We start from the raw sequence: 55,432 nt of genomic DNA, 5'->3' as shown, positions 1-55,432 counted from the left end.
CGTCGGCGAGCCGGTGCGCTGGCCGTGGTTGAATCGCGGCACCATGGATCAGGGGCCGGAAGCGGCGCGCGACTTTGTGCAGGGTTTCCTCTCGGTGCAAATGGAAGCGGCGCCGTGTGCCTGCCTGTGGCTGATCGGCCTGCCAGCGGTGCGTTTTGCCGGTGAAGCGGACGCCGAAGCGTTCAATCGTGAATTGCAGATCGAAGGTCTGGGCTCGGCCTGGGCCCTCCCGGGTCTGGAATTGTTAATGGAAGAGCCACAGCGCAAGGCCGCTGTGTGGCAAGCCATGCGTCGGCTGATGGCGCGCTGGAAAGAATCGAATGAGTGAAGCTGTATCGTTCCGCCCGATGACCGAGGCGGACCTGGACGCGGTATTGAAGATTGAATACGCCGCGTACAGCCATCCCTGGACCCGCGGGATTTTTCTCGACGGGCTGGGCAAATACCAGATATGGCTGATGTTCGAAGGCCAGCAGCAGGTCGGCCACGGGGTGGTGCAGATCATTCTCGATGAGGCGCATCTGCTCAATATCACCGTGAAGCCGGAGAATCAGGGACGTGGACTAGGGCTTACGTTGCTCGAACATCTGATGTCGCGGGCGTATGCCGCCGAGGCTCGCGAGTGTTTCCTCGAAGTGCGCGACAGCAATACCGCCGCGTTCAAGCTGTATGAGCGTTATGGCTTCAATGAGATTGGCCGGCGTCGGGATTATTATCCGGCGGTGGGCGGTCGTGAAGATGCGGTGGTCATGGCCTGCACCTTGGTTGACTGAACCTCTTTAAAAGCTTCGCGAGCAAGCCCGCTCCCACATTGGAATTGAGTCGTTCACAAACATTGTGATCAACATAAAACCTATGTGGGAGCGGGCTTGCTCGCGAAAGCGTCCTGTCAGGCAACAATGATCAGCGGTTGCCATCCAGCGGATCGCGCCTAGCCAGTTCCGCCTCATCCAACCCATTACCACCGCCAATGTCATCCTCATCGACAATGCTCAAATCCCAATCCGCCTGATTACCTTCCCCGGCTTCCTCGGCATCCCGCGCACCGTCTTCATGAATCAGCGTTTCCGGGCTCATGTCATCGTCAGTCGGCTCATGGTCAGCAGTCGATGCACCTGTGAGCCCCGCCTCACGCACACGTTCCTCTGGCATCAACTGCTCGCGTTCGCGTTCGGGCAATTCATCACCGATCTTCGCGCTGGGCTGTTCGTCGTCGAAATCCAGCTCATGCACCGAACCCATGCGGTCTTCGTTATCATCGATGGGTTCCGGTTGCACCGCGTCAAAAGGGCGTCGTGAATCAGTCATGGCAAATCCTCATACTGTGGGCCTTACTAGGTGGACTCACCGGGCACCCGAGAATTCCAATGAAATCACTTGCGGTTCTGGCGTGACCTCGACGGACGGTTGTCTGTCAAAGCAGCGCATCTTTCTTGAGGCCTTACAGCATGCATGACTTACAAGACCTGATTGATAACAACGAGCGTTGGGCTGACGCGATCACCAAGGAAGACCCGGATTTCTTCGCCAAGCTGGCGCGTCAGCAAACCCCCGAGTATCTGTGGATCGGCTGTTCCGACGCACGGGTTCCGGCCAACGAGATCGTCGGCATGCTGCCGGGCGATCTGTTCGTACACCGCAACGTCGCCAACGTGGTACTGCACACTGACCTCAACTGCCTGTCGGTGATCCAGTACGCGGTTGATGTGCTCAAGGTCAAACATATCCTTGTCACCGGCCACTACGGTTGCGGCGGTGTGCGTGCGTCGATGCAGGATCGTCAGTTCGGTCTGATCGACGGCTGGCTGCGCTCGATCCGCGATCTGTACTACGAAAAACGTGAAGAGCTGGCCAAGCTGCCAACCGAAGAAGAACAGGTCGACCGCCTGTGCGAGCTCAACGTCGTCCAGCAAGTGGCCAACGTCGCCCACACCAGCATCATCCAGAATGCCTGGCATCGCGGGCAGAGCCTGTCGATCCACGGTTGCATCTATGGCATCAAGGACGGTCGCTGGAAAAGCCTGAACACGACCATCAGCGGTTTTGAACAGTTGCCGCCGCAATACCGTTTGCGCCCGGTCGGGGCGGTGTAATCAGCTGATCAGCGCGAACAGGGTCGCCGCCAGCGCTGCAAAAAGCCCTGGCCTACGCTGTTGGGGGGTTCGTCATATCCCATGATCCAGCCTCGACAGCGCGGCGACCCGCAATGACAGGCGAACTGGTGTACCAGTTTTTCTTCGGTTGCGGCGTAGTCCATGGTCAGACGTTCGCCTTGGTGAATATCCTTAAGTGCCCACAACCACAGCTCGCTCAAGTCGAGGTACACGTTGGGCTCACAGGCGTGTTGAATCAGCCCAAAAAACCTCGGGTCATAGAGGTGGATGCCCGAGTGCATCTGGCGCGTTTGCCGACATCGATACGGCAGCAGTTGTCCGGAAACCCGGCACATCCGGCTGGTGCGCGGAAACGCCCGCAGCGCTTCAACTGCAATCGCATGGCCTTGCTCGTCGGAAATGATTTTGTAGTCCTCGCGGGACGGAAATCCGAGACGAACCGGCAGGCCGGCGCAGCGGTAGATCCCGTGGGTATCGCGTTCAGGTTGCCCTGACAGTACATGAGTATTCATAACCATCCTTGTCACCAAGGTGTTGCGACTTCCGCACGCTGACATCCAGTCAGTCCTGCAACACATTCCTGGATCCAATCCTGCGTTATAACTACCGAGTGGTCTACTGTCATATCTGACAGGTGTAATGGCCGCTTTCCCGTGTCAGTGATATCTGACACGGGAATCGAACGTGCTTGATTACAGGGGCGTTACAGGCGCGGCGGGTGGCGGCAAGGGTTCCTTGAGTTGTTGTAGCTGTGCCTTGATCGGTGTGGATGCACATTGGGTGGCCGCGTCGGACGAGCTGGTGTTACGTATCGAGGTGTAGAACAGCTCGCAGGTTTTGTTTTTCTGCGTAACTTGCCAAGTCTGCGTGCATTGATTGAGCGTGACCTGCGGATCGCTGCCGGGTTTGCTGCCCATCGCCGCCTGCCAGCAGGCGGCGCTTAAATCCTGGCCCATCACTTTCAGACCTGCCGCGTCGGCCAGGGCCTGAGCATTGTCGCCGGTGTAAGTCTTGGGGTCGGCGGCATACCAGATGTAGCTCGGGTGGTTGGAGCCCAACACCGGTACTTTCATCCCTTCGCTCGGGCTGATGGTGGCCAGGCCCAGTACGTTCACGGTTGCCCCGTATTGCTGCTTGATCCAGTTGCGCACCGGGGCACCGAAGGCAACCATCGGCAGCGCAGAGCCGTTGCTGCTCTGACTGACCTGCTTGACCATGGTGGTCTGGTAATCCTTGAAATAGTCATAAACGCCTTCCAGATCGCTGCCGGCGCTTGCCGGTGCTGCGATCGGAGCGATGTCGATGATGGTCTGGAACGCCGGCGTCTGGTCAGGCGCAATGCCGTTGTCGGTGAGCAAAGCGGCCCAGCGGTCGGTGGTGTTGGAACGCAGATAGTCTTGCGCCTGAGTCAGCGAGTAATCCGGGGGGAAGTGCAGCAGTTCGACACTTTTGCGGTTTTCCAGGGCCATGCCCAGCGGCAGGAACAGGTACCAGCTATAAGCCCATTTGCCATCGGCGTTGAGTTTGCTGGCGCCGTGGTAGGCCAGATCCCCGGCGTCCAGCAGTGCTGTCAGCGGTTTGTCATAGCCCTTGGGCACACCGGTGATTTCGGCGTAGAGCTGGTCGTTATCGGTTTTCACCAAAACCTTGGCATCGGTATAGCCGTCGCGTTGCACGCTCTGACTCAGATAATGGGCGACCGTCTGTTCCAGCGACCAGTTGCGATAGCAGATCACGCTGCAGTTGTTGGGATAGGCGAAGAGGCGGGTGACGCGTTCGGTGCTGCCCAGTTTCAGGTCGACATCAGCGTGGGCGACCGCGCTCAGCGTGAGCGCGGTGACGGCCCATGTTACGGGGGCAAGTTCTGCGATGTTGAACATGCTCAGATCCTTTTCAGCGTGGTTCCCGCGGAGCGGGGGCGCCTCATAGTGGATCAGCCGTGTTGCACAGAGAAGCCGTCATTCGCAGATTTTTACGTGCCCCGGCAGAACGCCTCCTCAGGCTTGAAAATGCAGGGCGTTGGTCAAATCGCCCAGCGGTTGCTGGCCGCGGGCGCGCATCGCCTCATCACGTTGCCTGAGGCCAGTGAGGGTCTCAAGCTGGAACACATGGGTGATCAACCGCAGGATCGACGCTGTGTCGTAGATTGTGTGATCCACCGTGCCCTGGCGCGCAAACGGTGACACGACCAATGCCGGCACGCGCGAACCCGGTCCCCAGCGGTCACCTTTGGGCGGCGCGACGTGATCCCACCAACCGCCGTTTTCATCGACGGTGACGACCACCACCATGTTTTTCCACTGCGGACTTTCTCGCAGTACTTTCAGGGCGCGGACGATATGCCGGTCACCGGAGGCGACGTCGGCATAACCGGCGTGCATGTTCAGGTTGCCCTGAGGTTTGTAGAAGGTCACGGCGGGCAGCTTGCCGGCCTCGGCGTCGGCGAAGAATTTGTTAGTCGTCGACTCGTCGCCCAAGCCGGCATCGCGCAGGCGTTTGCTGCGCTCGACAGGATTCTGCGGGCCTTGCTGCTGGAAGTAGTTGAGGGGTTGGTGGTGGTACTGGAAGTTCGGAATCTTCGGAATGCCGCCGGAATCCTTGTACTGATCCAGCGTTGCCTGCCAGGCGCCGGCGTACCAGGCCCAGTCGACGTTCTTCTTCGACAGCTTGTCGCCGATGTGCTCGTGGGTTTGCGGCACTAACACGTTGGGCAGATCGGGTTTGGAGTACGCCGGACGCTCCGGGTCACGAATCCAAGTTGGCCAATAGGGCGGGGCGAGGGTGTTGACCGCGAAACCGTCCGGCGTCAGTGCGCTCGGGCCGAACTGCGGGGGGCCGGTCATGGCGCTGGCGGGTGATTGCTCCAGCGGTTTGAGCCGTGGATCGGCCGGGTCGTCGCTTTGCAGCGCAGCGATTTGGCTCTTGGCTATCGAATTGGCAGCGTCCGGATAGAACGGTGCGGTGGCGCTGATCAGATACTGGTGGTTAAGGAACGAGCCACCAAAGGCGCCCTGGAAGAAGTTGTCGCACAGCACGAACTCCTTTGCGACGTCCCACAGCCGCAGGGAATAACGGCTTTGTGTGTAATGACCCATGGTCAAACCGCCGGCATCGGCCCACGCGACAAAACCGTCGTTCTTGCCACCGTTGATCTGCATCTGGTTTTGATAGAACACATGCCACAAGTCACGGGTCACCAGACCGAACGGCAAGTCTTCACCGTTCGGGCCTTTGAGGGCGAAAGGTGCGTTGGGCAGGTTTTCCTGAAACTGCGTGGCGTTGGGATAGGTCACGCCATCGAGGGTTTGCGGGCCGATCTGCAACACACCGCCCCAGGCTGGCGGCAGGGTTTGCAGCAGGCTGCCGTCGCGGTCGCGCTGTTGATAGTCAGCAGGCTTGAGCGCTGACAGCGGCTTTTCGACACCGGGGAAATCACCGAACAGGTTATTGAAGCTGCGATTTTCGGCGTAGATCACCACCACGGTTTTCACCTGATCACGCAGAGCCTTGTCCAGTTCGGTGGGGGACAGTAGGCGCTCGGCCGGTTTACCCGATTGATCGCCAGCGTTACTGCAGCCGCCCAGCGTAGCGCCAACGCCAAGTACCGCGACGCCACCGAGAAAGCGGCGGCGACTGGTGTCGGTTGGGGTATCGGATTCTGCTGAGGAGGGGTCTTTGCTGTCTGTATCGTCGTTCATGTCGCGCCCGTTTTTGCTTAAATGTTTCAGTATGTTTCGGGCGGACGCTAACAAGGGAGTGTGACGCAGGGATGACAGATTTGAATGCGCCGAGAATGAAGTGTGGGAGCCAACCTGCTGGCGATAGCGGTGTATCAGTCAGAATTGAAGATGACTGACACACGGCATTCGCCAGCAGGCTGGCTCCCACAAGTGTTCTATGTCTTCAGGTAGATACCTTTACGGCATCACCGGCGGCGTGTACGCCAATGTCGTCCCCAGCGCCCACAGCAACAGCAGCACCAGCGGCGTGTGCACCAGCAACTGCACGAACGAGAAACCGATCAGGTCCCGCGCCTTCAAACCGAGCACGCCCAGCAGTGGCAGCATGTAGAACGGGTTGATCAGGTTCGGCAGTGCTTCGGCGGCGTTATAGATCTGCACCGCCCAGCCCAGGTGGTATTGCAGATCGTTGGCAACTTGCATCACGTACGGCGCTTCAATGATCCACTTGCCGCCGCCGGACGGGATGAAGAAACCGAGGATCGCCGAGTACACCCCCATCAACAGCGCATAAGTGTCGTGCGAGGCGATGCTGACGAAGAAGGTCGAGATGTGGTGCGCCAGGGTTTGCGCATCAGCGCCTTTGACCGTGGTCATCAGCGCGGCAATCGAGCCGTACAGCGGGAACTGGATCAGTACGCCCGTGGTGGTCGGCACCGCACGCGCCACCGCATCGAGGAAGCTGCGCGGGCGCCAGTGCAGCAGCGCGCCGAGCATGATGAACAGAAAGTTGTAGGTGTTCAGCCCGGAAATCGCGGTGATCGCCGGTTTGGTCGAGAACTCATGGAACAGCCAACCCGCCGCCAGCAACACCAGCAAGATGATCAGTAGCGGACTGTGCTCCAGCCATTCGCCCGGCCGGGTGCGCGGTTGCAGCGGCGGCAGGTTGAAGGCCGGGTCGATGCCGCAGGCATTGGCGTCGCGCGCCGAGTTCGGGCCTGGCGCAGTGGCGTAGGCGATGATGATCGAAACCACGATCAACGCCAGCAGCATCACGCCGGACTGCCAGAGGAAAATCGTTTCGGTGAACGGAATCACCCCGGTGATCGACAGGATCGACGGCGGCAGGCTGGCGGGGTTGGCCTGCAACTGTGCGGCCGACGACGACAAGCCCAGCGCCCACACCGCGCCAAGACCCAGATAGGCAGCGGCTCCGGCGGCGCGGTAATCCATTTTCAGATCGGTGCGGCGGGCGAGGGCGCGCACCAGCAAACCGCCGAACACCAGCGACAGGCCCCAGTTGAGCAGCGACGCCACCATCGAGATCAACGCGACCCAGGCCGCGGCGGAGCGGCCGTTTTTCGGGATGCGCGCCAGGCGATCAATGAGTTTAACGGCGGGCGGCGAACTGGCGACCACGTAGCCGCCGATCACCACGAAAGCCATCTGCATGGTAAATGGAATCAGGCTCCAGAACCCGTCACCGAACGCCATCGCGGCAGCGGTGGGTTTGGCACCCATGGCCAACGTGGCCAACGCGACAATAATCACGGCCAACGCGGCAAATACCCAGGAATCGGGAAACCAGCGTTCGGCAAAGCTTGAACAGCGCAAGGCAAAGCGCGCAGAGCGGCTATCTTCGATATCAACGGCCACGGGAGTACCTCGGATTTTTATGGTTATTTTGGGTCTGCAGAGCGATCAGTGCTTTGGGTGGGAGCGGGCTTGCTCGCGAATGCGGTGGGTCAGTCGGCACTTGTTTGGCTGACACACCGCATTCGCGAGCAAGCCCGCTCCCACAGGTTTTTCACTAGGCTGCGGACAGGCATAAACAGTAAATCAACCGCCATCGTTTTGTGAGCAGCTTTTGCCAAACCATGACTATGGTCTAACGGGTTGTTCATCCGCCCATTTGCGTAGACCATGGGCGCCTTGGTTTTTTGCCTGCCAGAGTTCTTTGCCATGACTGCCCACACCACGGCCAAACCTGCGCCGTTCAGCCGCTCCGACTACAAGACCCTCGGCCTTGCGGCCCTTGGCGGGGCGCTGGAGATCTACGATTTCATCATCTTCGTGTTCTTCGCCCTGACCCTCAGCCAGTTGTTCTTCCCGCCGGAAATGCCCGAGTGGCTGCGTCTGCTGCAAAGCTTCGGGATCTTCGTCACCGGCTACCTGGCGCGGCCGCTGGGCGGGATCCTCATGGCGCATTTCGCCGACAAACTCGGGCGCAAGAAAGTCTTCAGCCTGAGCATCCTGATGATGGCGCTGCCGTGCCTGCTGATCGGGATCATGCCGACTTATGCGCAGATCGGTTATTTCGCGCCGCTGCTGTTGCTGGCGCTGCGCATCCTGCAAGGCGCGGCGGTCGGCGGTGAAGTGCCGAGCGCCTGGGTGTTCGTCGCCGAACACGCGCCGACCGGCCATCGTGGTTATGCGCTGGGCTTTTTGCAGGCCGGGCTGACCTTCGGCTATCTGATCGGCGCCCTGACCGCGACTTTCCTGGCGCAAGCCTTCACCCCGGCGCAAATCCTCGATTACGCCTGGCGCTATCCGTTCCTGCTCGGTGGCGTGTTCGGCGTGATCGGTGTCTACCTGCGCCGCTGGTTGAGCGAAACCCCGGTATTCATGGCGATGGAAGCGCAGCGCGAGGCGCGGGTCGAACTGCCGCTGCGCACTGTATTGCGCGAACACCGGCTGGCGATGCTGCCGGCCATGCTGCTGACCTGCGTGCTGACCTCGGCGGTGGTGGTGTTCGTGGTCATCACCCCGACCATGATGCAGAAAACCTTCGGCATGACCGCCGGCCACACCTTTGCCCTGAGCGCTTTGGGCATCGTTTTCCTCAACATCGGCTGCGTGCTCGCCGGTCTGCTGGTTGATCGCATTGGCGCCTGGCGTACCGTCATGCTCTATAGCCTGCTGCTGCCGCTGGGTATCGCCGTGCTCTACGGTTGCTTGATCATGGGTGGCGATTGGGTCGGTCTGGCCTACGCCGTGGCCGGTCTGGCGTGTGGTGTTGTCGGTGCGGTGCCATCGGTGATGGTCGGTTTGTTCCCGGCGCGCATTCGCGTGTCAGGCATTTCCTTCACCTACAACATTGCCTACGCCGCGTGGGCGAGTATCACGCCGTTGTTGCTGATCGGTCTGATGCCGTGGAGCCCATGGATCTGCGTGATGTTCTGCGCGGTGATGGGCGCGGTAGGCGTCCTCAGTGCGGCGTATTTCGGCACACGAATGCCGCGTACGGGACAGTGTCAGGTGGCCGGGACTGCTTGAGCGGATATACCCGAACTATTTTTGACTGATGAGTCTCAAGCGCTCTTCAGAAACGCTTTTCAAGGCCGATGGTTAAGCTGTATTCCCGCTTTTCTACCTGCCATCGGTACTTTCCCATGTTCAACAAACGCTTGAAGCAAGAGCTGGCCGCTCTTCGTGAAGAACTCTCCAGCCTTCTGCAAGTCAAGGAAAGCCTGGAAAGCGAGATGCTGGTGCTGACCCTTGACCCCGACGGACGGATTCAATCGGTCAACCAGAACTTCCTCAACGAGATGCTCTACAAGAGCCAGGACCTGATGGGCCGGGCGCTTGAAGACATCGTCCCGGTCCATGTGAAGTCCGACGAATTTCACCGTCGCTTCAAGAACGCCATGACCCGAGGCGAGCATTTCGCCGGTGCCGTGCGCCTGTTGCGCGGCAATGGTGAAGAGGCCTGGCTGCGTTCGATCGCGCAGCCTGTGCGTTCTTCGGACGGACGGATCAAGAATATCTCGATCTTCTCCAGTGATTTGACCCGCACCATCGAAGCGTCCCGCGAGCACGAAAACCTGATCGGCGCCTTGGTGCGCTCGACCGCCGTGATCGAATTCGACCTCAACGGCAACGTGCTCAACGCCAACGAGCGCTTCCTCAGTGGCATGGGTTACAGCCTGGCGCAGATCAAGGGCAAACATCACCGCATGTTCTGCACGCCTGATGAGTACAACAGCGCCGAGTACCAGAACTTCTGGCGCCGCTTGAACAATGGCGAGTTTGTGGCCGAGCGTTTCAAGCGCGTCGACAGCCATGGTCGTACGGTCTGGCTGGAGGCGTCCTACAACCCGGTGATCGATGCCAACAACAAACTGTACAAAGTGGTGAAGTTCGCCACGGTGATCACCGATCAGGTCAACCGCGAACAAGCCGTTGCCGATGCGGCCAGCATTGCCTACAGCACCTCGCAACAAACTGACAGCACTGCGCAGCGTGGCACCACCGTGGTGACCGAAGCGGTCAACGTGATGCGTGACTTGTCGCGGCACATGCAGACAGCCAGCGAAGGCATCGAAGCATTGAACGAACAATCGCAAGTGATCGGCTCCATCGTCAAAACCATCAGCGGGATTGCCGAACAGACCAACCTGCTGGCGCTCAACGCCGCCATTGAAGCGGCTCGCGCGGGCGAGCAGGGGCGCGGCTTTGCTGTGGTGGCCGATGAAGTGCGACAACTGGCTTCACGTACCAGCCAGGCGACCGAGGAAATCGTCGGCGTGGTGCGGCAGAACCAAGACATGGCGCGCAACGCGGTCGCACTGATGACCGACGGCAAACTTCAGGCCGAACAAGGGCTGGCGCTCGCGGCGGAGGCGGGCACGGTGATCGTCGAGATTCAGGACGGCGCGCAGAAAGTGGTGGATGCGGTCGGCCAGTTCGCCAATCAACTGTCCCACTGATTTGCACGCCTATCCCTGTAAGAGCTGTCGAGTGAAACGAGGCTGCGATCTTTTGATTTTGGTTTAAGGATCAAGGTCAAAATCAAAAGGTCGCAGCGTGCCGCAGCTCCTACAGGGTTTCTTCGCCAGCAGTTCTTTTTGTGGTCTGGCGCTACAATCGGCTCCTTTTTCCCCGGAGCAGATGCCCATGAGCGATTCCCACCGCCGCCCGGTTCCCCTAAACAAAGCCTACCGCCTGCTCAACCACGGCCCGACCGTTCTGGTCAGCGCTGCCCATGATGGCCAGCGCAACATCATGGCCGCTGCGTGGGCGATGCCGCTGGATTTCGAGCCGCCGAAAGTCGCCGTGGTACTCGACAAATCCACCTGGACGCGGCAACTGCTAGAAGCGTCCGGCACCTTCGTACTCAATGTGCCATGCGTCAATCAGGCCGACATCGTGCAAACCGTCGGCAACACGTCCGGTCTGGAAATCACTCAAAACCAGCGGCAGGACAAGTTCCAGGCGTATGGCTTGCAGACCTTCAGCGGTGAACAAGTCGAAGCGCCGCTGCTCGACGGATGTGTTGCCTGGCTGGAATGTCGTTTGCTGCCCGAGCCGCGCAATCACGAGCAATACGACCTGTTCCTCGCCGAAGTCATCGCCGCTCACGCCGATGAACGTGTGTTCAGTGACGGGCGCTGGCATTTCGAGGGGCATGATGGTTTGCGCACGCTGCACCACGTGGCGGGCGGGCATTTCCTGACGATTGGTGACGCGGTGGATGGCAAGACGCTGGCGCTTTGAATGGCGGTTGATGGCAAACTATTGCCGAATGTTGCAAGGTAGGGGCATTGTCGAACCCATCAGGCACGTACCCCATGGACCTTTCCCTTTCGAGTTATCTCGCTCCGTTGCTGTCGCTGGCGTTGTTGTGGACGGTTGCGGTGGTCACGCCCGGCCCGAACTTCTTCAACATCGCTCAACTCGCAGTTAGCCGCTCCCGCCGCCATGGCGTGTTAGCGGCGCTCGGCGTTGCCAGCGGAACGGTGTTGTGGGGACTGGCGGGCGGTCTGGGCATCCAGTCATTGTTCAGCGCGGCACCGGCGCTTTACCTGAGCTTCAAGATCGCCGGCGGCTGTTACCTGATCTATCTCGGGCTCAAGCAATTCAAACGCAAGGCGCCCATTGCCCCCGGCGCTTCAGATTCATCGGAGCAAACATTGCTTGGCGCTTACGCGCGGGGCTTGCTGGGCAACATGACCAACCCCAAGTCGGCGCTGTTTGTCGCCACCATCTTCGCCACCGCAATGCCGGTCCACATACCGCCGTTGCTGCTGGCGCTGGCGGTGATGAGCATGGCCACGTTGTCGTTCAGTTGGTATTGCAGCGTGGCGCTGTTCTTCGCCAGTCGGCGGATTGCTGGTGTTTACGAGCGCTCACGTAAATGGCTGGATCGGTTGGCGGGCGGTTGTTATCTGCTGTTTGGTGCGCATTTGGTGGCTAGTCGCTGATTCGTGATCGCCAGGAAAAAACTCGATCTCAGAGCATAAAAAAGGCCTACCTCCCGGTAAGCCTTTTCCATTTACTGCGTAGCCCTCAATCCCCCAACGCTTCCCCTTCACGTCGAGGATCCGCGCCACCGGCCAGCGACGCATTCCCCTGCGTATCCTTGACCCGCACGATGGCCTGGGTGCCGCTGGTCATGTCGATTTCATTCACCGTGTGACCTTTGTCCTTCAACGCCTGAACAAGCGCCGGGCTGAACTGGCCTTGTTCCAGTTCGGTCGGGCCGTTGCGGCTGCCGAAGTTGGGCAGGCTGATGGCGCTTTGCGGGTCGAGGTTCCAGTCGAGCAGGCCGACGGTGGTTTTGGCCACGTATTCGATGATCTGCGAGCCGCCCGGTGAGCCGACGCTGGCAAGGAATTCGCCGCTGTGGCGATCGAAGATCAGCGTTGGCGCCATCGACGAGCGCGGGCGTTTTAAGGGCTCGACGCGGTTGGCGACTTTCTGCCCGTTCTCTTCGGGGATGAACGAGAAGTCGGTCATCTGGTTGTTCAGCAAGAAGCCCTGAACCATCAGGTGTGAGCCAAACGCCGCTTCGATGGTGGTGGTCATCGACACGGCGCCGCCGAGGTCATCCACCGCCACCACTTGCGAGGTGGAGATGCGCAGCGGCGAGCGATCCGGCGCGTAGGCCACCTGCACACCCGGCGGCGTGCCCGGTTTGGCGCTGCCCATGCTGCGTTCGCCGATCAGGCTGGCGCGGCTGGCCAGATAACCCGGATCGACCAGGCCTTTGACCGGTACGGGCACGAAGTCGGTGTCGGCGACGTATTGCGCGCGGTCGGCGTAGGCCAGGCGTTCGGCTTCGGCGATCAGGTGCACGGCCTGCGGATCCGGTTCGATGCCGGCCGGTTTGTCAGTCTTGTGGGGTTTTAGCGGGGTCAGCGAAAGGCGCGGGTCGCGGGTTTCCAGTGCCTGCAAGGTGCCAAGAATCTGCGCCACGGCAATCCCGCCCGACGACGGTGGCGGCATGCCGCAGACCTGCCAGCGCTTGTAGTCGGTGCACAGCGGCGCGCGCTCCTTGGCCTGATAGCGTTGCAGATCGTTCAACGACAGGCTGCCGGGGTTGGCGTGGCCCTGAACCTTGGCGACGATCTCTTCGGCAATCGGGCCTTTGTACAACGCATCGGCGCCTTCGTTGGCGATGCGTTTGAGCACCGCAGCCAGCGCCGGGTTTTGCAGGTGGGTGCCGACGGCTTTGACGCTGCCATCGTGGTTGAGGAAGTACGCGGCCATGTCCGGCGACTTACGAATGACCGGGTCTGACGCCAGCAGCGAATACAGACGAGGAGAGATCGCAAAGCCTTGTTCGGCCAGTTTGATCGCCGGCTCGAACAGCTTCGCCCACGGCAGGCGACCGTGTTGTTTATGCGCCATCTCCAGCGCACGCAACACGCCCGGTGTGCCAACCGACCGGCCGCCAATCTGCGCCTGCGGGAACGGCATCGGTTTACCGTCGGCTTGCAGGAACAGCTTCTCGGTGGCACCGGCCGGTGCGGTTTCGCGACCGTCGTAGGTGCGCACCTGTTTGCCGTCCCACAGCACGATCATCGCGCCGCCACCGATCCCGGAAGACTGCGGCTCAACCAGCGTCAGCACCGCTTGCATGGCAATCGCCGCATCAATCGCCGAACCGCCCTGACGCAACATCTCGCGACCGGCTTCAGCGGCCAGCGGATTCGCCGCGGCGGCCATGTGTTTGCTGGCGTGGCGGGTTTGCAGGTCGGTGCGGTAACCGGAGGCGGCTTCCGGCGCCAACGGCAGGGTCGAGGAGGGTGGCGCGTTGCACGCGGTGAGGGTCAGGGCGCTGATGATCAGCGTCAGGGCAGGCAGGCGCAAGCGGCTCAAGGGCAAGGCTGAAAACACGCGGGCTCTCCGTCTGTGGGATAAAAGTCTGAGGGACTTTATCGACCGACTGTGTAGGACGCAATCCGCTGATATGTTTCTCCTTCATGCCTTGGCGAGTTTTCTGTAGGGTCGGTGGCAATTGATTGACTACGAACATCCCCTTGTAGGAGTGAGCCTGCTCGCGATAGCGCTGGACCAGTCAGCATTGATGCTGAATGTAATTGCGCGATCGCGAGCAGGCTCACTCCTACAGTTCAAAGGCATAAAAATCACAAGAGGCCAAGAATGCACAGCGAGTTCCCCACCGAATCCAGCTACCGCGATCAACGCGAACGGTTTCTGGTCGCCGCCAATGCCGCTGGCGCCACGCTCATTTCGTACGCGCATCCGCGTTGCGGGCCATTCGGCGAACCCTTGAGCACTGACGTCGCCATACTTGGCAATCCGCAAGCCAAACGTCGGCTGGTGGCGCTGAGCGGTACGCACGGAGTGGAGGGTTATTACGGCTCCGACTGTCAGATCGACTGGCTGAAAACCTTCGTGACGGGTTCGCTGCCCAAGGATGTTGCCGTGGTGATGGTTCACCTGATCAATCCCTGGGGCACGGCGTGGTTGCGGCGGGTCAACGAAGACAACATCGACCTCAATCGCAATCACCTGAATTTCACCTCGCCGCTACCGGATAACCGCGCTTACACCGCACTGCATGAAATCTACGCCTGCCGCGACCTGAACGGCCCCGAGCGACAACGTGCCGATGCCTTGCTGGCTGCGCAGATTGATGAGCATGGTTGGCCGGCGGTGATGTCGATCGTCGAGGGCGGTCAGCACAGCCATCCCGATGGATTGTTTTACGGTGGCCGCGCGGCGAGCTGGTCGAATCGCACGTTGCATCAAATCATCGAAGCGCATCTGGCTGGCGCTGAAACGCTGATGTGCTTCGACCTGCACACTGGCGCTGGCGAGTACGGCCACCCAATGTTGCTCACCATCACCCAAGCGCCTTACCCGGCACTCGCGCAGGCCCAGACGATCTACGGCCCATGGCTCTACACCTTGCACACCGGCGCCGACACCCTGAGCGAAACCGGTGTGGCGGCGACGGCTACCGGTTACACCTCGCAGGCGTTGCTTAATGCTTTACCGAACGTGCAGTTGATGCCGTTCGTGATCGAGTGCGGGACGTATCCGGGGGCGAATGTGCATCGGCATTTACGCGATGACCATTGGCTGCATCTGCATGGCGATCCGCTGGATGCGACGGGGCGGGTGATCAAGTTGAATTTGCTGGAGCAGTTTTATCCAGCGGATCCGGATTGGCGGGCGATGGTGGGGTTGCGGACTCGGCAGATTTGGGGGAAGGGGTTGGCGGCACTGTCGGCAGAGAACCCCGAATAGGTCAGGCAGAGTCCTGTGGCGAGGGTTGTCTCAAGGTATAAAAAGCGCTTATTGCTTAAATCCGGGCAGTCCATTCGCGGCACGCCACTTCTTCAAGGTTTCGTTGATGCCTTCTGCAGAATCATCGGTATCCACTGGCGGATAGAAAATCAAATCGGATCCTTCGGGATGTCCGCAAATAGAATTGAAGTGAAAGACGAGTCTGCTTTCTTCCTCCTCGGTTTCATCGTTTCCCATGATGCGCTCAAGCAGTTCAATGAACTCTTGTTCTGTGTAATCCGAAAGGCTTTGTCCAGTAACCATTTCTATCTTCCCTGTGAACATTTGCATCTTGCTTCGGGGGCATTAGAGGCCGGGTGCTTATTGCTTGAAGCCCGGAAGTCCATTCGCGGCTCGCCACTTTTTCACGGTTTCGATGATTGCTTCGTTGGAGTTGTCGGCCCCATCTTCTGGGTAGTAGATCAAATCAGTTCCATCTGGATGTTCCGTGATGCTGCAAAAGTGATCTAACATCGGGTCAAGCACTTCGTCAGAAGCATTTTTATTGGCTGTTCGAATCTCCTGCATAAAACGCAGAAATTCTGCCTCGGTGTTCTCCGAAATACTGTTTTTGGTAAAAGGAGAGATCATATTTTGCGTTCGGTACCTATTGCTTGAAACCAGGCAGTTCGTTGGCTGCACGCCATGCTGCAACTGTACGAGCTATACCAGCGGACGATGTGTCAGCTCCGGGTTCTGGATAGTAAATAAGGTCCATCCCGCTTGGATGTCCAACAATCGAGTTGAAGTGCCGCACTAAAACATCTGCACGCTCATCAGTGGGCGCCTTATCTTCTTTTCTAATCTCATCCACGAATTCAACGAAGTCTTGTTCGGTGTAGTCCGAAAAGCTGCGTTTGATGAATGGATCGTTCATGCTGTTCCCTATTCTTGGTGTATTTCGACGTGATTTTTAGGCGTGTGGATCCGCAGGTTATCAACGTTATATACCTCGCCGCCTTCGGATATCAATTCCACGTGGTGAATCTCGTGAGAGATCCTCTTGCCCGCAGCATCCATCAAGCGAGCTCGCGGTGCCTTTCCGTTGCGCATACGTTCCAAGCTGTCATCGCTAAACTGCCCGGCTACCGCACCATCTCTCGAGACCGTGGTCCAGAAGGCTCGTCTGAATGAATCAAAAGTAGAGTATTCGCGCCCTCTCAGTGAGTCGGCAATAGTGGTTGGGATCGGTGCGCCAGATCCCGTCCGGGCATGTTCCAACCAGACGCCGGATACATCCTCCCCAACCCCCGTCACCGTACCCGGCGTCAGTCTGGCCGGCCTCGAAAACACCACATACAGCGACTTCAGCCCCGTGTCCGCCGGGAACACCAGAATACAATCCTCGGCAGTAATGTCCTCGCCGGGCAGGCCTTCTATCTGGGTATCTGTGTTCTCGGGAATCGGATGAACAAGGATCGTGTTCAGTTGCTCGCCGTGTTCGGGATAGACCAGCGGCGGCATAGATCCTAGGGGCCCGCGCTGCGGCGTCCACAAAATGGTAATGCCGTTGAGCTTGGCCTCCATCGCAGTCTTGTCGCTGTTCCACTCGACGTTGACAGTACGCACCGAGTCATCGCCCGAAGCGCCGGAGTGGATGCCGTAAACCTGCATGACCCCTTCGGCATCATGCCGAAACTGGAAGCGCACACGAGTGGGCGCGCGGTTCATGCGGCGCAGTTGCTCATCGGTATGCAGCGTGCCGTCACCCATGCGGGTCGGCAGCATCCCGAGGACGAACACGCTGGCCGGCCCGGCAGCGCCGCGAATTGCCCAGTTGAGGCGCTGTTGCAGAATCCCGCCGCCCGCCAAACGCCCCAAGGCCAGATCGGCGCCTATCGCTGTCGCGACAGCGGTGCTGGCAGAGGGCAAGAGCATGGCGCCGGCGACCATGACCTTGCCGAAGTTGCTGGCGGGTTCGGGTGCCGTACCGGCGTCCGTTCGGCACCAGTTATCCACAGTGCAGGACTTGGCGAATACCTGATCTTCGCGGGGCTTGGGCGTTGGCCATTCATCCTTTTCGACGTATACCGGCTCCGGAGGGGGAGGCGGATTCCAAGCGGCCCACGAACCGTTCCATCTCGGACGTTTCCAAGGCCAATCTTTACCGAAAAGAGATTTGAATCGAGCCATGCCAACTCTCTGTATGGCTTTGAATCGAGCCAGGGAAGCTTGTCGGTCAATGGGGAATTCGGGCAAACCGATGGGGTGAGTTTCAGGCGCGAGATTTTACGAAAAATCCAATTCGTACCTGAGTCGAGCCCGTTTCCTACGGCGCTTTCTCGGTCTGTTGATTGAGGAATGATTTAGGTGAACCAGCGGTGTTTTACGCTTGTAGTCTTTCGGTTTGGATGGAGGGCGGTCTGCATTTCTCCTACAGACTTTTCAGGTCGACAACTTACGCACCGTTGCCTGAGGATGTTTTCTGTTGTTTTTCCAGGATGGATTTCAGATGAAAAGGATGAGTCCGTTGCCATTCAACTCTATTTTCAGTCGGCCATTGTCATGAGCATTTCCAATGAGGATCGCGATTTTCTGGTGGCGATGGGCAGTCGCATTGCTCACTTACGCACAGTGCACGAGATTACACAGACGCGGTTTGCACGGGCTTTAGGTCTTTCCCGGCAAACCTTTCAGGGCTACGAGGAGGGCACGCGCAGCATGCCGGTCACGACGCTGGTGAAGATGGCATTTGCGCTTCGCGTGCCTGTTGAAGACCTGCTCGGGGTTCCCTCGTACAAGGAGACGCCCAGACGCAGCTTGACCTCGACGTGGTATCGACGACTGCAGTCCATCAATGAGCTTTCGAAGGTTCAACAGAAGGTTATTGCGCAGATGCTCGACGCCCTGATCGCACAGGCAGCGACCAAAACAAGCGACGAAGAGGGGGATGCTTTGAAGTAGCAGATCACCGAGACTTTTCTCGAGGCATAAAAAAACGGCCTACCTTTCGGTAAGCCGTTTTTAGTACTTGGTGGCTACACAGGGACTTGAACCCCGGACCCCAGCATTATGAATGCTATGCTCTAACCAACTGAGCTATGTAGCCAAGTGGCGCGCATTATTCCCCTGAAATGGAAAAGCGTCAAGCGTAAATTTAAAATATTTCTTCTTATTTTCAACCGCTTATCCCCCAGCCCGGGAAATCCGGGCCGGGCAGGGCGTCAACGTAGCTGGAATCTCGCGGTATTGGCGCTCAACGCATGGCTGCCCTGGCTCAGGGTGTCCGCCGCCAGATTCACCGCCCGCGCACCTTCAAGCAAACGCACTGCGGCCTGATCGACCTGCTGGATATTGCCGCTGACCTCATCGGCGGTGCTCGCTTGCTCTTCCACCGCCGTGGCGATCTGCGCGAGGGTGTCGGTGACGCTCTGCACGGCGCAGGCAATTTCTCCCAGGCGTTCACCGAGACCGGTGACCGACTCGGCATCGGTTTGCGCCTGGCCGCAAGCGGCTTCCATCAAGCTCACGGCCTCGTTGACCGTAGCGCGCAAGCTGTCGACCGTGCTGGCGATCTGCGCGGTGGACGACTGCGTGCGTTGTGACAGGCTGCGCACTTCGTCAGCGACCACGGCAAAGCCGCGACCTTGTTCACCCGCGCGAGCAGCCTCGATGGCCGCGTTGAGCGCCAGCAGGTTGGTCTGTTCGGCAACACCGCGAATGGTGTCGACCACCAATTGAATCTGCTGACCTTGTTCACTGACCCGACCCAACGCCGCAGCCGTTTCATTCAAACGCTGATTGAGCTGCTGAATACTCGCCGTGGTGCGCTGGCTGTCACGGCTGCTGTCAGCCGCGATGCGCCGGGTGTGCTGGGCGCTGCCGGACGCCTGCTCGCAACTCTGCGCCACGCCTTGCGAGGTCGCGGCCAATTGCGTGGCAGCAGCGGCGATCTGGCTGATCTGTAACTGCTGCGCCTCGACTTCGCTGAGGGCGCCGCTTGAGTGTTCGTTGAGGCTGCGCACGGCGTTGCTCAATTGCGAAGTCTCGTGATCGACACCGAGCATACTGCTGCGCAGTTGCACCACGGCAACGTTGAGCGCAGTGCTGATCGCCGCAAGCTCATCACGCCCCACCACCGGCACCTGCAGGCTCAGGTTGCCATCGCGCAGGGCTTCGGCGAGCAGGGTGATGCCGCTGGCACTGCGGCGGATTGAAGCTTGCAGGCAGATGAACAGATACAGCGCCGCGAGCAGCAGACAGCCGAATATCGCCGCGACGAGGATGAACTGGCGGATCGCCGAGCCGTGGTAGGCATCGAGACGCTGATCCAGCGATACCAATGACTGTTGGCGCAGGGCGGCGAGGTCGGTCAGCAAGGCGTCGAGGCTGCGCTCAAAGTCGTCCGGTTTGAGGTTGATGCTGCCGCCGAACACGCCGTCATCCAGCACCTTCAGACCGCTGTCGAGGTGTTTGAGGCTGTCGTGGTATTGGCTGGCCCAGCTCTGCTGATCTTTCGGCAGGCGTGCTTCCAGCAGCGTGGCGGTTTTGACCAGTTGTTCGCGAGCGTCGCCGATACGGCTGCGCAGGTCGCGCAATTGCAAACGGCTTTGCAGGGTGAACTGGCCGGAGACGACCGATGCCTGGCCGACTGCAGCGAGGCGTCCGACCCGTTCGATGAGATCCGGCGCGTGCTGCGTGGAAATTTGTGTCAGCAGATAGGTTTCCAGCCACGGTGCGAGGGTCAGGCGATTGTCCATGACGATCTGCTCGCGCAACGCTTGCAGGGCGCTGAGGGCGTTGGTGAAACGGTCGTAACCGTCCGGCCACCAACCGACGCTGCTCAGGCTTTTCGAATCCAGACCATTGAGTGCGGTTTGCAGCGCTTGATAACGGGTGAGGGTTTCGCCTTGCGCTCCTTCATTTTTCAGAGCGTTGCCCAAGTCTGTGGTGGCTTGCAGAGCAGCCGGTTGTACTGCATCGAACGCGCCCATGGCGGCGAGAGTGGCCGGTGTCGGTTGGCGATTGGTTTCGGTGGCGCGCCAACGGGCGGCGCGGTCGCGTTGGGCCGCGAGCAGGTTGTCCAGCGCATCGAGGCTGAGCAACTGGCGCACGCCAGCGCGTTCGCCGGAAATCAGATTGAGCTTGTCGCGATAGTCCTGGCCGATCATCAACAGGCTGCCAGCCAACGGCAGAATGAACAGCAGAAACAACAACTGGAATTTACCTGCGAAGCCAAACCGCCCCAGCAATTTGATCCCCGGTGAAAGGAAAGCCTGCATGCCCCATGACTCCTCTGGACACCACGCACCATCGGCGTGCATCGCGGTCTGACGACGTTGACGTTGTGCCCTGCTAAAAGGCCTCGAAAGTTCACTCTCGCCCGCTCTGTAGGCCGGCTCTGTAGCGAAACTTCCCATTGTCGGTCGCCTTTGTAAGGCGCCCGCGTTCAAGGGGAGAAGCAGGCAAGATTCAGACCATGGCGTTGCGCTATCACCTATATGCCAGATATCAGATTTCCCCCCTGTAGGAGCTGCCGAAGGCTGCGATCTTTTGGTCTGTTTTTTAGAAGCAAGATCAACAGATCGCAGCCTGCGGCAGCGCCTACAGGATTCGGTCAGTTTAATAGTTAGCTGGCTAAGGGGATGGCGCTGGCGCACCGAAAAATGGCACATTGACGCACCTGCCTGCGGGCACCCATCTGCTGTCCGGAAACTTCCATGGCTATCAGCAACGTTCAGACCGCCGCTGCTTCGGCGCCCGCGGCTCCCCAAAGCAGTCCACTGGTGATGCGTATCATCGGCGCGGTGGCGCTGGCGCATTTGATCAACGACCTGATCCAGTCGGTGCTGCCGTCGATCTACCCGATGCTCAAGGCCAATTACGGCCTGACCTTTACTCAGGTCGGCCTGATCACTTTGACCTTTCAACTGACTGCCTCGTTGTTGCAGCCGTGGGTCGGTTATCACACCGATCGGCATCCGAAGCCGTGGCTATTGCCGGCCGGTTCGATCTGCACGCTGATTGGCATCGTGATGATGTCGATAGTCGGCAGTTTTCCATTGATTCTGCTGGCGGCGGCGCTGATCGGTATCGGCTCCTCGACGTTTCACCCGGAGGCGTCGCGGATTGCGCGGCTGGCCTCCGGGGGACGTTTCGGTCTGGCGCAATCGACCTTCCAGGTGGGTGGTAACGCCGGTTCCGCATTTGGTCCGTTGCTGGCGGCAGCGATCATCATTCCGTTCGGTCAGGGCAATGTGGCGTGGTTCGGTTTGTTCGCGGTATTTGCGCTGTTCGTGCTGTACCGCATCAGTCGCTGGTACGCCCATCACTTGAACCTGTTCAAGCTCAAGGCAGGCCAGGCGGCGACTCACGGGCTGTCGAAGGGCAGGGTGACCAGTGCGCTGGTGGTGCTCGGTTTGCTGGTGTTTTCCAAGTATTTCTACATGGCCAGTCTCACGAGCTATTTCACGTTCTACCTGATCGAGAAGTTCGATTTGTCGGTGGCCAGCTCGCAGTTGCACTTGTTCCTGTTTCTTGGCGCGGTGGCGGCGGGGACCTTCTTCGGTGGGCCGATTGGCGACAAGATCGGACGTAAGGCAGTGATCTGGTTTTCGATCCTCGGCGTGGCGCCGTTTACGCTGCTCATGCCCCATGTCGATCTGTTCTGGACGACCGTCCTCAGCGTGGTGATCGGCTTCATCCTTGCTTCGGCATTCTCGGCGATCGTTGTGTACGCTCAAGAGCTGGTACCGGGCAATGTCGGGATGATCGCCGGGGTGTTCTTTGGTCTGATGTTTGGTTTCGGCGGGATTGGCGCGGCGTTGCTCGGGCATCTGGCGGATGTACACGGGATTGAGTACGTGTATTTCCTTTGCTCGTTCCTGCCACTATTTGGCGTACTGGCGATTTTCCTGCCACGCACCAAAAAGACCTGACGCCACACAAATCCAACTGTGGGAGCGGGCTTGCTCGCGAATGCGATGTATCAGCTATAGATGTACTGACTGACTGACTGACACGACGCCTTCGCGAGCAAGCCCGCTCCCACAGGGGAATTGCGTACAGCCATAAATTTCAGGCACAAAAAAGCCGCGTATCAAACGCGGCTTTTTCTTGAGCGGTGTTGCTTAGACGTTGAAGCGGAAGTGCATCACGTCGCCGTCTTTAACGATGTAGTCCTTGCCTTCCAGGCGCCATTTACCGGCTTCTTTGGTGCCGGCTTCGCCCTTGTACTGGATGAAGTCGTTGTAGGCGATGACTTCGGCGCGGATGAAGCCTTTCTCGAAGTCGGTGTGGATCACGCCGGCAGCCTGAGGTGCGGTGGCGCCGACTTTGACGGTCCAGGCGCGGACTTCTTCAACACCGGCGGTGAAGTAGGTCTGCAGGTGCAGCATTTCGTAGCCGGCGCGGATCACGCGGTTCAGGCCAGGCTCTTCCAGGCCCAGGGCCTCGAGGAACATGTCTTTCTCTTCGCCGTCATCCAGCTCGGCGATTTCTGCTTCGATCTTGTTGCAGACCGGAACAACTATGGCGCCTTCTTCTTCGGCGATGGCGCGAACCACGTCCAGGTGCGGGTTGTTCTCGAAACCGTCTTCAGCGACGTTGGCGATGTACATGACCGGTTTGGTGGTCAGCAGGTGGAAGCCCTTGATCACTGCCTTTTCGTCAGTGCTCATGTTCTTCATCAGGCTGCGTGCCGGCTTGGCTTCGGTGAAGTGCGCGATCAGTTGCTCCAGCAGAGCCTTCTGAACCACAGCGTCCTTGTCACCGCCCTTGGCGTTACGCGCGACTTTCTGCAGTTGCTTCTCGCAGCTGTCGAGGTCGGCGAAGATCAGTTCCAGGTCGATGATTTCGATGTCGCGTTTCGGGTCGACGCTGTTGGAAACGTGGATCACGTTTTCGTCTTCGAAGCAGCGTACGACGTGAGCGATGGCGTCGGTTTCACGGATGTTGGCCAAGAACTTGTTGCCCAGGCCTTCACCTTTCGAGGCGCCGGCTACCAGGCCTGCGATGTCGACGAACTCCATGGTGGTCGGCAGGATGCGCTTCGGATTGACGATGGCCGCCAAGGCTTCCAGACGCGGATCCGGCATCGGCACGATGCCGCTATTCGGCTCGATGGTGCAGAAGGGGAAGTTCTCGGCCGCGATCCCGGATTTGGTCAGGGCGTTGAACAGGGTGGACTTGCCGACGTTAGGCAGGCCGACGATGCCGCAATTGAATCCCATGGTGTTTCCCCTCGGTAAAGAGTCAGGCCTTCTGGCTGTGCAGGTTTTTCATCGCACGGTTCCATTCACCGGCGAGGATATCCGGCAGCACGCCGAGGGCAAAATCGATGCTGGCATCGAGTTTTTCCTGTTCGGCGCGTGGCGCACGACCCAGGACGAAATTTGAAACCATACTGGCGACGCCCGGGTGGCCGATGCCAAGCCGCAGGCGGTAGAACGTATTCTGATTGCCCAGTTGCGCGATGATGTCGCGCAACCCGTTGTGACCGCCATGGCCGCCGCCCTGCTTGAGCTTGGCGACGCCCGGAGGCAGATCGAGTTCGTCGTGCGCCACCAGGATTTCTTCAGGCTTGATGCGGAAGAAACCGGCGAGTGCCGCCACGGCCTGGCCGCTGCGGTTCATGTAGGTGGTGGGAATCAGCAGACGAACATCCTGACCCTGATGCGAATAGCGCCCGGTCAGGCCGAAATATTTGCGATCGGCCACAAGACTCACATTCTGTGCGTGGGCGATGCGCTCAACAAAAAGGGCCCCTGCGTTATGCCGGGTCTGTTCGTATTCAGCGCCTGGATTTCCCAGGCCAACGATCAGTTTGATGGCAGTCACGATAGGGGCCCTTCCTTGGAGTGGTGGATAACATCGCCGCGATCCGGGAAGGCGGCGAAAGTGGACGAAAATTGCTCATTTACCATGAATGTAAACTCCGCGTTCTCGCCCGCTTTCTCGCTACGTTCCAGTCCGCGATGTTACTTGCTCACTCAGGCATGACAGAGTGAATTAATCTGCTGCGCCTTCTTCAGCTTCTGGAGCAACGCGTGGAGCGTGTACGTTTGCAACAGCTTTGTCGTCACCGTGAGCCAGTGCAACGAACTCAACGCCTTTAGGGGCTTTGAGGTCGGACAGGTGAACGATTGCGCCGATTTCCAGAGCCGACAGGTCGACTTCGATGAACTCAGGCAGATCTTTCGGCAGGCAAGTTACTTCGATTTCGTTCAGGACGTGCGAGATCTCGCCGCCTTTCTTGATCGGAGCTTCTTCACCAACAAAGTGCACAGGCACGATAGCGGTCAGTTTCTGGCCGGCTACGACGCGTACGAAGTCAGCGTGCATAACGTGACCCTTGGACGGGTGACGTTGCAGAGCTTTGATGATGACGTTCTGCTTTTTGCCGCCAACGTTCAGTTCGATAACGTGGCTGTAGGCAGCATCGTTTTCGAGCAGTTTGGCAACTTCTTTGGCCAGCATGCTGATGGATTCAGGGGCTTTTTCGCCACCGTAAACAACAGCTGGAACCAGAGCGGCGAGACGACGCAGGCGGCGGCTCGCACCTTTCCCCAGGTCGGAACGCACTTCAGCATTCAGAGTAAAATCGTTCATTTTGTATCTCCAAAATAGCCATGACCGGAGTGGCGTTTGCGACCAGCGCCAAACACGGTATGGGCAAAAAAGCCCCGCCCCGACAGGAATGCCGGGGCGGGGCGCTTTTCGTCAACGAGACATCTCGAGAAGGGCAGGGCCCTTAACGGAACATCGCGCTGATCGATTCTTCGTTGCTGATGCGGCGAACCGCTTCGGCAACAACCGGTGCGATATCCAGTTGACGGATACGTGCACAGGCTTGTGCGGCAGCGGACAGCGGGATGGTGTTAGTCACCACCAGCTCGTCCAGCACGGAATTTTCGATATTCTCGATGGCCCGACCCGACAGCACAGGGTGTGTGCAGTAGGCAAAGACCTTGGCTGCGCCATGCTCTTTCAGGGCCTTGGCCGCGTGGCACAGAGTGCCGGCGGTATCGACCATGTCATCGACCAGAATGCAGGTACGCCCTTCGACATCACCGATGATATGCATCACTTCAGAGTGATTGGCTTTCTCACGGCGTTTGTCGATGATCCCGAGATCCACGCCCAGCGACTTGGCAACAGCACGTGCACGCACGACGCCACCAATGTCCGGGGACACGATCATCAGGTTTTCGAAGCGCTGATCTTCAATGTCATCCACCAGAACCGGGGAGCCGTAGATGTTATCTACCGGAATATCGAAGAAACCCTGAATCTGGTCAGCATGCAGATCAACCGTGAGAACACGGTCGATGCCGACTACGGTAAGCATGTCAGCGACGACTTTCGCGCTGATAGCCACACGTGCGGAACGCGGACGGCGATCCTGACGGGCATAACCAAAATAAGGAATAACAGCAGTGATACGAGTAGCCGAGGAGCGGCGGAAGGCATCAGCCATCACTACCAGTTCCATCAGGTTATCGTTGGTCGGAGCGCAAGTCGGCTGAATAATGAAAACGTCTTTACCGCGAACGTTTTCATTGATCTCGGCAGTAATTTCGCCGTCGGAAAACTTGCCGACAGAGATGTCACCGAGAGGGATATGCAGCTGACGTACAACACGCCGAGCCAGATCGGGGTTAGCGTTCCCCGTAAAGACCATCATCTTGGACACGCGCAGTACCTAGAGGCTGAGGGTAACCTGGATGAGTATAGAAAATGGCAGGGGCGGCTGGATTCGAACCAACGCATGGCAGGATCAAAACCTGCTGCCTTACCGCTTGGCGACGCCCCTGTATCTGTTGCATCAAGTGCCGAGCACTTGGTTCCTTTAGAGCAGACTTTGCAGCTTGCGATGCAACATCGAAATGTTGCTTCCTTTTGCTACAAACCCTGTAAGGGTCTCTGTCAGAAGGGCCGAGACTTTATCAGCTTCAGCTTTGCTTGGGAAGCCCCCAAACACACAACTTCCAGTTCCGGTGAGCTTTGCTTCGGTAAATTTACCTAACAAATCCAATGCGTTACGTACTTCTGGATAACGCCTTGCAACCACCGGCAAGCAGTCATTTCGACTGTTTCCCTCGGGAACGGGGCGCACTTTAATGGGCGGCGTGTTACGTGTCAACAAAGGATCGGAAAAAATTTCTGCCGTACTTACAGAGACTTGCGGCACGAGCACCAGATACCACGGTTCTTCAGGGTCGACCGGGGTGAGTTTTTCGCCCACGCCCTCGGCAAACGCCGCGTGGCCACGGACGAAAACCGGCACGTCGGCCCCCAGCGAAAGGCCCAGTGCGGCCAGGCGATCTTCATCCCAGCCCAACTGCCACAAATGATTCAGGCCGAGCAAAGTCGTCGCCGCGTTCGAACTGCCGCCACCAATTCCGCCGCCCATGGGCAGGACTTTATCAATCCAGATATCGATGCCGAGCGTGCAACCGGACTGTTGCTGGAGCATTTTTGCTGCACGCACGATCAGGTTGCTGTCATGCGGCACGCCGGCGAACTCGGTGTGCAGTTGAATCACACCGTCATCACGCACGGCAAAAGTGATTTCATCGCCGTAATCGACAAACTGAAACAGCGTCTGCAACTCGTGATAACCGTCTTCACGGCGACCGAGAATGTGCAGCATCAGGTTGAGTTTGGCCGGCGACGGCAGGGTCAGGCGTGCAGCGGTCATGGGTTACTGCCCCAACTTGCGCGGTTGCCAGGTCTTGATCACCAGCGTCACGTCCAGGTCAGTGCCATGCAGCTTGATGCGCTCGGGCAACCAGTAACCATTTTGTTCGGTGTAGGCGGTGTACTCGACTTTCCAGCCATCCTGTTCAAGGTTGGCCAGGCGGCTGTCGGCATCCAGGCTCAAACGGCTTTTGCTGTCCGGTGCCGGCAGGCCACGGACCCACCAGGCGAGGTTCGAAACCGGCAGTTTCCAGCCAAGCTGTTCTTCGAGCAGCGCTTCCGGCGACTGCGATTCGTAGCGGCCCTGATTGGCCACTTCCAGCGACACCTTGCCCGGACGCCCGGTCAGGCGTGCCGCGCCACGGCCCAGCGGACCCGACAGACGAATGTCGTAATAGTCCTGACGTTGCAGCCAGAACAACGTGCCGCTACCGGAATCTTTCGGGGCTCGGATGCCGATCTTGCCGTCAATCTGCCAGCCATCGAGGCCGGTCAGTTGCTGTTTGTTCGCGGCCCATTGAGCGGGGCTGCCGTGGCCCTCGACCGATTCACGAGCGCCGAAGCCCGCGCAACCGGCGAGCAGGGCGATGAAGCTGAAAACAATAACGTGGCGCAAAAACATGAGTTAAAGAGTCTCTGATCCGGTCAGGCGCTTGATGGTGCTGCGCAGAATGGTGCTGTCGGGCTGATCCTTGAGGAATTTGCCCCAGATTTGTTTGGCTTCGCGCTGGTTGCCCTTGGTCCACAACACTTCGCCCAAATGTGCGGCGACTTCGTGGTCCGGGAAACGCTCCAGCGCCTGACGCAGATATTTTTCGGCGTCGTCCAGATTGCCCATGCGATAGTTCACCCAGCCAAGGCTGTCGAGTACCGCCGGGTCTTCCGGATTGATCTTGTGTGCCTGCTCGATGAGTGCCCTGGCTTCAGCGTAGCGGGTCGTACGGTCAGACAGGGTGTAGCCCAAAGCGTTCAGCGCCATGGCGTTGTCCGGATCACGCTTGATGATCAGGCGCAGGTCTTTTTCCATCTGCGCCAGGTCATTGCGTTTTTCCGCCAGCATGGCCCGGGTGTACAGCAGGTTCAGATCGTCCGGGTATTGCAGCAAGGCTTGCTGCAAGACTTTCCAGGCCTTGTCGTCCTGTTTGTTGGCCGACAGGGTTTCCGATTCGATGAGGTACAACTGGACCGCGTAATCCGGTTGTTCGTCACGCTCGGTTGCCAGTTTGCTTTGTGCTTCGGCGGTCTTGCCGTTGTTCATCAGAATATCGGCCTGACGTAATTGCGCAGGCAGATAATCATTACCGGGGCCGACCTGGGCATATTCGATCAACGCGCCCTGCGGGTCGTTACGCTCTTCAGCGATGCGACCGAGGTTCAGGTGCGCCGAATCGACATGGCTTTCGCGGGCGATCAGGTCTTCCAGATAACCTTTGGCCTCATCCCAGGCCTTGGCTTCCAGGCAGACCAGAGCCAGCGAGTAACGCAGTTCATCGTCTTCCGGGTATTGCTGAACGAGGCTGGAGAACTCGGCCTTGGCGTCGTCCATCCGGTCCTGTTCAACCAGCATGCGCGCGTAAGTCAGGCGCAGGCGCTTGTCGTCCGGGTATTTTTTGATGTTCTTTTTCAGCAGCGGCAAGGCTTCGTCGCCACGGCTCAACAGTTGAAGCAGGCGTGCACGCAGCAGGATCGGAGCGATTTCGCCGTCATCCGGCGGATTGTCTTCGAGCAGGGCCAGGGCGGCTTTGTTGTCGCCATCCTGTTGCAAGAGCAGGGCTTTGCCGAAAATCAGCTGGCTGTTGTTCGGGTGACGCTGCAGCAGACGGTCGAAACTTTTCATCAGGCCGTTGCGGGTTTCCTGATCGGTATCGGCCGCCGACAGTGCGAGGAAGTCGAAATGGGTATCGCCCTTGCCTTGCAGGACTTTCTCCATATAGACCATCGAGTCGTCGTAACGCCCGGCACGTGCCAGTTGCACGGCGGCGGCGCGTTGCGCTTCGAGGTCGTCCGGGGCGTTTTTCGCCCAGATCAGCGCGGTATCGAGGGCCGGTTGATCGGCGCCCAGGTACTCGGCGATACGGAATGCACGCTCGGAGACGCCCGGATCCTGAGTGTTGATGGCCTGGGTCACGTAGTTGTCCAGGGCAATGTCGAAACGATTGCGCTGGCCGGCGAGTTCGGCGCTCAGCAGGCTGAACACGGTTTCTTCGCTGAACGAGCTGTAAACCTTTGGCTTTTCAGGCGCGGGCGTGGTGTCTTCGACCGACGGCGTACCGTCCGGCGCAACGGGGGCCAGGGCCTGGCAGCCGCTGAGGAAGACAAAAGCAAGGAGCAACGCGGAGGATCTATTCATATAGGAAGAGGACGACTAACCTGCGGTCGGATCATCATGACACAAGCCTTCGGCCAAACATAACCGAGTCTCAATTGTGCCCATTATAGGGGCGGACAATTGGGACAATAGTCAGCGGTAGTTGTTCTGAATCTGGCGAAGGTGGACAATTGCCGGCTTCACGTCACCATCAGCGACCTTGAATGGCCTTCCTTGCACTCGGTATTAACCACAAGACTGCTTCTGTAGACGTCCGCGAGCGCGTGGCCTTTACCCCTGAGCAATTGGTTGAGGCCTTGCAGCAGCTCTGCCGACTGACCGACAGCCGCGAAGCTGCGATCCTCTCCACCTGCAATCGCAGTGAGCTTTATATAGAACAGGATCAGCTTTCGGCCGATATCGTGCTGCGCTGGCTGGCCGACTATCACCATTTAAGCCTCGATGAGCTGCGCGCGAGTGCTTATGTGCATGAAGATGATGCGGCAGTTCGTCACATGATGCGCGTCGCCTCCGGGCTCGACTCGCTGGTACTGGGCGAACCGCAGATTCTCGGCCAGATGAAATCGGCCTACGCTGTGGCCCGCGAAGCCGGCACCATCGGCCCGCTGCTGGGGCGACTGTTTCAGGCAACGTTCAATGCCGCCAAGCAGGTGCGAACCGACACCGCCATCGGTGAAAACCCGGTGTCCGTGGCGTTTGCGGCGGTCAGCCTGGCGAAACAGATTTTCAGTGATTTGCAACGCAGCCAGGCCTTGCTGATCGGCGCCGGCGAGACCATCACCCTGGTCGCCCGCCATCTGCATGAGCTGGGGGTCAAGCGCATCGTCGTCGCCAACCGCACGCTGGAGCGCGCCAGTTTGTTGGCCGAGCAGTTCGGCGCCCACGCGGTGCTGCTCTCGGACATTCCGGCAGAGCTGGTGCGCAGCGATATCGTCATCAGTTCGACCGCCAGTCAGTTACCGATTCTCGGCAAGGGCGCGGTCGAGAGTGCGCTGAAGCTGCGCAAGCACAAGCCGATCTTCATGGTCGACATCGCCGTTCCCCGGGACATCGAACCGGAAGTCGGCGAGTTGGACGACGTTTACCTGTATAGCGTCGACGATCTCCACGAAGTGGTCGCCGAAAACCTCAAGAGCCGCCAAGGCGCGGCGCAAGCGGCCGAAGAGATGGTCTCGGTCGGCGCCGACGATTTTATGGTGCGCCTGCGCGAACTGGCGGCAGTCGACGTGCTCAAGGCCTATCGTCAACAGAGCGAACGCCTGCGCGACGAAGAGCTGCAAAAAGCCCTGCGTCTGCTGGCTAACGGCGGCAACGCCGAAGATGTGCTCGGCCAATTGGCCCGTGGCCTGACCAATAAACTCTTGCATGCGCCCAGCGTGCAATTGAAAAAGCTTTCTGCCGAAGGCCGCCTCGATGCGCTGGCCATGGCCCAGGAACTCTTTGCCCTCGAGGGCTCACCGGATAGCTTTTCGGATAAAAAACCGTAATGAAAGCGTCACTGCTCAATAAGCTGGATGTTCTCCAGGACCGTTTCGAGGAACTGACCGCGTTGCTCGGCGACGGCGAAGTCATTTCCGATCAGGCCAAATTTCGCGCTTATTCCAAGGAATACGCTGAACTTGAGCCGGTCGTAAACGCCTATAAAAAGCTGCTCAGCGTACAAGGTGATCTTGAAGGCGCGCAGGCGCTGCTCAAGGACAACGACCCGGACATGCGTGAAATGGCCGTGGAAGAAGTCCGCGAAGCCAAGGAATTGCTGGTCACGCTGGAATCCGATCTGCAACGCATGTTACTGCCCAAGGATCCCAACGACGGGCGCAACGTCTTTCTCGAAATTCGCGCCGGCACCGGTGGCGACGAGGCGGCGATCTTCTCTGGCGACCTGTTCCGCATGTACTCGCGTTACGCCGAACGCCGTGGCTGGCGTGTGGAGATCCTCTCGGAAAACGAAGGTGAACACGGCGGCTATAAAGAAGTCATCGCGCGCATTGAAGGTGACAACGTTTACGGCAAGCTGAAATTCGAATCCGGCGCGCACCGCGTACAGCGTGTGCCCGCCACCGAATCCCAAGGCCGTATCCATACCTCGGCCTGCACCGTGGCGGTATTGCCGGAGCCGGACGAGCGCGAAGCCATCGAGATCAACCCGGCGGATTTGCGCGTCGACACGTTCCGCTCCTCCGGAGCCGGCGGTCAGCACGTCAACACCACCGACTCGGCGATCCGCATCACGCACATACCGACCGGCACCGTCGTCGAGTGTCAGGAAGAGCGCTCCCAGCACAAGAACCGTGCCCGGGCGATGGCGTGGCTGTCGGCCAAGCTCAACGATCAGCAAACCGCCGCGGCGGCCAATGCAATCGCCAGCGAGCGTAAATTGCTCGTCGGTTCCGGTGATCGTTCCGAGCGCATTCGCACCTATAACTATGCTCAAGGCCGGGTCACCGACCATCGCGTCAACCTGACCCTGTACTCGCTCGATGAAATTCTCGCCGGCGGCGTGGAGGCGGTGATCGAGCCGTTGCTGGCCGAATACCAGGCTGACCAACTCGCTGCGATAGGTGAATAAATGACCATCATTGCCAGCCTGTTGCGCGCCGCCGAACTGCCGGACTCGCCCACCGCGCGTCTGGACGCCGAACTGCTTCTGGCGGCGGCGCTGGGTAAGTCGCGCAGTTTTCTCCACACCTGGCCCGAGCGCATTGTGCCAACGGAAGCCGCGCAGACCTTTGTTGCCTACCTGCAACGTCGTCGTGGCGGCGAGCCAGTGGCTTACATTCTTGGTCAGCAAGGTTTCTGGAAACTTGATCTGGAAGTCGCGCCGCATACGCTGATCCCGCGCCCCGACACTGAACTGCTGGTGGAAGCAGCGTTGGAGTTATTGCCCGCGACCCCGGCCAAAGTCCTCGACCTCGGTACTGGTAGCGGCGCGATTGCCCTGGCTCTGGCCAGTGAGCGTCCGGCGTGGCAGGTTACTGCGGTGGATCGCATTCTGGAAGCCGTGGCCCTGGCCGAGCGCAATCGCCAGCGCCTGAGCCTGAACAACGCCATCGTGCTGAGCAGCCATTGGTTCAGCGCCCTTGAAGGCCAGCGTTTTGAGCTGATCATCAGCAACCCGCCGTACATCGCGTCCGCCGATCCGCATCTGGTCGAAGGCGATGTGCGCTTCGAACCGGCCAGTGCGCTGGTGGCCGGTGAGGATGGGCTCGACGATCTGCGTCTGATCGTCACCCAGGCGCCGGATCATCTGGACGCCGGTGGCTGGCTGATGCTCGAACACGGCTATGATCAAGCCGAAGCCGTGCGCGATCTGTTGATCACTCGTGGTTTCGAAGAAGTCCACAGCCGCACCGATCTGGGCGGCCATCAACGCATCAGCCTGGGGCGCCTGCCGTGCTGAATGATCAGGAGTTGCTGCGCTACAGCCGGCAGATTCTGCTGCAACACATCGACATCGATGGGCAATTGAAGCTCAAGGAAAGCCGCGTGCTGATCGTCGGTCTCGGCGGTCTGGGTGCGCCGGTTGCCTTGTATCTGGCGGCGGCAGGTGTCGGCGAACTGCATCTGGCGGATTTCGACACGGTCGATCTGACCAACCTGCAACGCCAGATCATTCATGACACCGACAGCGTCGGCATGAGCAAGGTCGACTCGGCGCTCAAGCGTCTGGGGGCGATCAATCCCGAGATCAACCTGGTCGCTCATCGTCAGGCGCTGGATGAGGATTCCCTTGCCGCCGTTGTGGCGGCGGTGGATCTGGTGCTCGATTGTTCCGATAATTTTTCCACCCGCGAAGCGGTCAACGCCGCGTGTGTGGCTGCGCGTAAACCGTTGGTCAGCGGTGCGGCGATTCGCCTGGAAGGGCAGCTCTCCGTCTTCGATCCGCGTCGCGCCGAGAGCCCGTGCTACCACTGTCTGTACGGCCACGGCAGCGAAGCCGAACTGACCTGCAGCGAGGCCGGCGTGATCGGGCCGCTGGTGGGGCTGGTCGGCAGTCTGCAGGCGCTTGAGGCGTTGAAAGTCTTGGTCGGCTTCGGTGAGCCGCTGGTTGGCCGTTTGCTGTTGATCGATGCCTTGGGCTCGCGTTTCCGCGAGTTGCGAGTCAAGCGTGATCCAGGTTGCAGTGTCTGTGGGGCGCACCATGCGTGAGGCGCCGGTCGGCGTGTTCGATTCCGGTGTCGGCGGCTTGTCGGTATTGGCGGAAATCCAGCGCTTGCTGCCCAATGAGTCACTGCTGTATTTCGCCGATTGCGGGCACATTCCTTATGGTGAGAAAACTCCGGAATTCATCCGCCAGCGTTGCAGCGTGATGGCCGGTTTTTTCCGCGAGCAGGGCGCCAAGGCTTTGGTGGTCGCCTGCAATACCGCGACGGTAGCGGCTGCTGCCGATCTGCGCCGTGACTTTCCCGACTGGCCGATCGTTGGCATGGAGCCAGCGGTGAAACCGGCGGCCGCAGCAACTCGCAGTGGTGTGGTCGGCGTACTGGCCACCACTGGCACCTTGCAAAGTGCCAAGTTCGCCGCTTTGCTCGACCGCTTTGCCAATGATGTGCGCGTGATTACTCAACCGTGTCCGGGTCTGGTCGAGTTGATCGAAAGTGGCGATCTGCACAGCGCCGAGTTGCGCCAGTTGCTGCAAAGCTATGTCGATCCGCTGCTGGCCAAGGGTTGCGACACCATTATTCTCGGCTGCACGCACTATCCCTTTCTCAAGCCGATGCTCAAGTCGATGATCCCCGCGGACATCAGCCTGATCGATACCGGCGCCGCTGTGGCGCGGCAACTTCAGCGCTTATTGGTCGAGCGCAATCTGCTCGCCGAGGGGCCAAGTCAAGCGACGAAATTCTGGACCAGCGCCGATCCGGGTCATTTCAGAAAAGTCCTTCCTGTGCTGTGGCATTCGTCTGGCAGCGTAAAACCCTTCGATTTGTAAAAATAATGTGAAACAAACATGGAAATCGGCTGAACTTCTGTTCGAGCGCAGATTTCTATAGCGTTGAATCACCTTAAAAACCAAACGATCGTTCCGGAAAGGGAAGTTTCAAAGTGAAGCGACTATTCTGCTTGGCCGCGATTGCGGCCGCACTGATGGGGCAAAGCATTACTGCACAAGCTGCCGGCGTTGAATTCGCCGTCGGTGCTACCAGCGATTCGACCATGACTTATCGCCTGGGGATGAATTTTGACTGGGACAAGAGCTGGCTACAGAGTGACGTCGGTCGCCTGACCGGTTACTGGAGTGGCGCCTATACCTACTGGGAAGGTGACAAGACGTCCAGCAACAACAGCCTGTCGTTCTCGCCTGTATTCGTTTACGAGTTTGCCGGTCAGTCGGTCAAACCGTATATCGAGGCGGGGATTGGTGTAGCGGCGTTCTCCAACACCCAATACGAATCGAACAATCTCGGCGGCTCCTTCCAGTTCGAAGACCGTATCGGGTTTGGTCTGCGTTTCAATGGCGGGCATGAAGTCGGGATTCGTGCGACGCACTATTCCAACGCCGGCCTGGCCAGCGACAACGACGGTGTAGAAAGCTACGCGCTGCATTACACGATGCCACTGTAAGCACAGATTTAACTGCTTGCAGAAAACCTTGTGGGAGCGGGCTTGCTCGCGAATAGGGTGTATCAGTCGACAGGTGAGTTGATTGACCCACCGCTTTCGCGAGCAAGCCCGCTCCCACATTTGGTTTTTTGGGGGGGGGGCGGGATCAGCGGTATACCGTGGCGATACCCTGGCGCTCTTCGATGCACTCGGGTGAGCCCATCTCGAACTCGCGACAAATCAGCGGACGCTTCTCATAGATCGTGCACATCATCGTGTCGCGATCCAGTGCCGCACACCAGCCGTCGTCCAGACGCAGCATCACTTCGCCGCCCCACTCATCGGTATCGATAAAGCGATCAGGCACGCCGGTGTCGGTGATCAGCATCACTTCGAGCTGGCAGCAGCACGCTGCGCAAGTCGAACAGGTGACCGCCGGTTCGGTGATTTGCTGGTGGGGAATGGTTTTCATGGCCGGCAGTGTAAGGCAGAGCTCGTCGAGTGTGTGAAAGCTCTGACGGACGCTCAGTGGCTCAGGCGTCGCGCCATGCTGTGTAACAACGGAAACAGCAGTGCCCAAAGCAGGCCGATGCCGATCAGGGTCGGTAATTCGCCGTAGGGAAATTGCACCCCGGCCAGTCGTCCGCCGCCGTAGTACGACAATGCGCCGCCGACAGCGCCCAGTGCGGTGGCCAGCCACCATGGCCGTGCAGTCCACGCAAGGCAGTGACGCAGGGTCGTGGCGAGCAAGGCCCAGAGCAGCATCAGCCACAGCGGAATCAATGGTGACTGATCCTGGAACTCAAACACGCCAAGACCACGCAAAACGCTGTCCACCGCCGTACCGACCAGCACCACGCAGAGAATCAAGCGACCTTCAGCCGCCCAACTGCTGATCCAGCGCAGATGAATCACCAGCACCGCCAGCGCCAGCAGCAGCCACAAACTGTTGCCGCCGAGCACACAGACCAGCCAGCCGATCTGGAACAACACGGCATTAGCGATCCGCTCAAGCATCGAAGCGGCCGAGCAGCGGCGCGGGCATGGCGGCCGGTTTGGCCAGCAACAACTGCGCGGTGCCGATGGTGCGTTCGAGGAAGCCGCCCTCGCAGTAGCACAGGTAAAACTCCCACAGCCTGAGGAAATAATCGTCGTAGCCCAGCTCGCTCAAGCGACTATGGGCGCGGCGAAAATTCTCGTGCCACAGGCGCAGGGTTTTTGCGTAATGCAGGCCGAAGTCTTCCATGTGCAGCAGGTTCATATCGGTGTCGCGGCTGACCACCTCGAGCATCTTCTGCACAGAGGGCAGGGCGCCGCCGGGGAAGATGTAGCGCTGGATGAAATCGACGCTGCGTTTGGCCTGCTCGTAGCGCTGTTCGCGAATGGTGATTGCCTGAATCAACATCAGGCCGTTGCTTTTGAGCAGGTGTGCACATTGTTTGAAGTAGGTCGGCAGGAAGCGATGGCCGACCGCTTCGATCATTTCGATCGACACCAGTTTGTCGTACTCGCCGGTGAGGTCGCGGTAGTCCTTGAGCAACAAGGTGACTTGATCCTGCAAGCCCAGTTGTTCGATGCGTTTTGCGGTGAACGCGTACTGCTCTTTCGACAATGTGGTGGTGGTCACGCGGCAGCCATAATTCTGCGCGGCATAGAGCGCCATGCTGCCCCAACCGGTGCCGATTTCCAGCAGGTGATCCTCAGGCTTGAGCGCGAGCTTCTGGCAGATGCGCTCCAGTTTGTTCAGTTGCGCTTGTTCCAGACTGTCTTCGGCGGTGAGGAACTGCGCCGCCGAATACATCATGGTTGGGTCGAGAAATTGTTCGAACAGATCGTTGCCGAGGTCGTAGTGCGCCGCGATGTTTTTCTGCGAACCCTTGCGCGTATTGCGATTGAGCCGGTGCAAGCCTTGCACCAGCGGCCGGCCGAGACGGGCAAGGCCGCCCTCCATCGCATCGAGTACGTCGAGGTTGCTGACAAACACTCGCACCACGGCGGTCAGGTCGGGCGAACTCCAGTAACCGTGGATGAAGGCCTCGCCAGCACCGATCGAACCGCTGCTGGCGACCATGCCCCAGACCGCCGGATCCTGGATATGGATTTCCCCAAGCAGTGCACTGCCGGGATTGCCGAACAGCAGGTGCTCGCCCTCTTCGACGACCCGCAGATGCCCGTTTCTGAGCTGACCCAGTTGGCGCAACACGCCACGGCGCAGGAGCGAGCCGGTCAGGCCGTTGGTGCTGAACAGATTGGCTTTGGCCGAGACGCTAGAGGATTTCATGGCGGCGCTCCTTGGGAAGCACGGTGGCGGTTTGAAAGCTGCCGTCAGCAGCCTTGTGAGGGAAGATCGGTGCACGCTTGAGCAACAGGCGCAGCGCCTGCCAGTAAATCGCCAGAGCCGTTTTTGCCGTCATCCATGGAAAGCGCCGCAAATAGCGATGCAAGTTGGCGCGGTCGAGTTTTTCGCGTTTCAGGCTGAGGGTGGCATCGAACAGTTTGTGTTCGCCCTGCCAGTCCGCCATGTGCACGCCGAGGCTTTGCGCGGCGGGGCTGAAACTCATGCGGTATTCCAGATCGCGCGGCAGAAATGGCGAAACGTGAAAGGCTTTGGCCACAGCGAAGTGTTGATGGAAGTCGTGCACGTTCGCCGGGGGCCGGGCAGGCAATACGTAGTGATAACGCTCGCGCCACGGCGTGTTGGTCACTTCGCAAAGGATTGCCGCCAGTTGCCCGTCAGCCTCATGACAATAAAAGAAACTCACGGGATTGAATGCCAGGCCCCAACTGCGCGGCTGGGTCAGCAGGCAGATCGAACCTTGTGGTTCATGCCCGATAGCCTCGGCGACCCGCTGGCGTACCGCATCGATAAGACGGACGCCGCGCCCGGTGAAGGCTTTCAGGTAGTCGGTCTCGCGAAACGAGAACGGCGCGAACCGGCTGTGTCCCGCCAATGGCGATAGCCCGAGCACCGTGTCCTGCTCGGCCAGATCCAGATACAGCAGACCGATCCGGTAGCGGAATTCGTGCCGGCGCGGCGAGAAACGCCGATGGCCGATCCAGCCGCTGTAAAGGGCGCTGTTCATAAGGTTTCCCCGAACGCGGCGGCCACGCGCAAACCGCTGACCACGCCGTCTTCGTGAAAACCGTTGGCCCAGTAGGCGCCGCAATAATGGGTGTTCTGCACGCCGTCCAGTTCGGCCCAGCGATTTTGCGCGGCTACGGCAGCGAGGCTGAATTGCGGGTGGGCGTAGGTGTATCTGGCGAGCACCTTCAACGGACTGATGCCGGCACTCTGGTTGAGGCTGACGCAGAAAGTGGTGTCGCTCTCGATCCCTTGCAGGATGTTCATGTCGTAAGTGACGGCCGCGTGGGTAGGGCCGGCACCGCTCAAGCGGTAATTCCAACTGGCCCAGGCGAGTTTGCGTGTCGGCAACAGACGCGTATCGGTGTGCAACACGACTTCGTTGTCGGCGTAGGGCAGGGCGCCGAGAATCGCCCGTTCGGCGTCGCTCGGGGTCGCCAGCAGGTGCAAGGCCTGATCGCTGTGGCAGGCAAACACCACTTTGTCGAAATGCTCGATGCCCGCCGGGCTGTGGATAACTACGCCGTGTGCGTCGCGATCGACCCGGGTCACCGGGCAATTCAGGCGAATCCGGTCCCTGAAAGTGGCGGTCAGTGGTTCGATATAGGCGCTGGAGCCCCCTTCGATAACCTGCCACTGCGGGCGATCACTGACTGACAGCAGCCCGTGATTCTTGAAGAAGCGCACAAAGAACTTCAGCGGAAAATTGAGCATCTCGGCCATCGGCATCGACCAGATCGCCGAGCCCATCGGCACGATGTAATGCAGGATGAAGCGCTCGCCGTAACCGCCGGCCTTGAGGTAGTCATCGAGGGTGGTGTCGTCGGCGATCCGTTGGCCGGCCAGGTCGCGCTGGGCTTCTTTGTTGAAGCGCAGGATGTCGCGCAGCATGCCCCAGAATCCCGGCGAAAACAGATTGCTGCGCTGGGCAAACAGGCTGTTGAGGTTGTTGCCGTTGTACTCCAGGCCAGTGTCCGGATCGGTCACCGAAAAGCTCATCTCGGTCGGTTTGAACGGCACGCCGAGCTGGCCGAGCAGACGAATGAAGTTCGGGTAAGTCCAGTCGTTGAATACGATGAACCCGGTGTCCACCGCGTATTGGCGATCATCGACCGTCACCTGCACGGTGTGGGTGTGGCCACCGATCCAGTCGCTGGCCTCAAACACCGTGACTTCATGTCGGCGATTGAGCAGGTAGGCGCAGGTCAGCCCTGCGATCCCGCTGCCGATAATGGCGATTTTCATGCCGGATCTCGCAGTGGCGGTTGTTTACGCACCATGCGTTTGCCAATCGCCAGTTGCAGGCGCGCAGGCATTTTCGACAAGGGCCACAGCGCCGCAATGAACAACGCCGGGAAAGCGATTTCCAGTGGGCGATCCTTGAGTTTGGCGAAGATGTGCCGGGCGGCTTTATCCACAGGCCAGCTCAGAGGCATCGGGAAATCGTTCCTGGCGGTTAACGGGGTCTCGACAAAACCCGGGCTGACCACGGTGACTTCAATGCCTTCATCCGCCAGATCAATACGCAACGATTCGAACAGATAGCGCAGGCCAGCCTTCGATGCACCATAGGCTTCGGCCCTTGGCAGCGGCATGTAAGTCACCGAACTTGCGACCCCTACCAGATGCGGCGCCGTGCCTTTGCGCAGTAACGGCAGGGCGGCTTCGATGCAGTAAGCGCTGGCGAGCAGATTGGTGCGCACCACGTGTTCGACGATGGAGGAATCGAATTGCCGGGCATCGACATATTCACAGGTGCCGGCGTTGAGGATCACCGTGTCCAGTGAGCCCCAGTCCTCGCTGATCTGCTGGCCGATTTCCCGCACGGTCTGGCTGTTGGTCAGATCACCCGGTACCACCAGCACTTGTCCGGGATAACGTTGCGACAATACTTTGAGCGGGGCGATCTGACGGGAGCTAACGGCCAGATGCGCGCCGGTTTTCAGAATCTCTTCAGCCAGTGCCGCACCGATGCCACTGCTGGCACCGGTCAGCCAATAACGCCGTGGAGGTGTACGACTCATCCCATTCTCCTTTTCAGCCAGGCGATCACCCGGCCCAATACTGGCAAGTGTTCATACAGCAATGCCCCGGCATCGAAATAATCCCGGTGGCGATAAACCTTGTCGCGCCAAAGCAGATGCGAGCAGCCGCCGACGCGGATCTCCCGGCCACTGGCCAAGCGCGGGTGGCGATAACTCATGACCCAGCGCAGGTAGCCTTCACCCTCGCCGATCTGATCGAAACCGTGGAAGTCGAAATGCAGCTCACTGACGTTGGCATAAAGTTCACCAAAGTAACTGCGCAATTGCGCGAGTCCCTGAACTTCATGCAGCGGATCAGTGAAATGAACGTCTTCGCTGTACAGCTCGCCCAGGCGGTGCAGGTTGTCTTTGTTCAACCCGGAAAATTGCCGGGCGAAGCTGCGCAGGAATTCACTCATGATCGACTCCGGCCGGTTGCCGGGACGGCAGATTCTTGAACGCAGTCAGCGCCCGTTCCCGCGAAGCGCTCAGGTTGACGATGGGCTGTGGATAGTCCGCGACGCCGAACAGGCCACCGGCACTGGCCGGGTTATGCACTTCCTTTTTGTTCAGATTGGCCAGCTCAGGCAGCCAGTGCTTGATGAACAGACCTTCGCTGTCGAATTTTTCCGACTGGCTCAGCGGGTTGAAAATGCGGAAGTACGGCGCCGAATCAGTGCCGGTTGACGAACTCCATTGCCAGCCACCGTTGTTCGCCGCCAGATCCCCGTCGATCAGATGGCGCATGAAAAAGCGTTCGCCTTCACGCCAGTCGATCAGCAGGTTCTTGGTCAGGAACATCGCCACCACCATGCGCAGGCGATTGTGCATCCAGCCGGTTTCGAGCAGTTGGCGCATGGCGGCATCGATGATCGGCAGGCCGGTGCGCGCTTCTTGCCACGCGGCGAGTTCGTCCGGCGCGTTGCGCCAGGCCAGCGCTTCGGTCTCTGGACGAAATGCGCGATGGCGCGAGACTCGTGGATAACCCACCAGAATGTGTTTGTAGAATTCGCGCCACAGCAGCTCATTGATCCAGGTGACAGCGCCGACCTTGCCGCTTTCGAATTCACCCTGATTGCTTTGCAACGCGGCGTGCAGACATTGGCGTGGCGAGATCACGCCAGCGGCCAGATACGCCGAAAGCTGACTGGTGCCGGGCTTGGCCGGAAAGTCGCGCTCGTTCTTGTAGTAATCGATTTGTGCGTCGGCAAACGTGTCGAGACGGCGCCTGGCTTGCTGTTCGCCGGCGGGCCAGAGGGCGCGCAGCGATTCGCTCGGAGTGGCAAAACCTTTGACGGATGCCGGAACCGGATCACTGTCGATGGCCTGCGGCGACTGTTTGCCGGGTGCTTTCACCAGCGCCGGCATCGAGCGATGCAGGCGTTCATAGCAGACCTTGCGGAACTGGCTGAACACCTGAAAGTAGGTACCGGTTTTGGTCAGCACCGTGCCAGGCTTGAACAGCAACTGATCAAGGTAGCTGTGAAATTCGATGCCCTCGGCCTGCAATGCCTTGGCCACCGCGGCATCGCGGCGGCTTTCGTGGATGCCATATTCCTCGTTGACGTGCAGCGCTTCGATGTTCAGTTGTCGACAAAGCTTGAGCAGTTCCGTCGGCGCCTGATCCCAATGCGTTGCAGTGCGAATCAACAATGGAATGTTCAGTTGGCCGAGACTTTTGCTCAGTTCGCCGAGATTGCGCAGCCAGAAGTCGACCTTGCACGGGGCGTCGTCGTGTTCCTGCCATTGCTGGGGGCTCAACAGATACACGGCGACCGTCGGGCCGCGGGCAGCGGCGGCCGCGAGGGCGGTGTTGTCATGTTGGCGCAGGTCGCTGCGCAGCCAGATCAATTGCATGTCGGTCTTCACTGAGTTCATTAAATCAGCCCACGCTCGACGAGCACCTGATGCGCCGAAAGCGGATCTTCAGCCAGGTACAAATCAGCCATTTCGGTAGTTCTTACGGACAACTCGGCGTGGTGGATGCACACCGTTGGTCCGGCAATCATTTTTGAGCATTCGACACCCGCCAAAAGTTTCGGCAACTGCCCGACTTGCATGGCTTTGCTGGAATACAGCAGTACGCCACGGGCTTGCAGATGCTCGACCGCCAGTGCCAGTTCTCCGGCCGGCAGCGGCCAGTCAAACACTTGCACCGGGCAATCGGCGCTACTGATCAGCCACGCGCATAGCCACAGATGAGGTTCCAGTGGCAGGTCGGAATGATTGATCAGCAACAGAGGAGCGGCGTGCAATTGACGATTGTTATGGTAGATGCGTGCGCCGAATTTGCTGCGCAACCACGAATAAAAAAACACTCGCTCCATCTGCGCGCCGAACTGGCCCTGCCAACGCTGTTCGAGTTCGGCCAGCAGCGGCATCAGTAATTGCTCGCACAGCGTGCGTGGTGGATAGAGCGCCATGGCTTGATTGACGCTGTCTTCGACGGCGCGTTCGTCAAGCTGGGTGACGGCCGTCAGGAGGATGTGGTGCAACCGTTGCCAGTCGTTTTCCACCGTTTCGCTGAAGGCTTGTGGCGTGTCGAGCAGCGGCTTGACCTGACTGACCGCAACCCCACGGTTGAGCCAGGTGAGGATGGTCAGAATGCGTTGCACATGATCGGCCGAATACAGCCGATGGCCCTTGGGTGTGCGTTGCGGGATGACCAGTCCATAGCGACGTTCCCACGCGCGCAGCGTGATCGCATTGACGCCGGTCTGGCGCGCCACTTCACGAATCGGCAGCCAGCCTTCGTCGAGGGCTTTCTTGAAGTCGGCGCCGAGGTCTTCCTGGGCGCTTGAGTCGGTTTTTTCGTTCATTAGATAGCGTTTCGCAGGCTGAGATTTTCCGGGTGCGGTTGCAGGTAGACCTGCTGCGCAATGTACGGGTCCGGATGGAGGCGAAAGTGATGTTTGAGCAGCGTCAGCGGCACCACCAGCGGCACGATGCCGTGGCGATACTGGCCGATGACGTGCTGCATTTCCTGTTTGTCTTCGGCAGTGATGACCTGCTTCAGGTAACCGCTGATGTGCTGCAAGACATTGCTGTGGGTGCGCCGGGTTGCGCACTTTTTCAACGCCGCCATCAGCTCGCTGAAGTAGCGCGGGCCGAGTTCGGCCGGGTCGGTGTGGCCCATGTTGCCGAGCATGTTGCCCAGCGTTTTGTATTGCACCGGGTTGTGCGCCATCAGCAGGTATTTGTAGCGCGAGTGAAATTCTGTGAGAACGCGCCGGCTCAGGCCTTCGGCAAGCACCTGCTGCCATTCGCTGTAGGCGAGCACGCGGGTAATGAAGTTTTCCCGCAGTACCGGGTCGTTCAAGCGACCGGCTTCTTCCACCGGCAAGTCGGGGTGCCGGGCACAGAAAGCCTGGGCGTAGATGCCACGTCCGCCGCCGTTCACTGGCGCGCCGTTGGCGCCATAGACCTTGACCCGTTCCAGCCCGCAGGACGGCGATTGCTGCATGAAGATGTAGCCGCAGATGTCATTGAGTTCGCCAGCCATTTTCTCGCCGTATTCGGCCAGTGGCGCGGTGACGTTGATCGTCGGGTTGACGGTGCCGATGGCTTCGGGGCTTTCTGTGTCGCCGACCAGACGAATCGGCTCGCGGGGAATCCCCAGGCCGATAGCGACTTCCGGGCAGACCGGGACGAATTCGAAATGTTCTGCGAGCGTGCGGCTGCACAGTCGCGATTCCTTGTGTCCGCCGTTGTAGCGCACCTCGGCGCCCAGCAGGCAGGCGCTGATGGCTATCTTTGGTTTGAGCGCAGAAGGTTCGGACATGAGCACCTCGAATCTATTCCTGTACACAGAGTTATCTCTGTACAACTTTTCTTTAGCATAGATTCAGTGGTGTACAAGTCAAATAATTTGTATAAGTTTTCCTACATGAGCCAGCCGATTTTCCACTGCTCGTTGTTCTGCAGCGTCTGCCAATCGAGCCGCTCGCTACGTTTGGTCAGCACCGCCTGCAACTCAACCTCAAGCACTGTGCCTTCCTCATCGCGGATCAGTTCGGTGACCAGAAAGTGCTTTTCGCGGTTTTTCGGATGGGCTGCTGTCCATTTCGACAGCAGCAGTTTTTGCGGATTTATGCGGTTCATTGCAGATGTTCGTGCAAGCGACGTGCGGCTTCCTGACCGCTGAGCCAAGCGCCCTCGACTCGACCGGACAGGCACCAGTCGCCGCAGGCGTACAGGCCCAGATCGGCATCCGCTAACGTGCCCCATTCGTGGCCGGTTGCCGGACGGGCGTAAAGCCAGCGGTGGGCGAGGCTGAAGGTCGGAGCGGGCATGGCGCTGTGCAGCAGTTCGGCGAAGGCACCGTGCAGTTGCTCGATCACGGCTTCCTTGGGCAGATCGATGTGCTGGCGGCTCCACGCACTGGTGGCGTGCAGCACCCAAGTGTCGAGGGTGTTGTCGCGTCCGGGTTTGCTGCGGTTGCGCGCCAGCCAGTCGAGTGGGCTGTCCTGCACGAAGCAGCCTTCGATAGGCGTATCCAAAGGTGTGTCGAAGGCGAGGGCAACGGCCCAGGTCGGGTCCATTTTCACCCCGGCGGCGGCGCCGGCAAGTTTCGGCGCAGCGGCCAGCAATGCGGTGGCTTGCGGCGCTGGCGTGGCGATCACCACATGGCTGAAGGGGCCGTGGGTGAAGCCTTCAGCGTCTTGCAGGTGCCAGTGTTCTTCGCCGCGAAAGACCTCGGTGATCCGGCAGGCGAAATGCACTTCCAGACCGTCGAGCAAGCCGCGGGTGATCGCGCTCATGCGCGGCGCGCCGACCCAGCGGGTTTGCTCGTCCGGCGACAGGTTCAATTGTCCACCCTGGAAGGTGTAGAGCTGTGGCGTCCACTCGGCAACCCAGCCCTGACTTTGCCAGCGCTGAACCTCGGTGACGAAACGTCGATCGCGCGCCGTAAAATATTGCGCGCCCATGTCCAGCGAACCGGCGTCGCTGCGTTTGCTCGACATGCGACCACCGCTGCCGCGGCTTTTATCGAACAATTGGACGGTGTGCCCGGTCTCTGTCAGAGCCTGAGCGGCCGAGAGTCCGGCGATGCCGGTGCCGATGATTGCGATAGGTACAGTCATAGGGGCCTCGTTTACCTTTCTGTACAGACTACGCCGTGGATAAAACCTGTACAATATTGTTTTTTGGTATAACTTCTAGCGTTCTCGTTCTGACAGCTTGGCCTATGGTTAAACAATAGAGCTTGCCCGTCCGAAAAGATCCCTGCTTATAAAAATAGACTAGTGATCCGGGTAAAACGCCACGCGAGGAAGAAGTCATGCACATATTGCTGACCGGCGGTACTGGTTTGATAGGACGTCAGCTCTGCCGGCATTGGTCGGCGCAGGGCCATCGTTTGACGGTCTGGAGCCGACGCCCGGAAAAAGTCGCAAAAATCTGTGGCGCGCAAGTGCGTGGTATCGCGCGACTGGAAGACTTGGGCGATGAATTCGTTGACGCCATTGTCAATCTTGCGGGCGCGCCGATTGCCGACCGACTCTGGACGCACCGCCGCAAAGCGTTGCTGTGGAGCAGCCGCATCAAGCTCACCGAAACGCTGTTGGCGTGGCTCGAAACCCGAGCGCAAAAGCCGTCTGTGCTGATCTCTGGATCGGCCATTGGCTGGTACGGCGACGGCGGTGAGCGCGAACTGACCGAAGAGTCGCCACCGGTGATCGACGATTTCGCCAGCCAGTTGTGTATCGCCTGGGAAGAAACCGCCCTGCGCGCAGAGTCGCTGGGGATGCGCGTGGTGCTGGTGCGAACAGGGCTGGTGCTGTCGGCCGAGGGCGGCTTTTTGTCGCGGTTGCTGCTGCCGTTCAAGCTTGGGCTGGGCGGGCCTTTGGGCAATGGTCGGCAGTGGATGCCATGGATTCATATCGACGATCAAATCGCCCTGATTGATTTTCTTCTGCACCGCGATCAGGCGAGCGGTCCTTATAATGCCTGCGCGCCGAAACCTGTGCGCAATCGTGAATTTGCCAAGACGCTGGGCAGCGTGTTGCACCGCCCGGCGTTCATGCCGATGCCGACCCTGGCGCTGAAGGTCGGTTTGGGCGAGATGTCTCTGTTGTTGCTGGGCGGCCAAAAGGCCATGCCCGTACGCTTGCTGGAAGCGGGTTTCTCTTTCCAGTTCACGGATTTACGCGCGGCTCTGGACGATCTCTCCAGCCGCCTCTGAAATAGGACGTTGCATGACCGATCACGCCTTGCTTCTGGTCAACCTGGGTTCCCCGGCCTCCACCTCGGTGGCCGATGTGCGCAGCTACCTCAATCAATTCCTGATGGACCCCTACGTGATCGACCTGCCGTGGCCGGTGCGGCGTTTGCTGGTGTCGTTGATCCTGATCAAACGGCCCGAGCAGTCGGCCCACGCCTATGCCTCGATCTGGTGGGAAGAGGGTTCGCCGCTGGTGGTGCTCAGCCGTCGCCTGCAAGCGCAGATGAAGGCGCAGTGGAAGCATGGCCCGGTCGACTTGGCCATGCGTTACGGCGAGCCTTCAATCGAAACGTGCCTGACAAGACTGGTAGCAGCGGGGCACAAGCGCATCACGCTGGCGCCGCTGTATCCACAGTTCGCCGACAGCACGACCACCACGGTGATCGAAGAGGCCAAGCGTGTCATTCGCGCGAAGAATCTCGGTGTGCAGTTGTCGATCCTGCAACCGTTCCACGATCAGCCGGAATACCTTGACGCCCTGGTGGCCAGTGCCAAGCCGCATTTGCAGCAGGATTACGATCACTTGTTGCTGAGTTTCCACGGTTTGCCGGAACGGCATCTGACCAAGCTCGACCCGACCGGCGATCACTGCTTCAAAAATGAAAACTGCTGCAAGAATGCATCGCCTGCAGTGTTGGCCACTTGTTATCGCGCGCAATGCTTGCGCACGGCGGCGTTGTTTGCCGAGCGCATGGGCTTGCCGGAGGGTAAATGGTCAGTGTCGTTTCAGTCGCGCCTGGGCCGAGCGAAGTGGATTGAACCCTACACCGAAGCGCGGCTGGATGAACTGGCGAAAAGCGGCGTGAAGAAGATTCTGGTGATGTGCCCGGCGTTCGTCGCCGACTGCATCGAAACGCTGGAGGAGATCGGTGATCGCGGCAAGGAGCAGTTCCGCGAAGCGGGGGGCGAGGAGTTGGTGCTGGTGCCGTGCCTCAATGACGACCCGCAATGGGCGAAGGCGTTGGCCACTCTTTGCGAAAGAGCGCCGTTGGCCCTTTAAAGCCAAAAGCTAGTGATCGTTCCCACGCTCTGCGTGGGAATGCCTCTAGGGACGCTCTGCGTCCAGTGACGCGGAGCGTCACGGGCTGCATTCCCACGCAGAGCGTGGGAACGATCAGGCCTTAGATCAGCGGCTCATCCGCCTTCTTGTTCTTCCAGCCATCATTGCCCGGCAGAATCAGGTTCAGCGCAATCGCCACCACCGCACACAGCGCGATGCCTTTGAGGCCGAAGTCGTCGGGCCCGGTGCCGGTGCCGACCAGCACACCGCCAATCCCGAACACCAGCGTCACCGAAACGATCACCAGGTTGCGTGCTTCGCCCAGATCGATCTTGTGACGGATCAGGGTGTTCATCCCCACCGCGGCGATCGAACCGAACAGCAGGCACAGAATCCCGCCCATCACCGGTACCGGAATGCTTTGCAGCAACGCGCCGAACTTGCCGACGAACGCCAGGCTGATGGCGAAGATCGCCGCCCAGGTCATGATTTTCGGGTTGTAGTTCTTGGTCAGCATCACCGCGCCCGTCACTTCGGCGTAGGTAGTGTTCGGTGGGCCGCCGAACAAGCCGGCGGCGGTGGTGGCAATGCCGTCACCGAGCAGGGTGCGATGCAGGCCTGGCTTCTTCAGATAGTCGCGACCGGTCACGCTGCCGACGGCAATCACGCCTCCGATGTGTTCAATGGCCGGAGCCAATGCCACCGGGACGATGAACAGAATCGCCTGCCAGTTGAATTCCGGCGCGGTGAAGTGCGGAATCGCAAACCATGGCGCAGCGGCAATCTTCGCGGTATCAACGACACCGAAATAGAACGCCATACCAAAACCGACCAGCACGCCGGAAATGATCGGCACCAGACGGAAAATGCCTTTACCGAACACGGCGACGATCAACGTGGTCAGCAATGCGGGCATCGAGATCATCATTGCGGTCTGGTAATGGATCAGCTCCGAACCATCACCAGCCTTGCCCATCGCCATGTTCGCGGCAATCGGCGCCATGGCCAGGCCGATGGAGATAATCACCGGGCCAATCACCACCGGCGGCAGCAGACGGTCGATGAAGCCAGTGCCTTTGATCTTCACGGCCAGACCGAGGAAGGTGTAGACAAAGCCGGCCGCCATCACGCCGCCCATGGTCGCGGCCAGACCGAACTGGCCCTTGGCGAGAATGATCGGGGTGATGAAAGCGAAGCTCGACGCCAGAAACACCGGCACCTGACGGCCGGTGACGATCTGGAACAGAATCGTGCCCAGACCCGCGGTAAACAGTGCCACGTTCGGGTCAAGGCCCGTGATCAGCGGCATCAGCACCAAAGCGCCGAAAGCCACGAACAGCATCTGCGCGCCGGACAGCACCGTGCGCCAGAGCGGATCGTTGAACTCTTGCTGCATGCTCACGCGTCCTTCTGCTTGGTGCCGAAGATCTTGTCACCGGCGTCGCCAAGTCCAGGGATGATGTAACCGTGTTCGTTCAAACGCTCATCAATGGACGCGGTGTAGATGGTCACGTCCGGGTGAGCCTTTTCTACGGCAGCAATGCCTTCCGGCGCGGCAACCAGCACCATCGCACGGATGTCTTTACAGCCGGCTTTCTTCAGCAGGTCGATGGTCGCAACCATGGAGCTGCCGGTGGCGAGCATCGGGTCGATGATCATGGCCAGGCGTTCGTCGATTTCCGGAACCAGTTTTTCCAGATAAGTGTGTGCTTGCAGGGTTTCTTCGTTGCGGGCAACGCCCACAGCGGAAACCTTGGCACCCGGGATCAGGCTCAGCACGCCTTCGAGCATGCCGATACCGGCGCGCAGGATCGGCACGACGGTGATCTTCTTGCCGGCGATTTTCTCGACCGACACGGTGCCGCACCAACCTGCGATATCGTAGGATTCGAGCGGCAAATCTTTTGTAGCTTCATAGGTCAACAGTGCGCCGACTTCCTGAGCGAGCTCGCGGAAATTCTTGGTGCTGATGTCAGCGCGGCGCATCAGGCCGAGTTTATGACGGATCAGCGGATGGCGGATCTCGAGGATGGGCATAGGAAAGGCTCCGGCGGCGGGCAAAAAAACCGGCCTAGATTAATCTATCCGAGGGTGATGTCCTATAGGACATTGAGTACGTTAGTCCATAAAGGCTTGATTCGGCCGTGCGAGATGCGTACCTTTGCCCGCTTTTCGCAGCCATACCCCCACCCATCACCCCCCGGAGAGCGCCATGTCCGCTGATCTCGAGCATATCCGTCAAATCATGCGAGAGGCTGACTGCCTGTACACCGAGTCTGAAGTCGAGGCTGCCATCGCTCGCGTCGGTGCACAAATCAACGAACAACTGGCCGACAGCAATCCTGTGGTGTTCTGCGTGATGAACGGCGGCCTGATTTTCTCCGGCAAACTGCTGACTCATCTGCAATTCCCGCTGGAAGCGTCTTACTTGCACGCGACCCGTTATCGCAATGAAACCAGCGGCGGCGACCTGTTCTGGAAAGCCAAGCCGGAAGTCTCGTTCATCGACCGTGACGTGCTGATCATCGACGACATCCTCGACGAAGGTCACACCCTGGGCGCGATCATCGACTTCTGCAAACACGCTGGCGCGCGCAAAGTGCACACCGCCGTGCTGATCGACAAGGACCACGACCGCAAGGCGCGTCCTGACCTGAAAGCCGATTTCGTCGGCCTGCCGTGCATCGACCGTTACATCTTCGGTTACGGCATGGACTACAAGGGTTACTGGCGCAACGCCAACGGGATCTTTGCCGTTAAAGGCATGTAAGACCCCCGCGCTATCCCCTGTGGGAGCGAGCCTGCTCGCGAAAGCGATCTTTCATTCAGCATAAGTGTTGAATGTGAAATTGCCTTCGTCGGAACGCCGCCCGGAGCAAGCCCGCTCCCACCGTTGTTTTGTGTGTGCTGATCCATCTGTGATACCCATGCTAGAGTGCTCGGCCCCTCCCCGGAGCCTGTCATGAGCCTCTTGATCCGCAGCTTTGCCGCCCTGTTGCTGACCCTCAGCCTGCCTCTGTCCGCCGCCCCGATGCACAGCCAGTTCCTGCCGCCGGACGATCTGACCCTGCGCGATGCCGAGCCCGAGCATCAGCAACTGCTGCAAGTCACCGATTATTCAGTAGTGGTGGGCGCGCAACGCCAGTCCAACCAGCAGCCGATTCCGGTCACCTCGTCACTGTTAATCCGTCTCAAAGGCAAGTCCCTGAACAAGGGCGCGACGATCAATCAGGTGCTGGTCAGTTTCGATGGCGAAAGCAAAAGTCTGAAGAAACCGGTGTATGACGACAAAGGTAAAACCCTGACGCTGTTTTATCCTTTGGCGCAGTACCGCGTGGTGATCGATTTGCTGCGCAATGACACTGTCTATGTGCAATTCCTCAGCTACGCCAACGGCCATATCTGGGCTGATTTGCACACCGGTAGCGTGCGCGCGCGTTGAGCGCGGCGGCGGGGCAGGGGTAAACTGCCCGCCCGTGAAATGTCTGCGAGCTGGAGTCGGCAATGCGTAAAGATAAGAAACAAGTGATTGGTGACGAGATCGGCGATGAGCAGATCAAGCTGTTCCTCGATTTTGAACCGGTCGACGCCACCTCGCCGTCGCTGCACAAACTGGTCAAGGCCTACCGTGGCCTGCGGATTGATGACTTTGAGCGGTTTCTGGGCTTCTTCGTTGCGGCTGGCTACGACGTCGATGGCAAGGACGAACAGGGCAAGACCTTCGTTGAGCTGATCGCCGATCAGCGTAACGCCCCGGAATACATCGAGCTGATCGAAAAGTCCCGCGGTTAAGGTCGAAAGACAAGGTCAAAAGATCGTAGCCTGCGGCAGCTCCTACATGGGATTTATGGTGACCCTGTAGGAGCTGCCGAAGGCTGCGATCTTTTGCTTTTCAAGGCCATAAAAAACGCCCCGCACTCACTGAGTACGGGGCGTTTTTTATGCCGCAAGATCAAGCGTAGCTTGGGGTCTCGCTGTTTTCTTCAACCAGTTCCAGCGCGATGTTGTTCTGCGCGTTGATCTTGCGATACAGCGCAGCATCGGTTTCCAGCACCTTTTCACGGGCCGGGAAGATTTCCGCCAGTTTGCCGGCCCACTCGCCCTTGGCCTTGCCCGGGAAGCACTTCTCGATCAGCTCGAGCATGATCGAAACGGTCACCGAGGCACCCGGCGATGCGCCGAGCAGGGCGGCAAGAGAGCCGTCCTTCGCAGCGACCAGTTCGGTACCGAATTGCAGGATGCCGCCTTTTTTCGGGTCTTTCTTGATGATCTGCACCCGTTGGCCGGCGACTTCCAGGCGCCAGTCTTCGGCTTTCGCCTCAGGGTAGAAGCGGCGCAGGGATTCCAGACGCTGCTCCATCGACTGCATCACTTCGCTGACCAGGTACTTGGTCAGGTCCATGTTGTTTTTCGCCACGGCCAGCATCGGGCCGATGTTGCCGGCGCGAACCGACATCGGCAGGTCCATGAAGGAGCCGTGCTTGAGGAACTTGGTGGTGAAACCAGCGTATGGTCCGAACAGCAGGGATTTCTTGCCATCGACCACGCGGGTGTCCAGGTGCGGCACCGACATCGGTGGCGAACCCACGGCTGCCTGGCTGTAAACCTTGGCCTGATGGTGTTTGACCACTTCCGGGTTGTCGCAACGCAGCCACTGGCCGCTGATCGGGAAGCCGCCGAAGCCTTTGCTTTCTTCGATGCCCGAAGCCTGCAGCAATGGCAGGGCTGCGCCACCGGCGCCGAGGAAGACGAATTTGGCATCGACTTCACGGCTGCTGCCGCTGTTGACGTCCTTGATGCTGACGGTCCAGCCGCTGCCGTTACGCTTGAGGCCAGTGACGCGCTTGCAGTATTTGACCTGGGTGTCGGGTGCGCTGGTCAGGTGCTTGAGCAACTGATTGGTCAGGGCGCCGAAGTTGACGTCGGTGCCGTTCATCACGCGGGTTGCGGCGAGTACTTCGTCCGGCGAGCGGCCCGGCATCATCAGCGGCATCCACTCGGCCATCTTGGCTTTGTCTTCGGTATATTCCATGTCGGAGAAAGCGTGGTGCTTGCTCAACACGTCGAAGCGGTCCTTGAGGAAGGAAACGCCTTTGTCGCCCTGGACGAAACTCAGGTGTGGCACCGGGCTGATAAAGGATTTGCACGAGCCGAAGGTGCCTTTTTTGGTCAGGTACGACCAGAACTGCTTGGACACTTCGAACTGGGTGTTGATGTGCACGGCTTTTTTGATGTCGACGCTGCCGTCGGCAGCCTGCGGCGTGTAGTTCAGCTCGCACAGGCCGGCGTGGCCGGTACCGGCATTGTTCCACGGGTTGGAACTCTCCGCCGCGCCGGAATCCATCAGCTCGACAACTTCCAGCTTGATCGCCGGATCGAGCTCTTTGAGCAGCACGGCAAGGGTGGCACTCATGATGCCGGCCCCAACCAGTACTACGTCGACTGCTTCGTTATGCGCCATTTAACGCGTCTCCAAAATCTGCAGCACCAAATTGTCGGCATGGCTGCCAGGCGTTCCGGGGCAGGTCAGTGATGCCCCAGGTAACGGTGGTCAGGTTCGCCATGTCCGAATCTTCGCAATTTTTCGCAACTTCGACGGATGCAGGCGGCCTGGCTTCGAGGGTTCAATGAACTCATTTCTGCGCAAGGCTGGCAATTCGACTTATGGTCGAGACATCCGTTTTGTGCAACCAAATCCGTAGCGGACAGGCTTCAGGCTCCGATATTCGAGGTGTACCCGGTCCTGTGTCGTTGGGCTGTTTCAGACGCTAATGGTGCATGTTCAGACGCAAAACTATTCATTTGCTCGCCACACTCTTGTGAAGTTGTGAAAACCCGTTTTTTTCACGCTCTTTTGAAGACGTGAACCTCAAAAAAGGGCTGTCGAAGCCTGGCACCGTGCCCGCAAGGGCAAAACAACTCGGTGGCAGAGCGTAATGACAGCTCTGCAGATTCGCGAAAAGCGGGGGTTTTGCCGGAAGAACAGGCAAGCACGCCAACTTCACTCGATCTGTGTGGGCGGCTCTCTGTGGGCGATTTGGGTGTCGAATGCATGCGCATTGACGCTGTTGCGGGGCCCGATCAGGAGACGTCCTTATAATCGGGGGGAGATTGTATCGAAGAAATGCGCGGAGTTGGTTGTGTTTAATGACTTTTATTAGGCATCCGGTCAGATGCTCAGCTGCACCTGTGCCCGTGCGCGCATTTGTCGCGGTACGACCCTGGCACTGGCGGGCAACGGCTGGTGTAACCAGTTAAGGCGAATTTCTTCGATTTCGACCCAGCCGTCACCCATGGGCTGCAGACTGCACTGCTTGAACGCCTGGCAGTGGCCGTTGCGGTCAAGCAAGGCGAAGCTGCGATGCAGCGGACGTGGGGAGAACAACGAGATCAGATAACGCATGGCCGAGTACCTTGTTGGAGGACTGGATTGAAGGTTGCCAGCAGGCCGTGACGTGAAAGTGAATGGGCGGTGACGAATGTGTGACAGGAACCGCGTTCTCCCGGTTTTGTCAGACATTTCAGTATTCACCGCGGGATGCTGGTTACCCGCAGTGGCCCACCGCTATACTGCCGGCCTGTTTGTGCCTGATTCTGGAGAGAAGAGCATGTTGCAACGCCTGTTGTTCGGTTTGATCACTGTGGCCGGTTTGACCCTGGCCGGCTGCGCCCACAGCCCGCAACAACTGAGTCCGGAGCCGAAGCTGACCACGCAACTGGCCGCGGTCGGCCGCGGTCAGCCGGTGGTGGTGCGTGTGGTTGACGGTCGTCCGTCGCCAACCCTGGGCACCCGTGGCGGTCTGTACCCGGAAACCAGCGCCATCACCGTACAACGCGAGCAGATCCTGCCGAAACTGCAGGCTCAGGCCGAAGCTGCTGTGCGCCTGCTCGGGTTCACCCCGACCAACAACGCGCCGAATGCTCCGCAACTGACCGTGACCCTGGCCGAGCTGAAGTACCAGTCGCCGAAAGAGGGCATGTACGTGACTGAAGCGACCATCGGCGCGACCTTCCGCTCCGACGTACAGAATGCCAACCGTCGCTACAGCGGCCGTTACGGCGCTTCGCTGGACCAGCGTTTCGGCATGGCGCCTAATCAGGAAACCAACACCAAACTGGTCAGCGATGTATTGAGCGATGCGCTGACGCGTCTGTTCAAGGATCCGACTGTGGGTCAGGTGCTTGCTGAGTAAGCCTTTCGGCAGATGCAAAAAAGCCCGGTGCCAGCAATGGCTCCGGGCTTTTTTGTGAGTGCATGTTTTGAACCTTGCACAAATCCCCTGTGGGAGCGAGCTTGCTCGCGAAAGCGCTGGATCAGTCAATCTGGAAGTCGACTGACACTCAGTCTTCGGGAGCAAGCCCCCTCCCACAGTGAGCGGTGGGTCAGGCCGCTTGTGAGTAGAAATCGAGCACGCTGACGCCGGTCAGCAAGTCGGTTTCGGGTAAATCCGCATGCTGATGCCCGCCCAGCGCGCAATACACCAGCCAATGGCGATCCTGAACATTGAAGGCAAGGCTGCCGACGAGGCTTTGTTGTTCGTCGCTCGGGGTGATGAGGTAAAGACGATCCTGGTTTTCAGCGTGCAGCATGTCGCGTTCCATGTGTGTTTCGAGGCGCGCATGGTCGCCGATGTAGATGACGAAGCCGTGACACAGGGCAGCCATCGGTCGATTGTCACGTTATTTGTCGTAAAGGGGAGGCGGCCTCGGCAGGTTTCGGTAGAATCCGGGCGCGGTCGTCGGTCTGGCGCCTGCCACACCGATTACGTTTGAGGTCTGTGATGTCGCTGCATTTGATGACGCTGTTTACTGCCCATCCCGCCAAATTGATCAACCTGTTGGCCTTGCTGCTGGCCTTCCCGGGCAGTTGGCTGCTGCACGCGACTCGCCGCCGTGAGCAACGCGCAATGGCCAGTATTGCCGCCCAGCGCCAGGCGCAACCGAACGCCGAGCCGATTCTCGATTGGGCAACGTTGCGCATGAACCGGTTTTTCTACCGCTTCGGCTTTGCCTGCCTGGGGCTGGCACTGCTCATTTCGTGGGTCAGCACCCGCTTCTGATGATTTTCGGCAAAAAAAACGGCGCCCCGAGGGCTAATGCCAGTCAGTTAAGCTGACTGGCATTTTTGTTTTTGATCGGATACTTCGGCGATTTGAGCCTGATTGCCCGAGGATAAATGCGCTCCTCGCGTCGATGTGGCAGGACATAATGCGGGGCTGAGGCATGCAACTCTGCGAGATATTTGGGGATGTTCCC

At 59.2% G+C, this 55,432-nt stretch carries 58 protein-coding genes, 2 tRNA genes and 1 pseudogene (1 of these 61 cut by a window edge); 24 read left to right on the top strand and 37 right to left on the bottom strand.

Going from position 1 to position 55,432, the window contains the following annotated elements; all coding sequences use genetic code 11:
- Together CKW18_RS21505 and rimI are read left to right on the top strand one after the other, a co-directional pair.
- Positions 1-328, top strand: partial view of an energy transducer TonB gene (locus CKW18_RS21505; protein ID WP_095190650.1) — the 3' portion only. Its footprint begins 422 nt before the window's first position; 328 of the gene's 750 nt are visible here — the last part of the coding sequence; the start codon falls outside the window, past its left edge; it ends in the stop codon at positions 326-328.
- Complete coding sequence (gene rimI, locus CKW18_RS21500; protein WP_007961522.1) at positions 321-773, top strand: ribosomal protein S18-alanine N-acetyltransferase; 453 nt, start codon at positions 321-323, stop codon at positions 771-773. Before CKW18_RS21505 ends, rimI begins: the two co-directional genes overlap by 8 nt.
- A gap of 130 nt (positions 774-903) precedes the next feature.
- On the opposite strand, the gene CKW18_RS21495 is transcribed toward rimI, so the two are convergent.
- Positions 904-1,308, bottom strand: coding sequence for a serine kinase/phosphatase (locus CKW18_RS21495; RefSeq protein WP_095190642.1), 405 nt, complete (start codon positions 1,306-1,308; stop codon positions 904-906).
- Positions 1,309-1,448: 140 nt separating this feature from the next.
- Here CKW18_RS21495 and can point away from each other — a divergent pair, with 140 nt between their 5' ends.
- Complete coding sequence (can, locus tag CKW18_RS21490) at positions 1,449-2,093, top strand: carbonate dehydratase (protein WP_095190641.1); 645 nt, start codon at positions 1,449-1,451, stop codon at positions 2,091-2,093.
- Positions 2,094-2,101: 8 nt separating this feature from the next.
- Here can and CKW18_RS21485 read toward each other — a convergent pair whose 3' ends face one another.
- From CKW18_RS21485 to CKW18_RS21470, 4 genes are all read right to left on the bottom strand, one after another.
- Complete coding sequence (locus CKW18_RS21485; RefSeq protein ID WP_095190640.1) at positions 2,102-2,626, bottom strand: SET domain-containing protein-lysine N-methyltransferase; 525 nt, start codon at positions 2,624-2,626, stop codon at positions 2,102-2,104.
- A gap of 180 nt (positions 2,627-2,806) precedes the next feature.
- Complete coding sequence (locus CKW18_RS21480; protein WP_095190639.1) at positions 2,807-3,994, bottom strand: hypothetical protein; 1,188 nt, start codon at positions 3,992-3,994, stop codon at positions 2,807-2,809.
- A 117-nt stretch (positions 3,995-4,111) separates the two neighbouring features.
- Positions 4,112-5,812 carry an acid phosphatase gene (gene acpA, locus CKW18_RS21475; RefSeq protein WP_095190638.1) on the bottom strand — a complete coding sequence of 567 codons (1,701 nt, stop codon included), beginning with the start codon at positions 5,810-5,812 and terminating at the stop codon, positions 4,112-4,114.
- Between the two features lie 219 nt (positions 5,813-6,031).
- A complete protein-coding gene (locus CKW18_RS21470; protein ID WP_095190637.1) occupies positions 6,032-7,450 on the bottom strand; it encodes a short-chain fatty acid transporter in 1,419 nt (472 codons plus the stop codon).
- A 306-nt stretch (positions 7,451-7,756) separates the two neighbouring features.
- Here CKW18_RS21470 and CKW18_RS21465 point away from each other — a divergent pair, with 306 nt between their 5' ends.
- The 5 genes and pseudogenes from CKW18_RS21465 (at position 7,757) to CKW18_RS21450 (ending at position 11,997) form a co-directional block, all read left to right on the top strand.
- The gene (locus CKW18_RS21465) at positions 7,757-9,070 is read left to right on the top strand and encodes an MFS transporter (protein ID WP_095190636.1); all 1,314 of its coding nucleotides are present in this window, start codon (positions 7,757-7,759) and stop codon (positions 9,068-9,070) included.
- A gap of 68 nt (positions 9,071-9,138) precedes the next feature.
- Positions 9,139-9,963 (top strand): annotated as a pseudogene (locus CKW18_RS31540) (PAS domain-containing protein); the annotation flags it as partial.
- On the top strand, positions 9,943-10,503 hold the full coding sequence (locus CKW18_RS31535) for a methyl-accepting chemotaxis protein (protein ID WP_256587052.1): 561 nt from the start codon (positions 9,943-9,945) through the stop codon (positions 10,501-10,503). The pseudogene CKW18_RS31540 and the gene CKW18_RS31535, both read left to right, overlap by 21 nt.
- A 187-nt stretch (positions 10,504-10,690) precedes the next feature.
- A complete protein-coding gene (locus tag CKW18_RS21455; protein ID WP_095190634.1) occupies positions 10,691-11,290 on the top strand; it encodes a flavin reductase family protein in 600 nt (199 codons plus the stop codon).
- Between the two features lie 74 nt (positions 11,291-11,364).
- Positions 11,365-11,997, top strand: a complete 633-nt coding sequence (locus CKW18_RS21450) for a LysE family translocator (RefSeq protein ID WP_095190633.1) — start codon at positions 11,365-11,367, stop codon at positions 11,995-11,997.
- Positions 11,998-12,082: 85 nt separating this feature from the next.
- Here CKW18_RS21450 and ggt read toward each other — a convergent pair whose 3' ends face one another.
- Positions 12,083-13,915, bottom strand: a complete 1,833-nt coding sequence (ggt, locus tag CKW18_RS21445) for a gamma-glutamyltransferase (protein ID WP_095190632.1) — start codon at positions 13,913-13,915, stop codon at positions 12,083-12,085.
- 267 nt (positions 13,916-14,182) lie between these two features.
- Here ggt and CKW18_RS21440 point away from each other — a divergent pair, with 267 nt between their 5' ends.
- Positions 14,183-15,295 (top strand): DUF2817 domain-containing protein, encoded by a 1,113-nt coding sequence (locus tag CKW18_RS21440; protein WP_095190631.1) that lies wholly within the window; start codon positions 14,183-14,185, stop codon positions 15,293-15,295.
- 48 nt (positions 15,296-15,343) lie between these two features.
- Here the strand turns inward: CKW18_RS21440 and CKW18_RS21435 are convergent, their stop codons facing one another.
- From CKW18_RS21435 to CKW18_RS21420, 4 genes are read right to left on the bottom strand one after another with little or no spacing between them, the layout of a single operon-like run.
- Positions 15,344-15,598 (bottom strand): bacteriocin immunity protein, encoded by a 255-nt coding sequence (locus tag CKW18_RS21435; protein WP_095190649.1) that lies wholly within the window; start codon positions 15,596-15,598, stop codon positions 15,344-15,346.
- 57 nt (positions 15,599-15,655) lie between these two features.
- Positions 15,656-15,925 carry a bacteriocin immunity protein gene (locus CKW18_RS21430; RefSeq protein WP_095190630.1) on the bottom strand — a complete coding sequence of 90 codons (270 nt, stop codon included), beginning with the start codon at positions 15,923-15,925 and terminating at the stop codon, positions 15,656-15,658.
- Positions 15,926-15,941: 16 nt separating this feature from the next.
- Positions 15,942-16,211, bottom strand: coding sequence for a bacteriocin immunity protein (locus CKW18_RS21425; RefSeq protein WP_095190629.1), 270 nt, complete (start codon positions 16,209-16,211; stop codon positions 15,942-15,944).
- Positions 16,212-16,219: 8 nt separating this feature from the next.
- Positions 16,220-17,467, bottom strand: coding sequence for an S-type pyocin domain-containing protein (locus tag CKW18_RS21420; RefSeq protein WP_095190628.1), 1,248 nt, complete (start codon positions 17,465-17,467; stop codon positions 16,220-16,222).
- A 285-nt stretch (positions 17,468-17,752) separates the two neighbouring features.
- Here CKW18_RS21420 and CKW18_RS21415 point away from each other — a divergent pair, with 285 nt between their 5' ends.
- Entirely contained in the window at positions 17,753-18,238 is a 486-nt protein-coding gene (locus CKW18_RS21415; protein WP_095190627.1) for a helix-turn-helix domain-containing protein, read from the top strand.
- A gap of 68 nt (positions 18,239-18,306) precedes the next feature.
- Here CKW18_RS21415 and CKW18_RS21410 read toward each other — a convergent pair.
- Positions 18,307-18,383: transfer RNA gene (locus CKW18_RS21410), tRNA-Met, on the bottom strand.
- Positions 18,384-18,498: 115 nt separating this feature from the next.
- Positions 18,499-20,556: a methyl-accepting chemotaxis protein gene (locus CKW18_RS21405; RefSeq protein ID WP_095190626.1), complete on the bottom strand. Its 2,058-nt coding sequence runs from the start codon at positions 20,554-20,556 to the stop codon at positions 18,499-18,501.
- Between the two features lie 438 nt (positions 20,557-20,994).
- Between CKW18_RS21405 and CKW18_RS21400 the strand changes: the two genes are divergently transcribed.
- Positions 20,995-22,212: an MFS transporter gene (locus tag CKW18_RS21400; protein WP_095190625.1), complete on the top strand. Its 1,218-nt coding sequence runs from the start codon at positions 20,995-20,997 to the stop codon at positions 22,210-22,212.
- A 192-nt stretch (positions 22,213-22,404) separates the two neighbouring features.
- Here the strand turns inward: CKW18_RS21400 and ychF are convergent, their stop codons facing one another.
- The 8 genes from ychF to CKW18_RS21360 form a co-directional block, all read right to left on the bottom strand.
- Positions 22,405-23,505 (bottom strand): redox-regulated ATPase YchF, encoded by a 1,101-nt coding sequence (gene ychF / locus CKW18_RS21395; protein ID WP_095190624.1) that lies wholly within the window; start codon positions 23,503-23,505, stop codon positions 22,405-22,407.
- A gap of 22 nt (positions 23,506-23,527) precedes the next feature.
- Positions 23,528-24,112, bottom strand: coding sequence for an aminoacyl-tRNA hydrolase (gene pth, locus CKW18_RS21390; RefSeq protein WP_095190623.1), 585 nt, complete (start codon positions 24,110-24,112; stop codon positions 23,528-23,530).
- Positions 24,113-24,283: 171 nt separating this feature from the next.
- Positions 24,284-24,883 (bottom strand): 50S ribosomal protein L25/general stress protein Ctc, encoded by a 600-nt coding sequence (locus tag CKW18_RS21385; RefSeq protein WP_095190622.1) that lies wholly within the window; start codon positions 24,881-24,883, stop codon positions 24,284-24,286.
- Between the two features lie 142 nt (positions 24,884-25,025).
- Positions 25,026-25,967 carry a ribose-phosphate pyrophosphokinase gene (locus CKW18_RS21380; RefSeq protein ID WP_003171603.1) on the bottom strand — a complete coding sequence of 314 codons (942 nt, stop codon included), beginning with the start codon at positions 25,965-25,967 and terminating at the stop codon, positions 25,026-25,028.
- A 45-nt stretch (positions 25,968-26,012) separates the two neighbouring features.
- Positions 26,013-26,087, bottom strand: a tRNA-Gln gene (locus tag CKW18_RS21375).
- Between the two features lie 36 nt (positions 26,088-26,123).
- Positions 26,124-26,975 carry a 4-(cytidine 5'-diphospho)-2-C-methyl-D-erythritol kinase gene (gene ispE, locus CKW18_RS21370; RefSeq protein WP_095190621.1) on the bottom strand — a complete coding sequence of 284 codons (852 nt, stop codon included), beginning with the start codon at positions 26,973-26,975 and terminating at the stop codon, positions 26,124-26,126.
- 3 nt (positions 26,976-26,978) lie between these two features.
- A complete protein-coding gene (lolB, locus tag CKW18_RS21365; protein WP_095190620.1) occupies positions 26,979-27,596 on the bottom strand; it encodes a lipoprotein insertase outer membrane protein LolB in 618 nt (205 codons plus the stop codon).
- 3 nt (positions 27,597-27,599) lie between these two features.
- Positions 27,600-29,324 (bottom strand): tetratricopeptide repeat protein, encoded by a 1,725-nt coding sequence (locus tag CKW18_RS21360; RefSeq protein ID WP_095190619.1) that lies wholly within the window; start codon positions 29,322-29,324, stop codon positions 27,600-27,602.
- Positions 29,325-29,506: 182 nt separating this feature from the next.
- Here CKW18_RS21360 and hemA point away from each other — a divergent pair, with 182 nt between their 5' ends.
- The 6 genes from hemA to CKW18_RS21330 all read left to right on the top strand — a co-directional run bounded on the left by hemA (position 29,507) and on the right by CKW18_RS21330 (position 34,868).
- Complete coding sequence (hemA, locus tag CKW18_RS21355; RefSeq protein WP_095190618.1) at positions 29,507-30,790, top strand: glutamyl-tRNA reductase; 1,284 nt, start codon at positions 29,507-29,509, stop codon at positions 30,788-30,790.
- Complete coding sequence (prfA, locus tag CKW18_RS21350) at positions 30,790-31,872, top strand: peptide chain release factor 1 (RefSeq protein ID WP_095190617.1); 1,083 nt, start codon at positions 30,790-30,792, stop codon at positions 31,870-31,872. Before hemA ends, prfA begins: the two co-directional genes overlap by 1 nt.
- Complete coding sequence (prmC, locus tag CKW18_RS21345) at positions 31,873-32,703, top strand: peptide chain release factor N(5)-glutamine methyltransferase (RefSeq protein WP_095190616.1); 831 nt, start codon at positions 31,873-31,875, stop codon at positions 32,701-32,703.
- The gene (locus tag CKW18_RS21340) at positions 32,697-33,452 is read left to right on the top strand and encodes a molybdopterin-synthase adenylyltransferase MoeB (protein ID WP_095190615.1); all 756 of its coding nucleotides are present in this window, start codon (positions 32,697-32,699) and stop codon (positions 33,450-33,452) included. Before prmC ends, CKW18_RS21340 begins: the two co-directional genes overlap by 7 nt.
- Complete coding sequence (murI, locus tag CKW18_RS21335) at positions 33,445-34,236, top strand: glutamate racemase (protein ID WP_095190648.1); 792 nt, start codon at positions 33,445-33,447, stop codon at positions 34,234-34,236. The genes CKW18_RS21340 and murI overlap by 8 nt, the downstream gene beginning before the upstream one ends.
- 113 nt (positions 34,237-34,349) lie before the next feature.
- Positions 34,350-34,868: an acyloxyacyl hydrolase gene (locus tag CKW18_RS21330; RefSeq protein WP_095190614.1), complete on the top strand. Its 519-nt coding sequence runs from the start codon at positions 34,350-34,352 to the stop codon at positions 34,866-34,868.
- Between the two features lie 145 nt (positions 34,869-35,013).
- Here CKW18_RS21330 and CKW18_RS21325 read toward each other — a convergent pair whose 3' ends face one another.
- The 12 genes from CKW18_RS21325 to CKW18_RS21270 form a co-directional block, all read right to left on the bottom strand.
- The gene (locus CKW18_RS21325) at positions 35,014-35,319 is read right to left on the bottom strand and encodes a YkgJ family cysteine cluster protein (protein WP_095190613.1); all 306 of its coding nucleotides are present in this window, start codon (positions 35,317-35,319) and stop codon (positions 35,014-35,016) included.
- A 53-nt stretch (positions 35,320-35,372) separates the two neighbouring features.
- A complete protein-coding gene (locus CKW18_RS21320) occupies positions 35,373-35,864 on the bottom strand; it encodes a DUF2878 domain-containing protein (protein ID WP_095190612.1) in 492 nt (163 codons plus the stop codon).
- A complete protein-coding gene (locus CKW18_RS21315) occupies positions 35,857-37,128 on the bottom strand; it encodes a cyclopropane-fatty-acyl-phospholipid synthase family protein (RefSeq protein ID WP_095190611.1) in 1,272 nt (423 codons plus the stop codon). Before CKW18_RS21315 ends, CKW18_RS21320 begins: the two co-directional genes overlap by 8 nt.
- Positions 37,115-37,930: a DUF1365 domain-containing protein gene (locus CKW18_RS21310; RefSeq protein WP_095190610.1), complete on the bottom strand. Its 816-nt coding sequence runs from the start codon at positions 37,928-37,930 to the stop codon at positions 37,115-37,117. The genes CKW18_RS21315 and CKW18_RS21310 overlap by 14 nt, the downstream gene beginning before the upstream one ends.
- Positions 37,927-39,174 carry an NAD(P)/FAD-dependent oxidoreductase gene (locus CKW18_RS21305; protein ID WP_095190609.1) on the bottom strand — a complete coding sequence of 416 codons (1,248 nt, stop codon included), beginning with the start codon at positions 39,172-39,174 and terminating at the stop codon, positions 37,927-37,929. The genes CKW18_RS21310 and CKW18_RS21305 overlap by 4 nt, the downstream gene beginning before the upstream one ends.
- The gene (locus CKW18_RS21300; RefSeq protein WP_095190608.1) at positions 39,171-39,953 is read right to left on the bottom strand and encodes an SDR family oxidoreductase; all 783 of its coding nucleotides are present in this window, start codon (positions 39,951-39,953) and stop codon (positions 39,171-39,173) included. The genes CKW18_RS21305 and CKW18_RS21300 overlap by 4 nt, the downstream gene beginning before the upstream one ends.
- Positions 39,950-40,372 carry a nuclear transport factor 2 family protein gene (locus CKW18_RS21295; protein WP_095190607.1) on the bottom strand — a complete coding sequence of 141 codons (423 nt, stop codon included), beginning with the start codon at positions 40,370-40,372 and terminating at the stop codon, positions 39,950-39,952. Before CKW18_RS21295 ends, CKW18_RS21300 begins: the two co-directional genes overlap by 4 nt.
- Entirely contained in the window at positions 40,365-41,810 is a 1,446-nt protein-coding gene (phrB, locus tag CKW18_RS21290) for a deoxyribodipyrimidine photo-lyase (RefSeq protein WP_170947298.1), read from the bottom strand. Before phrB ends, CKW18_RS21295 begins: the two co-directional genes overlap by 8 nt.
- 20 nt (positions 41,811-41,830) lie before the next feature.
- Entirely contained in the window at positions 41,831-42,772 is a 942-nt protein-coding gene (locus CKW18_RS21285) for a MerR family transcriptional regulator (RefSeq protein WP_095190605.1), read from the bottom strand.
- A complete protein-coding gene (locus CKW18_RS21280; RefSeq protein WP_095190604.1) occupies positions 42,772-43,734 on the bottom strand; it encodes a DUF523 and DUF1722 domain-containing protein in 963 nt (320 codons plus the stop codon). Before CKW18_RS21280 ends, CKW18_RS21285 begins: the two co-directional genes overlap by 1 nt.
- Positions 43,735-43,835: 101 nt before the next feature.
- Positions 43,836-44,054, bottom strand: coding sequence for a TIGR02450 family Trp-rich protein (locus tag CKW18_RS21275; RefSeq protein ID WP_095190603.1), 219 nt, complete (start codon positions 44,052-44,054; stop codon positions 43,836-43,838).
- Positions 44,051-45,037, bottom strand: coding sequence for an NAD(P)/FAD-dependent oxidoreductase (locus CKW18_RS21270; protein WP_095190602.1), 987 nt, complete (start codon positions 45,035-45,037; stop codon positions 44,051-44,053). The genes CKW18_RS21275 and CKW18_RS21270 overlap by 4 nt, the downstream gene beginning before the upstream one ends.
- A gap of 197 nt (positions 45,038-45,234) precedes the next feature.
- Here CKW18_RS21270 and CKW18_RS21265 point away from each other — a divergent pair, with 197 nt between their 5' ends.
- On the top strand, positions 45,235-46,137 hold the full coding sequence (locus tag CKW18_RS21265; RefSeq protein ID WP_095190601.1) for a TIGR01777 family oxidoreductase: 903 nt from the start codon (positions 45,235-45,237) through the stop codon (positions 46,135-46,137).
- Positions 46,138-46,150: 13 nt separating this feature from the next.
- Positions 46,151-47,176, top strand: a complete 1,026-nt coding sequence (gene hemH / locus CKW18_RS21260) for a ferrochelatase (RefSeq protein WP_095190600.1) — start codon at positions 46,151-46,153, stop codon at positions 47,174-47,176.
- A gap of 121 nt (positions 47,177-47,297) precedes the next feature.
- On the opposite strand, the gene CKW18_RS21255 is transcribed toward hemH, so the two are convergent.
- Both CKW18_RS21255 and upp read right to left on the bottom strand, forming a co-directional pair.
- Positions 47,298-48,572 (bottom strand): uracil-xanthine permease family protein, encoded by a 1,275-nt coding sequence (locus CKW18_RS21255; RefSeq protein ID WP_095190599.1) that lies wholly within the window; start codon positions 48,570-48,572, stop codon positions 47,298-47,300.
- Positions 48,573-48,574: 2 nt separating this feature from the next.
- Positions 48,575-49,213: a uracil phosphoribosyltransferase gene (gene upp / locus CKW18_RS21250; protein ID WP_007912842.1), complete on the bottom strand. Its 639-nt coding sequence runs from the start codon at positions 49,211-49,213 to the stop codon at positions 48,575-48,577.
- A gap of 175 nt (positions 49,214-49,388) precedes the next feature.
- Here upp and CKW18_RS21245 point away from each other — a divergent pair, with 175 nt between their 5' ends.
- The 3 genes from CKW18_RS21245 (at position 49,389) to CKW18_RS21235 (ending at position 50,968) form a co-directional block, all read left to right on the top strand.
- On the top strand, positions 49,389-49,946 hold the full coding sequence (locus CKW18_RS21245; RefSeq protein WP_016987197.1) for a hypoxanthine-guanine phosphoribosyltransferase: 558 nt from the start codon (positions 49,389-49,391) through the stop codon (positions 49,944-49,946).
- A 192-nt stretch (positions 49,947-50,138) separates the two neighbouring features.
- Entirely contained in the window at positions 50,139-50,618 is a 480-nt protein-coding gene (locus tag CKW18_RS21240; protein WP_095190598.1) for a hypothetical protein, read from the top strand.
- 62 nt (positions 50,619-50,680) lie between these two features.
- Complete coding sequence (locus CKW18_RS21235; protein WP_095190597.1) at positions 50,681-50,968, top strand: PA4642 family protein; 288 nt, start codon at positions 50,681-50,683, stop codon at positions 50,966-50,968.
- A gap of 160 nt (positions 50,969-51,128) precedes the next feature.
- Here the strand turns inward: CKW18_RS21235 and mqo are convergent, their stop codons facing one another.
- Together mqo and CKW18_RS21225 are read right to left on the bottom strand one after the other, a co-directional pair.
- On the bottom strand, positions 51,129-52,637 hold the full coding sequence (gene mqo, locus CKW18_RS21230; RefSeq protein ID WP_095190596.1) for a malate dehydrogenase (quinone): 1,509 nt from the start codon (positions 52,635-52,637) through the stop codon (positions 51,129-51,131).
- Between the two features lie 708 nt (positions 52,638-53,345).
- The gene (locus CKW18_RS21225) at positions 53,346-53,579 is read right to left on the bottom strand and encodes a hypothetical protein (protein ID WP_095190595.1); all 234 of its coding nucleotides are present in this window, start codon (positions 53,577-53,579) and stop codon (positions 53,346-53,348) included.
- Between the two features lie 205 nt (positions 53,580-53,784).
- Here CKW18_RS21225 and CKW18_RS21220 point away from each other — a divergent pair, with 205 nt between their 5' ends.
- Positions 53,785-54,369: a YajG family lipoprotein gene (locus CKW18_RS21220; RefSeq protein ID WP_095190594.1), complete on the top strand. Its 585-nt coding sequence runs from the start codon at positions 53,785-53,787 to the stop codon at positions 54,367-54,369.
- A 190-nt stretch (positions 54,370-54,559) separates the two neighbouring features.
- Here CKW18_RS21220 and CKW18_RS21215 read toward each other — a convergent pair whose 3' ends face one another.
- The gene (locus CKW18_RS21215; RefSeq protein ID WP_047296561.1) at positions 54,560-54,766 is read right to left on the bottom strand and encodes a hypothetical protein; all 207 of its coding nucleotides are present in this window, start codon (positions 54,764-54,766) and stop codon (positions 54,560-54,562) included.
- Positions 54,767-54,957: 191 nt separating this feature from the next.
- On the opposite strand from CKW18_RS21215, the gene CKW18_RS21210 reads away from it, so the two are divergent.
- On the top strand, positions 54,958-55,236 hold the full coding sequence (locus CKW18_RS21210; protein WP_095190593.1) for a hypothetical protein: 279 nt from the start codon (positions 54,958-54,960) through the stop codon (positions 55,234-55,236).
- Positions 55,237-55,432 lie beyond the last annotated feature (196 nt).

The sequence above is a fragment of the Pseudomonas sp. Irchel 3E19 genome (assembly GCF_900187585.1).
GTDB lineage: Bacteria > Pseudomonadota > Gammaproteobacteria > Pseudomonadales > Pseudomonadaceae > Aquipseudomonas > Aquipseudomonas baetica.
Note: the sequence above shows the minus strand (reverse complement) of the source record. Positions and strands in the feature narration are given on the sequence as shown.

Coding starts and splice junctions, on each gene's coding strand:
- CKW18_RS21225 (WP_095190595.1), bottom strand. CDS start 53,579: ATGCGTTATCTGATCTCGTTGTTCTCCCCACGTCCGCTGCATCGCAGC.
- CKW18_RS21265 (WP_095190601.1), top strand. CDS start 45,235: ATGCACATATTGCTGACCGGCGGTACTGGTTTGATAGGACGTCAGCTC.
- lolB (WP_095190620.1), bottom strand. CDS start 27,596: ATGTTTTTGCGCCACGTTATTGTTTTCAGCTTCATCGCCCTGCTCGCC.
- prfA (WP_095190617.1), top strand. CDS start 30,790: ATGAAAGCGTCACTGCTCAATAAGCTGGATGTTCTCCAGGACCGTTTC.
- CKW18_RS21275 (WP_095190603.1), bottom strand. CDS start 44,054: ATGAACCGCATAAATCCGCAAAAACTGCTGCTGTCGAAATGGACAGCA.
- CKW18_RS21455 (WP_095190634.1), top strand. CDS start 10,691: ATGAGCGATTCCCACCGCCGCCCGGTTCCCCTAAACAAAGCCTACCGC.
- CKW18_RS21495 (WP_095190642.1), bottom strand. CDS start 1,308: ATGACTGATTCACGACGCCCTTTTGACGCGGTGCAACCGGAACCCATC.
- murI (WP_095190648.1), top strand. CDS start 33,445: ATGCGTGAGGCGCCGGTCGGCGTGTTCGATTCCGGTGTCGGCGGCTTG.
- CKW18_RS21315 (WP_095190611.1), bottom strand. CDS start 37,128: ATGAAATCCTCTAGCGTCTCGGCCAAAGCCAATCTGTTCAGCACCAAC.
- prmC (WP_095190616.1), top strand. CDS start 31,873: ATGACCATCATTGCCAGCCTGTTGCGCGCCGCCGAACTGCCGGACTCG.
- CKW18_RS21400 (WP_095190625.1), top strand. CDS start 20,995: ATGGCTATCAGCAACGTTCAGACCGCCGCTGCTTCGGCGCCCGCGGCT.
- CKW18_RS21285 (WP_095190605.1), bottom strand. CDS start 42,772: ATGAACGAAAAAACCGACTCAAGCGCCCAGGAAGACCTCGGCGCCGAC.
- CKW18_RS21450 (WP_095190633.1), top strand. CDS start 11,365: ATGGACCTTTCCCTTTCGAGTTATCTCGCTCCGTTGCTGTCGCTGGCG.
- CKW18_RS21465 (WP_095190636.1), top strand. CDS start 7,757: ATGACTGCCCACACCACGGCCAAACCTGCGCCGTTCAGCCGCTCCGAC.
- rimI (WP_007961522.1), top strand. CDS start 321: ATGAGTGAAGCTGTATCGTTCCGCCCGATGACCGAGGCGGACCTGGAC.
- mqo (WP_095190596.1), bottom strand. CDS start 52,637: ATGGCGCATAACGAAGCAGTCGACGTAGTACTGGTTGGGGCCGGCATC.
- CKW18_RS21435 (WP_095190649.1), bottom strand. CDS start 15,598: ATGGTTACTGGACAAAGCCTTTCGGATTACACAGAACAAGAGTTCATT.
- CKW18_RS21385 (WP_095190622.1), bottom strand. CDS start 24,883: ATGAACGATTTTACTCTGAATGCTGAAGTGCGTTCCGACCTGGGGAAA.
- CKW18_RS21220 (WP_095190594.1), top strand. CDS start 53,785: ATGTTGCAACGCCTGTTGTTCGGTTTGATCACTGTGGCCGGTTTGACC.
- CKW18_RS21485 (WP_095190640.1), bottom strand. CDS start 2,626: ATGAATACTCATGTACTGTCAGGGCAACCTGAACGCGATACCCACGGG.
- CKW18_RS21300 (WP_095190608.1), bottom strand. CDS start 39,953: ATGAGTCGTACACCTCCACGGCGTTATTGGCTGACCGGTGCCAGCAGT.
- CKW18_RS21425 (WP_095190629.1), bottom strand. CDS start 16,211: ATGAACGATCCATTCATCAAACGCAGCTTTTCGGACTACACCGAACAA.
- CKW18_RS21240 (WP_095190598.1), top strand. CDS start 50,139: ATGAGCCTCTTGATCCGCAGCTTTGCCGCCCTGTTGCTGACCCTCAGC.
- ychF (WP_095190624.1), bottom strand. CDS start 23,505: ATGGGATTCAATTGCGGCATCGTCGGCCTGCCTAACGTCGGCAAGTCC.
- CKW18_RS21420 (WP_095190628.1), bottom strand. CDS start 17,467: ATGGCTCGATTCAAATCTCTTTTCGGTAAAGATTGGCCTTGGAAACGT.
- CKW18_RS21270 (WP_095190602.1), bottom strand. CDS start 45,037: ATGACTGTACCTATCGCAATCATCGGCACCGGCATCGCCGGACTCTCG.
- CKW18_RS21405 (WP_095190626.1), bottom strand. CDS start 20,556: ATGCAGGCTTTCCTTTCACCGGGGATCAAATTGCTGGGGCGGTTTGGC.
- CKW18_RS21310 (WP_095190610.1), bottom strand. CDS start 37,930: ATGAACAGCGCCCTTTACAGCGGCTGGATCGGCCATCGGCGTTTCTCG.
- CKW18_RS21255 (WP_095190599.1), bottom strand. CDS start 48,572: ATGCAGCAAGAGTTCAACGATCCGCTCTGGCGCACGGTGCTGTCCGGC.
- CKW18_RS21430 (WP_095190630.1), bottom strand. CDS start 15,925: ATGATCTCTCCTTTTACCAAAAACAGTATTTCGGAGAACACCGAGGCA.
- hemA (WP_095190618.1), top strand. CDS start 29,507: ATGGCCTTCCTTGCACTCGGTATTAACCACAAGACTGCTTCTGTAGAC.
- CKW18_RS21320 (WP_095190612.1), bottom strand. CDS start 35,864: ATGCTTGAGCGGATCGCTAATGCCGTGTTGTTCCAGATCGGCTGGCTG.
- CKW18_RS21415 (WP_095190627.1), top strand. CDS start 17,753: ATGTTTTCTGTTGTTTTTCCAGGATGGATTTCAGATGAAAAGGATGAG.
- CKW18_RS21280 (WP_095190604.1), bottom strand. CDS start 43,734: ATGTCCGAACCTTCTGCGCTCAAACCAAAGATAGCCATCAGCGCCTGC.
- CKW18_RS21245 (WP_016987197.1), top strand. CDS start 49,389: ATGTCCGCTGATCTCGAGCATATCCGTCAAATCATGCGAGAGGCTGAC.
- acpA (WP_095190638.1), bottom strand. CDS start 5,812: ATGAACGACGATACAGACAGCAAAGACCCCTCCTCAGCAGAATCCGAT.
- hemH (WP_095190600.1), top strand. CDS start 46,151: ATGACCGATCACGCCTTGCTTCTGGTCAACCTGGGTTCCCCGGCCTCC.
- CKW18_RS21210 (WP_095190593.1), top strand. CDS start 54,958: ATGTCGCTGCATTTGATGACGCTGTTTACTGCCCATCCCGCCAAATTG.
- CKW18_RS21305 (WP_095190609.1), bottom strand. CDS start 39,174: ATGAAAATCGCCATTATCGGCAGCGGGATCGCAGGGCTGACCTGCGCC.
- CKW18_RS21480 (WP_095190639.1), bottom strand. CDS start 3,994: ATGTTCAACATCGCAGAACTTGCCCCCGTAACATGGGCCGTCACCGCG.
- can (WP_095190641.1), top strand. CDS start 1,449: ATGCATGACTTACAAGACCTGATTGATAACAACGAGCGTTGGGCTGAC.
- CKW18_RS21235 (WP_095190597.1), top strand. CDS start 50,681: ATGCGTAAAGATAAGAAACAAGTGATTGGTGACGAGATCGGCGATGAG.
- CKW18_RS21295 (WP_095190607.1), bottom strand. CDS start 40,372: ATGAGTGAATTCCTGCGCAGCTTCGCCCGGCAATTTTCCGGGTTGAAC.
- ispE (WP_095190621.1), bottom strand. CDS start 26,975: ATGACCGCTGCACGCCTGACCCTGCCGTCGCCGGCCAAACTCAACCTG.
- upp (WP_007912842.1), bottom strand. CDS start 49,213: ATGCCCATCCTCGAGATCCGCCATCCGCTGATCCGTCATAAACTCGGC.
- phrB (WP_170947298.1), bottom strand. CDS start 41,810: ATGCAATTGATCTGGCTGCGCAGCGACCTGCGCCAACATGACAACACC.
- CKW18_RS21440 (WP_095190631.1), top strand. CDS start 14,183: ATGCACAGCGAGTTCCCCACCGAATCCAGCTACCGCGATCAACGCGAA.
- CKW18_RS21360 (WP_095190619.1), bottom strand. CDS start 29,324: ATGAATAGATCCTCCGCGTTGCTCCTTGCTTTTGTCTTCCTCAGCGGC.
- CKW18_RS21215 (WP_047296561.1), bottom strand. CDS start 54,766: ATGCTGCACGCTGAAAACCAGGATCGTCTTTACCTCATCACCCCGAGC.
- CKW18_RS21325 (WP_095190613.1), bottom strand. CDS start 35,319: ATGAAAACCATTCCCCACCAGCAAATCACCGAACCGGCGGTCACCTGT.